Annotated in this window: 52 protein-coding genes and 1 tRNA gene (1 of these 53 running past the window's edge); 28 read left to right on the top strand and 25 right to left on the bottom strand. The window is 60.1% G+C overall.

Annotated features, from left to right (window positions below):
- From FD715_RS19650 to FD715_RS19605, 10 genes are all read left to right on the top strand, one after another.
- Nucleotides 1–238: the 3' end of a trypsin-like peptidase domain-containing protein gene (locus FD715_RS19650; RefSeq protein ID WP_147114072.1), read on the top strand. Its footprint begins 1139 nt before the window's first position; 238 of the gene's 1377 nt are visible here — the last part of the coding sequence; its start codon lies beyond the left edge, outside the window; its stop codon occupies nt 236–238.
- 1 nt (nt 239) lies between these two features.
- A complete protein-coding gene (locus FD715_RS19645; protein WP_147114069.1) occupies nt 240–1547 on the top strand; it encodes a replication-associated recombination protein A in 1308 nt (435 codons plus the stop codon).
- A 41-nt stretch (nt 1548–1588) separates the two neighbouring features.
- The gene (gene crcB, locus FD715_RS19640) at nt 1589–1969 is read left to right on the top strand and encodes a fluoride efflux transporter CrcB (protein ID WP_147114066.1); all 381 of its coding nucleotides are present in this window, start codon (nt 1589–1591) and stop codon (nt 1967–1969) included.
- The gene (locus FD715_RS19635) at nt 1966–3003 is read left to right on the top strand and encodes an RluA family pseudouridine synthase (RefSeq protein WP_147114063.1); all 1038 of its coding nucleotides are present in this window, start codon (nt 1966–1968) and stop codon (nt 3001–3003) included. The genes crcB and FD715_RS19635 overlap by 4 nt, the downstream gene beginning before the upstream one ends.
- Nucleotides 3004–3657 (top strand): HAD-IA family hydrolase, encoded by a 654-nt coding sequence (locus tag FD715_RS19630; RefSeq protein ID WP_147114060.1) that lies wholly within the window; start codon nt 3004–3006, stop codon nt 3655–3657.
- Nucleotide 3658: 1 nt separating this feature from the next.
- Nucleotides 3659–4372: an ATP12 family chaperone protein gene (locus FD715_RS19625; protein ID WP_147114057.1), complete on the top strand. Its 714-nt coding sequence runs from the start codon at nt 3659–3661 to the stop codon at nt 4370–4372.
- A gap of 206 nt (nt 4373–4578) precedes the next feature.
- A complete protein-coding gene (locus tag FD715_RS19620) occupies nt 4579–5595 on the top strand; it encodes an amino acid ABC transporter substrate-binding protein (protein WP_147114054.1) in 1017 nt (338 codons plus the stop codon).
- A 168-nt stretch (nt 5596–5763) separates the two neighbouring features.
- Nucleotides 5764–6996: an amino acid ABC transporter permease gene (locus FD715_RS19615; protein WP_147114051.1), complete on the top strand. Its 1233-nt coding sequence runs from the start codon at nt 5764–5766 to the stop codon at nt 6994–6996.
- Between the two features lies 1 nt (nt 6997).
- The gene (locus tag FD715_RS19610) at nt 6998–8296 is read left to right on the top strand and encodes an amino acid ABC transporter permease (RefSeq protein WP_147114049.1); all 1299 of its coding nucleotides are present in this window, start codon (nt 6998–7000) and stop codon (nt 8294–8296) included.
- Between the two features lie 13 nt (nt 8297–8309).
- Nucleotides 8310–9110 (top strand): amino acid ABC transporter ATP-binding protein, encoded by an 801-nt coding sequence (locus tag FD715_RS19605; RefSeq protein ID WP_147114046.1) that lies wholly within the window; start codon nt 8310–8312, stop codon nt 9108–9110.
- Nucleotides 9111–9135: 25 nt separating this feature from the next.
- Here the strand turns inward: FD715_RS19605 and FD715_RS19600 are convergent, their stop codons facing one another.
- The 9 genes from FD715_RS19600 to ttcA form a co-directional block, all read right to left on the bottom strand.
- Complete coding sequence (locus tag FD715_RS19600; protein WP_147114043.1) at nt 9136–9630, bottom strand: histidine phosphatase family protein; 495 nt, start codon at nt 9628–9630, stop codon at nt 9136–9138.
- Nucleotides 9627–10241: a ferredoxin gene (locus FD715_RS19595; RefSeq protein ID WP_147114040.1), complete on the bottom strand. Its 615-nt coding sequence runs from the start codon at nt 10239–10241 to the stop codon at nt 9627–9629. The genes FD715_RS19600 and FD715_RS19595 overlap by 4 nt, the downstream gene beginning before the upstream one ends.
- Nucleotides 10238–11032, bottom strand: a complete 795-nt coding sequence (locus tag FD715_RS19590; RefSeq protein WP_147114037.1) for a sterol desaturase family protein — start codon at nt 11030–11032, stop codon at nt 10238–10240. Before FD715_RS19590 ends, FD715_RS19595 begins: the two co-directional genes overlap by 4 nt.
- Nucleotides 11033–11089: 57 nt before the next feature.
- A complete protein-coding gene (gene argB / locus FD715_RS19585) occupies nt 11090–11953 on the bottom strand; it encodes an acetylglutamate kinase (protein ID WP_147114035.1) in 864 nt (287 codons plus the stop codon).
- A 121-nt stretch (nt 11954–12074) separates the two neighbouring features.
- Nucleotides 12075–12725, bottom strand: a complete 651-nt coding sequence (gene yihA / locus FD715_RS19580; protein WP_147114032.1) for a ribosome biogenesis GTP-binding protein YihA/YsxC — start codon at nt 12723–12725, stop codon at nt 12075–12077.
- The gene (locus FD715_RS19575; protein ID WP_189799562.1) at nt 12722–13453 is read right to left on the bottom strand and encodes an MOSC domain-containing protein; all 732 of its coding nucleotides are present in this window, start codon (nt 13451–13453) and stop codon (nt 12722–12724) included. The genes yihA and FD715_RS19575 overlap by 4 nt, the downstream gene beginning before the upstream one ends.
- The gene (yidC, locus tag FD715_RS19570) at nt 13450–15264 is read right to left on the bottom strand and encodes a membrane protein insertase YidC (RefSeq protein WP_147114026.1); all 1815 of its coding nucleotides are present in this window, start codon (nt 15262–15264) and stop codon (nt 13450–13452) included. Before yidC ends, FD715_RS19575 begins: the two co-directional genes overlap by 4 nt.
- A gap of 172 nt (nt 15265–15436) precedes the next feature.
- Nucleotides 15437–16984 (bottom strand): bifunctional diguanylate cyclase/phosphodiesterase, encoded by a 1548-nt coding sequence (locus FD715_RS19565; RefSeq protein WP_223274989.1) that lies wholly within the window; start codon nt 16982–16984, stop codon nt 15437–15439.
- 76 nt (nt 16985–17060) lie between these two features.
- The gene (gene ttcA, locus FD715_RS19560; protein ID WP_147114023.1) at nt 17061–17930 is read right to left on the bottom strand and encodes a tRNA 2-thiocytidine(32) synthetase TtcA; all 870 of its coding nucleotides are present in this window, start codon (nt 17928–17930) and stop codon (nt 17061–17063) included.
- Between the two features lie 102 nt (nt 17931–18032).
- Between ttcA and FD715_RS19555 the strand changes: the two genes are divergently transcribed.
- Entirely contained in the window at nt 18033–18560 is a 528-nt protein-coding gene (locus tag FD715_RS19555; RefSeq protein ID WP_147114020.1) for a DUF3833 domain-containing protein, read from the top strand.
- A 24-nt stretch (nt 18561–18584) separates the two neighbouring features.
- Here FD715_RS19555 and yidD read toward each other — a convergent pair whose 3' ends face one another.
- Genes yidD through rpmH form a run of 3 tightly spaced genes read right to left on the bottom strand, consistent with a single transcriptional unit; the run spans nt 18585 to nt 19379 of the window.
- Nucleotides 18585–18830, bottom strand: coding sequence for a membrane protein insertion efficiency factor YidD (gene yidD, locus FD715_RS19550; RefSeq protein ID WP_147114016.1), 246 nt, complete (start codon nt 18828–18830; stop codon nt 18585–18587).
- On the bottom strand, nt 18827–19222 hold the full coding sequence (gene rnpA / locus FD715_RS19545) for a ribonuclease P protein component (protein ID WP_147114014.1): 396 nt from the start codon (nt 19220–19222) through the stop codon (nt 18827–18829). Before rnpA ends, yidD begins: the two co-directional genes overlap by 4 nt.
- A gap of 22 nt (nt 19223–19244) precedes the next feature.
- Nucleotides 19245–19379: a 50S ribosomal protein L34 gene (gene rpmH, locus FD715_RS19540; RefSeq protein WP_005980833.1), complete on the bottom strand. Its 135-nt coding sequence runs from the start codon at nt 19377–19379 to the stop codon at nt 19245–19247.
- 318 nt (nt 19380–19697) lie between these two features.
- Here rpmH and FD715_RS19535 point away from each other — a divergent pair, with 318 nt between their 5' ends.
- The 4 genes from FD715_RS19535 to FD715_RS19520 all read left to right on the top strand — a co-directional run bounded on the left by FD715_RS19535 (nt 19698) and on the right by FD715_RS19520 (nt 23394).
- Complete coding sequence (locus FD715_RS19535; protein WP_147114011.1) at nt 19698–20429, top strand: TVP38/TMEM64 family protein; 732 nt, start codon at nt 19698–19700, stop codon at nt 20427–20429.
- Nucleotides 20430–20434: 5 nt separating this feature from the next.
- Nucleotides 20435–21853: an NAD(P)/FAD-dependent oxidoreductase gene (locus FD715_RS19530; RefSeq protein ID WP_147114008.1), complete on the top strand. Its 1419-nt coding sequence runs from the start codon at nt 20435–20437 to the stop codon at nt 21851–21853.
- Between the two features lie 12 nt (nt 21854–21865).
- Nucleotides 21866–23248, top strand: a complete 1383-nt coding sequence (locus FD715_RS19525) for a HAMP domain-containing sensor histidine kinase (RefSeq protein WP_147114005.1) — start codon at nt 21866–21868, stop codon at nt 23246–23248.
- A 69-nt stretch (nt 23249–23317) separates the two neighbouring features.
- Nucleotides 23318–23394: transfer RNA gene (locus tag FD715_RS19520), tRNA-Arg, on the top strand.
- A gap of 188 nt (nt 23395–23582) precedes the next feature.
- Here the strand turns inward: FD715_RS19520 and FD715_RS19515 are convergent.
- Nucleotides 23583–24962: a phosphomannomutase gene (locus FD715_RS19515; protein WP_147114128.1), complete on the bottom strand. Its 1380-nt coding sequence runs from the start codon at nt 24960–24962 to the stop codon at nt 23583–23585.
- A gap of 239 nt (nt 24963–25201) precedes the next feature.
- Between FD715_RS19515 and FD715_RS19510 the strand changes: the two genes are divergently transcribed.
- The 5 genes from FD715_RS19510 (at nt 25202) to FD715_RS23005 (ending at nt 34053) form a co-directional block, all read left to right on the top strand.
- Nucleotides 25202–26587, top strand: coding sequence for an HlyD family secretion protein (locus FD715_RS19510; RefSeq protein WP_189799561.1), 1386 nt, complete (start codon nt 25202–25204; stop codon nt 26585–26587).
- A gap of 15 nt (nt 26588–26602) precedes the next feature.
- The gene (locus FD715_RS19505) at nt 26603–28177 is read left to right on the top strand and encodes a glycosyltransferase (protein ID WP_147113998.1); all 1575 of its coding nucleotides are present in this window, start codon (nt 26603–26605) and stop codon (nt 28175–28177) included.
- 291 nt (nt 28178–28468) lie between these two features.
- Complete coding sequence (locus FD715_RS19500) at nt 28469–29884, top strand: mannose-1-phosphate guanylyltransferase/mannose-6-phosphate isomerase (RefSeq protein WP_147113995.1); 1416 nt, start codon at nt 28469–28471, stop codon at nt 29882–29884.
- Between the two features lie 264 nt (nt 29885–30148).
- Complete coding sequence (locus FD715_RS19495) at nt 30149–31543, top strand: nucleotide sugar dehydrogenase (RefSeq protein ID WP_147113993.1); 1395 nt, start codon at nt 30149–30151, stop codon at nt 31541–31543.
- 53 nt (nt 31544–31596) lie between these two features.
- Nucleotides 31597–34053, top strand: a complete 2457-nt coding sequence (locus FD715_RS23005; RefSeq protein ID WP_147113989.1) for a calcium-binding protein — start codon at nt 31597–31599, stop codon at nt 34051–34053.
- Nucleotides 34054–34071: 18 nt separating this feature from the next.
- Here the strand turns inward: FD715_RS23005 and FD715_RS19485 are convergent, their stop codons facing one another.
- The 4 genes from FD715_RS19485 to FD715_RS19470 form a co-directional block, all read right to left on the bottom strand.
- A complete protein-coding gene (locus FD715_RS19485) occupies nt 34072–34686 on the bottom strand; it encodes a response regulator transcription factor (RefSeq protein WP_147113986.1) in 615 nt (204 codons plus the stop codon).
- A gap of 7 nt (nt 34687–34693) precedes the next feature.
- A complete protein-coding gene (locus tag FD715_RS19480; RefSeq protein WP_147113983.1) occupies nt 34694–37474 on the bottom strand; it encodes a PAS domain-containing protein in 2781 nt (926 codons plus the stop codon).
- Between the two features lie 19 nt (nt 37475–37493).
- Nucleotides 37494–38675 carry an FIST signal transduction protein gene (locus FD715_RS19475; protein ID WP_147113981.1) on the bottom strand — a complete coding sequence of 394 codons (1182 nt, stop codon included), beginning with the start codon at nt 38673–38675 and terminating at the stop codon, nt 37494–37496.
- Between the two features lie 97 nt (nt 38676–38772).
- Entirely contained in the window at nt 38773–39177 is a 405-nt protein-coding gene (locus FD715_RS19470) for a globin domain-containing protein (protein ID WP_189799560.1), read from the bottom strand.
- 192 nt (nt 39178–39369) lie between these two features.
- On the opposite strand from FD715_RS19470, the gene FD715_RS19465 reads away from it, so the two are divergent.
- A complete protein-coding gene (locus tag FD715_RS19465; RefSeq protein WP_147113975.1) occupies nt 39370–40428 on the top strand; it encodes a tetratricopeptide repeat protein in 1059 nt (352 codons plus the stop codon).
- Between the two features lie 532 nt (nt 40429–40960).
- Here the strand turns inward: FD715_RS19465 and FD715_RS19460 are convergent.
- On the bottom strand, nt 40961–41326 hold the full coding sequence (locus tag FD715_RS19460; protein WP_147113972.1) for a hypothetical protein: 366 nt from the start codon (nt 41324–41326) through the stop codon (nt 40961–40963).
- A 4-nt stretch (nt 41327–41330) separates the two neighbouring features.
- Between FD715_RS19460 and FD715_RS19455 the strand changes: the two genes are divergently transcribed.
- Complete coding sequence (locus FD715_RS19455) at nt 41331–41768, top strand: putative quinol monooxygenase (protein ID WP_223274988.1); 438 nt, start codon at nt 41331–41333, stop codon at nt 41766–41768.
- Nucleotides 41769–42026: 258 nt separating this feature from the next.
- Here the strand turns inward: FD715_RS19455 and FD715_RS19450 are convergent, their stop codons facing one another.
- A complete protein-coding gene (locus FD715_RS19450; protein WP_147113969.1) occupies nt 42027–42422 on the bottom strand; it encodes a nuclear transport factor 2 family protein in 396 nt (131 codons plus the stop codon).
- Nucleotides 42423–42469: 47 nt separating this feature from the next.
- A complete protein-coding gene (locus FD715_RS19445; RefSeq protein ID WP_189799559.1) occupies nt 42470–43045 on the bottom strand; it encodes a redoxin domain-containing protein in 576 nt (191 codons plus the stop codon).
- 103 nt (nt 43046–43148) lie between these two features.
- On the opposite strand from FD715_RS19445, the gene FD715_RS19440 reads away from it, so the two are divergent.
- From FD715_RS19440 to FD715_RS19425, 4 genes are all read left to right on the top strand, one after another.
- Nucleotides 43149–44012, top strand: coding sequence for a LysR family transcriptional regulator (locus FD715_RS19440; RefSeq protein ID WP_147113963.1), 864 nt, complete (start codon nt 43149–43151; stop codon nt 44010–44012).
- Nucleotides 44013–44757: 745 nt separating this feature from the next.
- Nucleotides 44758–47940: a CHRD domain-containing protein gene (locus FD715_RS19435; protein ID WP_147113960.1), complete on the top strand. Its 3183-nt coding sequence runs from the start codon at nt 44758–44760 to the stop codon at nt 47938–47940.
- Nucleotides 47941–48003: 63 nt separating this feature from the next.
- Nucleotides 48004–49752, top strand: a complete 1749-nt coding sequence (locus tag FD715_RS19430) for a type I secretion system permease/ATPase (RefSeq protein ID WP_147113957.1) — start codon at nt 48004–48006, stop codon at nt 49750–49752.
- On the top strand, nt 49749–51119 hold the full coding sequence (locus tag FD715_RS19425) for an HlyD family type I secretion periplasmic adaptor subunit (RefSeq protein WP_147113954.1): 1371 nt from the start codon (nt 49749–49751) through the stop codon (nt 51117–51119). The genes FD715_RS19430 and FD715_RS19425 overlap by 4 nt, the downstream gene beginning before the upstream one ends.
- A gap of 12 nt (nt 51120–51131) precedes the next feature.
- On the opposite strand, the gene FD715_RS19420 is transcribed toward FD715_RS19425, so the two are convergent.
- Nucleotides 51132–52052 (bottom strand): LysR family transcriptional regulator, encoded by a 921-nt coding sequence (locus FD715_RS19420; RefSeq protein ID WP_147113951.1) that lies wholly within the window; start codon nt 52050–52052, stop codon nt 51132–51134.
- A 376-nt stretch (nt 52053–52428) separates the two neighbouring features.
- A complete protein-coding gene (locus FD715_RS19415; RefSeq protein ID WP_147113948.1) occupies nt 52429–53325 on the bottom strand; it encodes a LysR family transcriptional regulator in 897 nt (298 codons plus the stop codon).
- Between the two features lie 92 nt (nt 53326–53417).
- Between FD715_RS19415 and FD715_RS19410 the strand changes: the two genes are divergently transcribed.
- Complete coding sequence (locus tag FD715_RS19410) at nt 53418–54497, top strand: L-dopachrome tautomerase-related protein (RefSeq protein WP_147113946.1); 1080 nt, start codon at nt 53418–53420, stop codon at nt 54495–54497.
- Between the two features lie 85 nt (nt 54498–54582).
- Nucleotides 54583–55119: a peroxiredoxin-like family protein gene (locus tag FD715_RS19405; RefSeq protein WP_147113944.1), complete on the top strand. Its 537-nt coding sequence runs from the start codon at nt 54583–54585 to the stop codon at nt 55117–55119.
- 236 nt (nt 55120–55355) lie between these two features.
- Here FD715_RS19405 and FD715_RS19400 read toward each other — a convergent pair whose 3' ends face one another.
- From FD715_RS19400 to FD715_RS19390, 3 genes are all read right to left on the bottom strand, one after another.
- A complete protein-coding gene (locus FD715_RS19400) occupies nt 55356–55742 on the bottom strand; it encodes a hypothetical protein (protein ID WP_147113942.1) in 387 nt (128 codons plus the stop codon).
- 67 nt (nt 55743–55809) lie between these two features.
- Nucleotides 55810–56889 carry a calcium-binding protein gene (locus tag FD715_RS19395; protein ID WP_147113939.1) on the bottom strand — a complete coding sequence of 360 codons (1080 nt, stop codon included), beginning with the start codon at nt 56887–56889 and terminating at the stop codon, nt 55810–55812.
- Nucleotides 56890–56953: 64 nt separating this feature from the next.
- On the bottom strand, nt 56954–57451 hold the full coding sequence (locus FD715_RS19390) for a hypothetical protein (protein ID WP_147113936.1): 498 nt from the start codon (nt 57449–57451) through the stop codon (nt 56954–56956).
- Between the last annotated feature and the right edge of the window lie 220 nt (nt 57452–57671).

Here is a 57671-nt window from a genome sequence, read left to right as displayed (position 1 = left end):
CATCAACCCCGCGTTGCTCGCGGAGTTGAACCTGCCTATTGCCGCCGAAGGGGTCGTCGTTTTGGACGAAGGGCCAATTGGCCGCCGCGTGGGCCTGCGGCGCGGCGATGTCTTGCAGCGCATCGACCGACAGGATGTGGATACGCCCGCGCAGGCGGCGGCGATCCTTTCCGAGGCCCGGCGCGGTACAACCGTGCGCGCCATCCGCGGCAACAGCCGTATCGTGTTGCGGTTCTGACGTGACCGACCTTTTCGGATCAGCGCCGCCCGCGCCCGATACCGGGCCGCGCCCCCTTGCAGACCGGTTGCGCCCGAAAAAGCTGTCGGAGGTCATTGGGCAGGCGCAGGTGCTGGGCCCGGAGGCACCGCTGACCGTCATGCTGTCCTCCGGCGCGTTGTCCTCGCTGATCTTCTGGGGCCCGCCCGGCGTGGGCAAAACGACCATCGCCCGGCTGCTTGCGCATGAGACAGACCTGCATTTCGTCCAGATCTCGGCGATATTCACAGGTGTCCCGGACCTCAAGAAAGTGTTCGAGGCGGCTAAGATCCGGCGGCAGAACGGGCAGGGCACGCTCCTGTTCGTTGACGAGATCCACCGCTTCAACAAGGCGCAGCAGGACGGGTTCCTACCGCATATGGAGGACGGGACGATCCTGCTGGTGGGGGCCACGACCGAGAACCCGAGCTTCGAGTTGAACGCCGCTGTGCTCAGCCGCGCGCAAGTGCTGGTGCTGGAACGGCTTGACCTAAAGGACCTCGAATTGCTGGCCCAACGGGCCGAACAGGAGTTGGACAAGGCCCTGCCGCTGGATGGCCCCGCCCGCGAGGCACTGCTGGAAATGGCGGACGGCGACGGGCGTGCGCTGCTGAACCTGATCGAACAGGTCACCGCCTGGACGGTTGAGGGCAAGCTGGACAAGGATGCGCTGGCCACCCGCCTGATGCGCCGGGCCGCACAATACGACAAATCAGGCGATGCGCATTACAACCTGATCTCGGCTCTGCACAAATCGGTGCGGGGGTCTGATCCCGATGCGTCGCTCTACTGGTTTGCGCGGATGCTGGAGGGCGGAGAAGACCCTCGCTTTCTTGCCCGCCGCATCACGCGCATGTCGGTTGAGGACATCGGCCTCGCCGACCCGCAGGCGCAGGCGGTGTGCTTGCAGGCGTGGGAAACATATGAACGGCTGGGCTCGCCCGAGGGCGAACTCGCTCTGGCGCAGGCGCTTGTCTACCTTGCCCTCGCGCCGAAATCGAACGCGACTTATGTGGCTTACAAGGGCGCGCGCAGGGCCGCCAAACAGACCGGATCGCACCTGCCGCCCAAGCACATCCTGAACGCGCCCACATCGCTGATGAAGGATCAGGGATATGGCAAGGACTATGCCTATGACCACGATGCCGAGGATGGGTTTTCAGGGGCCAACTACTTTCCCGACGGGATGGAGCGGCCCGACCTCTACCAACCGGTCGAGCGCGGTTTCGAGCGCGAGCTGCGCAAGCGGGTCGACTATTTTGCCAAGCTGCGGGCCAAGCGGAACAGCTAGCGCGGCTTGACTCTTTGCGGCTGAGCGACGACAGACCGGCCATGTTTTCAACCCTCTCTCTCGTGGCCCTTGGCGGGGCGATCGGCGCGTCGCTGCGCTGGCTGACGGGCGTGGCGATGCTGCGCGCGTTGGGGCCGTCCGACTTTCCGCTGGCGGTCATCACGGTCAATGTCGTGGGCTCGTTCCTGATGGGCGTCTTTGTTGTGGCCGCAGCGCAGAAGGGGCTGACGTATCTGTCGCCTTTCGTGATGACCGGTGTGTTGGGCGGGTTCACCACGTTCAGCGCTTTTAGCCTTGAGACCATGACGCTGATCGAGCGAGGGGAAACGGCCTCTGCCGCGCTCTACATTGCGCTCTCCGTCGGCCTGTCTGTCGGCGCTCTCGCGGTGGGGCTGCTCATCGCACGTGGGCTCCTCGCATGAGTGGTGTTCAGACCGTGACCGTCGAACCAGGCGAAGGCGATCAGCGCCTCGACCGCTGGATGAAGCGCCGCTTTCCGCAGGTCAGCCAGGGCATGATCGAAAAGATGTGCCGCAAGGGTGAATGCCGGGTCGATGGGGGCCGCGTCAAATCCTCGACTCGTGTCGAGGAAGGCCAGCAGGTGCGTATCCCGCCGCTGCCTGACCGACCCGCGCCCATGATCCAGAAAGCCCGCATTTCCGACAAAGACGCCAAGATGATCCGCGACTGCGTGATCTACAAGGACGATCAGGTCATCGCGATCAACAAGCCGTCGGGCCTGCCTACCCAAGGCGGCTCCGGCCAAACCAAGCATGTCGACGGGCTGGCCGAGGCGCTGACCTTTGAGGCCGACGAAAAGCCGCGCCTGGTGCATCGGCTGGACAAGGACACCTCGGGCGTCCTGCTGCTGGCACGCACGCGCCTCGCGGCCAAGTCGCTGACAGCCGCCATGCGCCACCACGACACGCGCAAGATCTACTGGGCGCTCGTCGCGGGTGTGCCGACGCCGTATCTGGGCGAGATCAAATACGGTCTGGTCAAGGCCCCCGGACGGGGCCGTGGGGGCGAGGGCGAAAAGATGATCGCCTTACATCCGCGCGATATTGATGGAACACCGGGCGCAAAACGGGCGCATACGATGTATGCAACGCTCTACCGTGTCGCCTCGCGCGCCGCATGGGTCGCGATGGAGCCGATCACGGGCCGCACCCACCAGCTGCGCGCCCACATGGCCGAGATCGGGCACCCAATCGTGGGCGATGGCAAATATGGCGGATCGAGCCAGGAAAATCTCGGCGACGGCTGGGGCGCTAAGGTCGGTGGCATCATCTCGCAAAAGCTGCACCTGCACGCGCGCATGATGCGGTTCGAACAGCCAGAGACGCGCAAGGTCATCACCGTGACAGCAGAACTGCCCGACCATATGAAGCAAAGCTGGGACACGTTCGGCTGGACCGAAGACCTCGCCGCGGACGACCCGTTTGAGGCGCTTTGAATGAGGCTGGTCGTTTTCGACGTGGATGGCACGCTGGTCGACAGTCAGGCTGACATTGTCGCCAGCATGGCAGCGGCCTTTGGCGCGGTGGAGATGCCCGCACCGACGCGGCAGGATATTCTGAGCATTGTTGGCCTGTCTTTGCCTGTGGCCATGCGGACCCTTGCGCCGGAGGCCGATCACGACAGGATGGTTGCGGTCTACAAGGACAGCTATGCCGATCTGCGCATGACCAAGGGGGCGGCGTCCTCGCCTCTCTATCCCGGTGCGCGTGCGGCGCTGGACCGGTTGAACGGGCGCGACGACATCCTCTTGGGCATCGCGACGGGCAAGTCTAAGCGCGGGCTCGATGGTCTGATCGACGCGCATGGGCTGGGCGGTGCCTTTGTCACCCGGCAGGTGGCTGACTTCCATCCGTCAAAGCCGCACCCGTCCATGTTGCACGCCGCTATGGACGAGGCTGGGGTGTACGCCGCGGATGCCGTGATGATCGGCGACACCAGCTTTGATGCCGACATGGCAGAGGCGGCGCGCATGCCATTTATCGGCGTAAGCTGGGGCTATCACCCGCCGTCGCGACTGAACGGTGCGCGGACGGTCTTGAATAGTTTTGATGACCTTGATGACGCTCTGGGCGCACTATGGGTGGAATGACATGAGTGAGTGGAAGCAGAAACGGTTCTGGAAAGCAGCCGCGCCCGAGCAGGTCCAGGGTGGTTGGACTGTCGAGCTGGATGGCCGTGCGGTCAAGACACCGGCCAAGGCGGCGCTGACCCTTCCGACGGTACGCATGGCCGAAGCGATTGCGGCCGAATGGGACGCCCAGGACGAGGTGGTCAACCCACTGTCGATGCCCTTCACCCGCAGTGCAAACGCAGCCATCGACAAGGTCGCGGTGCAGCACGCCGAAGTAGCGGACATGCTGGCCGCCTATGGCGATGCGGATCTGCTGTGCTACCGGGCGGACGCCCCGCAGGCGCTTGTGGATCGTCAGGCAGCGCAATGGAATCCGTACCTTGATTGGGCCGACGCGACGTTTGGCGCACGCCTGATGCCGCGCACGGGTCTGATGCACGAATCACAGGACGCGGACGCGCTTGCAGCCCTCGCGGCACCGGTCCATGCGATGTCGCATTTCGAACTGGCCGCCTTCCACGACCTTGTCAGCCTGTCTGGATCGCTGATCCTCGGTTTCGCCGCCGCCCAAGACCTGCACCCGCCGCTCACAATTTGGGCAGTGTCTCGGCTGGATGAAACCTGGCAGGAAGAGCAATGGGGCGAGGACGAGGAGGCTCAGGAGGTCGCCAAGATCAAAGAAGGGTCATTTTTGCACGCAAAAGCCTTTTTTGATGCGTCGAAATTGACCTGACCCAACGTCAAGTCTGTACCGCGAAAAGCGCACAAATATGCATCGTTTTTGATGATGCCGCCCTTGACGTTTCGCGATGAATCCCCGCACACTATGGGCCATCGGCTGGGGATAACCCCTACCGGATCGTCTTCGGCGAGGTGTGAATGCTCAGGCCATGCCGATCGAACCGTCCAAACGCGACGGAAAATCAGGAAGAGGTAAAAATGAAAAAAACCGTAATCTTTGGCGCGCTGACCGCCGCTGGCCTTGCCGCCGGCGCTGCGGCCGCTGGCACGCTCGATGACGTGAAAGCACGCGGCACGCTGAACTGCGGCGTTGCTACCGGGCTCGTGGGCTTTGCGACACCTGACGCCAACGGCGAATGGCAGGGCTTTGACGTGGCTGTCTGCCGCGCTGTCGCTGCTGCCGTTCTGGGCGACGCAACAGCGGTCGAGTTCGTCCCCACAACAGGCAAAACGCGCTTTACCGCGCTGGCCTCGGGTGAGATCGACATGCTGGCCCGTAACACCACATGGACCTTCTCGCGCGACGTGGACCTGAAGTTCACCTTCGTCGGCGTGAACTACTATGACGGCCAAGGCTTCATGGTGCCCAAGGATCTGGGCGTCTCGTCGGCCAAGGAACTGGACGGCGCAACCGTCTGCATCCAGACCGGCACCACGACCGAGCTGAACCTTGCGGACTTCTTCCGCGTCAACGGCATCAGCTACGAGCCCGTTCCGATCGAAACCAACGCCGAAGCGCAGCAGCAGTACCTTGCCGGTGCCTGCGACGTCTACACCACGGACGCCTCCGGTCTGGCCGCCACACGTGCCGCATTCGAGGCACCGAACGATCACGTCCTGCTGCCCGAAATCATCTCGAAAGAGCCGCTGGGCCCGCTGGTCCGTCACGGCGACAACGAGTGGGGCGATGTGGTTCGCTGGACCCTCAACGCGCTGATCTCGGCAGAAGAGCTGGGCATCACCTCGGCAAACATCTCCGAGATGTCGGCTGGCACCAACAACCCGGAGATTAACCGTATCCTCGGCACCGAGGGCACGCTGGGTGAGATGCTGGGCCTCGACGCTGACTGGGCTGCCAAAGCGATCACCGCTGGCGGCAACTACGGCGAGATCTTCGAGAAGAACATCGGCGAATCCACTCCGATCGGTCTGGCCCGTGGCCTGAACGCTCAGTGGACCGAAGGCGGCCTGCTCTACAGCCCGCCCTTCCGCTAAGATACCAAGCCGAGGGGCGCAGGATCATCCTGCGCCCCTCATGCTTCTGGGGCACAAGATCGCTGAAAACAGCGGCAGGACTGCCTTCAGAACAGCCAACTTCTGAAAACCCGGCCCGGCGCCACGGCGCGACAAAAACCAAGGGTCGGAACCACGGGGACCCTCTCCATGACCACGATGACCGACCCTCCTCAGGAGTCGTTCCGCCTGTCGATGCTTTTGAACGACACGCGTTACAGATCTTATACATTCCAATTCATTGCGCTTTTGGCACTTGTGATGGCCATCGCGTACCTGATGAGCAACATGTTCGCGAACCTGCGCGACCAGGGCCTGTTCCTAAGCTGGGCATTCCTGGGTGAGCCTGCGGGCTACGACATCAACCAGCGCCTGATCGAATACGACAGCCAGATGACCCATTGGCGGGCTACGGTTGTCGGCGTGCTGAACACGCTGCTTGTGGCCTTTCTGGCCTGTGTGACGGCAACGGTGCTGGGCGTGATCGCCGGGGTGCTGCGCCTGTCCAACAACTGGCTCGTCTCCAAGCTGATGTCGGCCTATGTCGAGGCGTTCCGCAACGTGCCGGTCCTGATCTGGATCATCATCATCTTCACCATCATGACGGCCGTCATGCCCGCACCCCGCGCCTTCCGCGGGGATGAGCCTGACGCCACCATGTTACTGGGTCTTTTCGCCTTCACCAATCGCGGCGTCTATGTACCTGCGCCCATCCTCGGCAATCCGCTCTTCGGCTCTGCAGCCATGGGGTGGCTGCTGATCGTCCTGGGGCTGGTCGGCTCCTTCTTCGGGGCCAAGGCACTGGGCGCATGGGCCAATGCCAAACAGGAACTGACGGGTGAGCGCCCGACAACCTGGTATATCACGCTGGCCATCTGGTTCGTGCCGCTGATCGTCTTGCTGACGATCATGGGCCTCAGCTGGGACATTCCCGCACTGCGTGGGTTCAACTTCGGCGGTGGCCTGACCATTCGCGGATCGCTGATTGCCCTCTGGTTCGCGCTCGCGATCTACACCGGCGCTTTCATCGCCGAAAACGTGCGTGCAGGTATTCAGGCGATCAACAAGGGGCAGAGCGAGGCCGCAGCCTCGCTTGGACTGCGGCCTGGTCGGATCATGAACCTTGTGATCTTGCCGCAAGCCTTGCGGGTCATCATCCCGCCGCTGATTTCGCAATATCTGAACATCACCAAGAACTCGTCGCTCGCGATCGCCGTGGGCTACATGGACATCACCGGCACGCTGGGGGGCATCACGCTGAACCAGACGGGGCGCGCCATCGAATGCGTCCTCTTGTTGATGCTGTTCTACCTCACGATCTCGCTCGCGATTTCGGCGGTGATGAACGTGTACAACAACTCCGTTAAGCTGAAGGAGCGGTGAGATGAGCGACACACACGCACAAACCGTCGCCTTCGTGCGCGACACGCAATTGCCTCCATCGCCACCACCTGCATCCGAGGTCGGACTGGTCGGCTGGCTGCGCAGCAACCTCTTTAACGGCGTCTGGGGCACGGTGCTGACACTTCTGTCGCTCTATGCGATCTACGCCATTCTGGCCGCGTCCCTGCCGTGGATATTCAACGGTGTCTGGACGACAAGCAGCCTCGCAGAGTGCCGAGAAGTCCTCGACGGCGTGCGCGGCGGCTGTTTCTCGGTTCTGACCGAGCGGGTCAACCAGCTGCTTTATGGCTTCAAGTACCCGGCGGCAGAATACTGGCGCCCGAACCTTGCCCTCGTCTTGCTGCTGGTGGCGGCCCTGCCGGTGCTGATCTACACGCTGCCCCGCAAGCTGCTGATCATCACGGCGCTCTATCCCTTCGTGGCCTTTTGGCTGATCTGGGGCGGCACGATTTTGACACCGATCCTGGGGCTTGCCGGTTTCGTGGCGGGCTACTTCGTGTTCCAAAAGCTCAGCACCTCCAGCTTTGGTGCGGGTTTCTTTGGCGCCGTGATCTCCGCGATCCTCGTCTGGACGATTGGGGGCTGGCTCATTCCGGATAACGCGAATGCGAACGCGCTGCTGCCTTACGTGCCCAGCCGTGACCTTGGTGGCTTTATGCTGAACATGATGCTGGGGGTGACCTGCGTTTCGCTGTCCATCCCCTTGGGCATCGTGCTGGCGCTGGGCCGTCAGTCGGACATGCCGATCATCAAGTGGATCTGCGTGGTCTTCATCGAGTTCGTGCGGGGCGTGCCCCTCATCACTTTGCTCTTCGTGGCGTCGGTGATGCTGGCCTATTTCTTCCCGCCGGACAGCAATGTGGACCTGTTCCTGCGCGTGGTGATCATGATCACCATGTTCTCGGCCGCCTATATCGCCGAGGTGATCCGGGGTGGCCTCGCTGCCCTGCCGCGCGGGCAGTATGAGGCGGCGGACAGCCTGGGCCTCGACTATCCGCAGGCCATGCGTCTGATCATCCTGCCGCAAGCGCTCAAGATCTCGATTCCCGGGATCGTGAACGTGGCCGTGGGCCTGTTCAAGGACACGACGCTGGTGTCGGTCATCTCGATGTTCGACCTCGTCGGCATGATCCGCGGACCGATCCTGTCCGCGCAGGAGTGGAACGGCGTCTACTGGGAGCTGCTGGGCTTTGCCTCGCTCCTGTTCTTCGTCGTCTGCTACGGCATCTCGCAATACTCGCAATGGCTGGAACGCCAGCTTGCGACTGACCACCGTTAAGGAGTGGGTAAAAATGACTGATACAACAACAACCCTGCCCGAAAGCGACCTGCCGCATGTTGCGGCCAAAGTGTCGGACGAAGTCGCCGTCTCCATTGACAAGATGAACAAGTGGTACGGCACCTTCCACGTGCTGCGCGACATCGACCTGACCGTCTATCGCGGCGAGCGTATCGTGATTGCGGGGCCTTCCGGCTCAGGCAAGTCCACGTTGATCCGCTGCATCAACGCGCTGGAAGAGCACCAGCAGGGCACGATCACTGTGGATGGTACGGTGCTGTCGTCGGACCTCAAGAACATCGACAAGATCCGGTCCGAGGTTGGCATGTGCTTCCAGCACTTTAACCTGTTCCCGCACCTGTCGATCCTCGAGAACTGCACGCTGGCCCCAATCTGGGTGCGTAAGACGCCCAAGAAAGAAGCTGAAGAGATCGCGATGCACTTCCTGGAAAAGGTGAAGATCCCCGATCAGGCCGATAAGTATCCCGGCCAGCTCTCGGGCGGTCAGCAGCAGCGTGTGGCCATTGCCCGGTCGCTTTGTATGCGTCCGCGGATCATGCTGTTTGACGAACCGACCTCCGCGCTTGACCCCGAGATGATCAAGGAGGTGCTCGACACCATGGTTGAGCTCGCCGAGGAAGGCATGACCATGCTTTGCGTGACGCACGAGATGGGCTTTGCCCGTCAGGTGGCGAACCGCGTGATCTTTATGGATGAGGGCCAGATCGTGGAACAGAATGAGCCCGAAGAGTTCTTCAACAATCCGAAAAGCCCCCGTACGCAGCTGTTCCTCAGCCAGATCCTGGGGCACTGACTCGTAAGGCGGATCAGGATCCGCCTTACCCCATCACCTCTCGCGGTATCGCGAAATCAATCGGCTGGCCCTCGCGCCAGCCGATGTCGTACCAGGCGCCTGCATCAAAGCGGATCACCGTCGTCGCGCAGGTCGGGTAGTCCGCAAATCGGGGATGCGTTGGCGGTTGGGCGACAAGGCGGTCGGCAAAGTCTGCAATCCCCGGATTGTGCCCGAGCATCAGAACCGTTTCCGCGCTTTGCCCTTGCAGGACCTCCATCATCACCTCCGGTCCGGCGTGGTAGAGCGCGCGCGTGAAGGTGATGGGGATGTTTAGGCCAAGACCCAGAAAGGTCTGCCCTGTTCGCTCGCTGCTGGAACTGATGGCAGCGTCCGGCAGGTGTCCGTTGTCCCGCAGCCATTGTCCCATGGCCTTGGCCGATGCGGTGCCCCTGTCATTGAGGGGCCGGTCGTGGTCAGTGAGGTCGGGATGGTCCCAACTGGACTTCGCGTGGCGCATCAGGATGAGTGTGCGGGTCATCCGACGAAGGCCCGCATGTGGAATGCCGATTGCGCCTCGGGTCGGGCGAAAGACTGGCTGACCGGGCAGGCGCGGCGGGCGAGGCAGCCGCTTGTCATGCAGTTCGTGCCGGATGGCGTATCGAGATACGCCTTACAGGCTGGGACGTCGTAGAAGTGGGCGTCTGACAGGGCGTCTACGGGACAGGCGGAGATGCAGGGTTTGGTGTTGCAAGTGTCGCATGGATTTGTCCCCGCGGGGACAGATTGAAATTCCTCAATGAATTCAAGCGCACAACGTAAAGAAATCATTAAACCGGCTTTTTCGTGGATCATCATGCCGGTCGGGCTTTGCCAGAAACGGCCGGTTTCCAGCGCCCATGCGATGAAGGGGGCGTAGGGTGGGCCATCGGAGGGGTAGTGGGCTTTGGCGCCCAACTCTGTAGCGATGCCACCCATGATGCGTTTGGACCATGTGTCGACGGGGTCCTGTACCTTGTTCAGGTATTCGGGGCTTTGCTTGAAGACGTGCCACCAGCCCGCGTCGGTGCCGATGAGGATGCGATGGCCGCTGTGGCCCATAACCATGAGGCCATGGGGCTTCACCGCGGCTGCCACAGCCTGAAGTGTCATTTCCGGGCGAAGGGGAGGGCGAGGGACCAGCCGAGTTTGGCCGGGCGGTCGTCTTGCCATTCGAGACCCACCTGCATGTCGTCATGCCCGGCCTCGGGCTGCGCGATATAGGTGCCGAACATGCGGTCCCAGATCGACAGGGAAAAGCCGTAGTTGCTGTCATGCTCGTGCCGGTGGACCGAGTGGTGCACGCGGTGCATGTCGGGTGTGACCATCACGCGCCGCACGATGGCGTCGAGCCAGAGGGGCAGGCGGATGTTGGCGTGGTTGAACATGGCGGTGCCGTTCAGAATGATCTCGAACAGGATCACGGCGAGGGCGGCGGGGCCCAGCAGGTAGACGGCGCCGATCTTGATCAGCATCGACAGGCCAATCTCAATCGGGTGAAAGCGGATGGCGGTGGTCACGTCCATGTCCACGTCGGCATGATGAACGCGGTGCAGGCGCCAGAGCAGCGGGACCTTGTGCGTGATCAGGTGCTGCGCCCAGATGATGAAATCCAGGATCAGGATCGCGGCGATGATCTCGATCCAGACGGGCAGGGTGAGCGCGTTGAAAAGGCCCCAGCCCTGATTGCTGGCATCAATTGCCGCACCCACGGCGAGGACCGGGAGCAGGAAGGCCATGGCCCGGACCGTCAATGTGTTGGCGATGGTGATGCCCCAATTCGTCACCCAGCGCTGTTTGCGCGTCTGGGTCCGTTGGCGGCGCGGCAGAAGCGTTTCGACCAACGCAAAGAGCGCGAAAAGGCCGAGAAAGACGCCAAAACGGATCAGGGTTTCGTTTTCCATGCCCCATATCTACCGCGTCGCACCTGTCACGCAATGCGGCGCGCGGACACGTTTGTGTCAGCGGGGCCGGATGATGGAACCTGCGCCGTGGTCGGTGAAAAGTTCGAGAAGACAGGCATTTGGCGCCCGTCCGTCGAGGATGACAACCGCACGCACGCCGCTCGCGATGGCGTCTAGGGCCGTTTCTGTCTTGGGGATCATGCCGCCTGCGATGGTGCCGTTGGCGGTCAGGTCGCGGATCTGGTCGGCGGTGAGTTCTGTGACGACTTCACCTTCGGCGTTTTTGACGCCGGAGACATCGGTGAGCAGGAGGAGGCGGTCGGCCTTGAGCGCGCCCGCTATCGCACCGGCGGCGGTGTCGCCGTTGATGTTGAAGGTTTCGCCGTTCTTGCCTGCGCCCAAGGGGGCGATGACCGGGATCATGGCGCGTTCGAAGAGCGTCGACAGGATCGTTGGGTCCATCTGCGCCGGTGTGCCGACGAGGCCGAGGGCGGCGTCCGTCTGGTCGCAGGTGATCAGATTGGCGTCCTTGCCCGAGAGGCCCACCGCCTTGCCCCCGGCGCGGTTGATGGCTTGAACGATCCGTTTGTTGACGACGCCGGACAGCACCATTTCGACGACTTCCATGGTGGCGGCGTCGGTGACCCGCTTGCCGTTCACGAAGTCTGATTGGATGTCGAGCCGTTTGAGCATGTCGTTGATCATCGGGCCGCCGCCGTGGACGATGACCGGGTTCACACCCACCTGCCGCATCAGGACGACGTCACTCGCAAAGCTCTCCATCGCCTCATCCGAGCCCATGGCGTGGCCGCCCAGTTTTATGACGACGGTCGCGCCGGTGTAGCGCTGCATGTAGGGCAGGGCCTGGCTGAGCGTGCGGGCAGTGCCGATCCAATCGCGGTTCATGTTTTGGGTCTTCATCTTGTTGCGGCCTTGGCGGTTTCGCCGCTTATCCGGAATTGCGCGCTGGCGCGCAAGACATGTCCTGCCCCCTCCCTGACCCTCCCCCATGGGGAGGGGACCGCGTGGCGCGGTAGGTCCGCTATTCGAGCGTGGCGATGATGGCGCGGAGGGTTTCGATGCCGTCGCCCTTTTCACTGCTGGTCAGCACAATTTCGGGAAAGGCGGCGGGGTGTTTGGAGAGCGCTTGTCGGACCTGTGTTAGTATCGCTTCGCGGTCCTTGGCCTTGACCTTGTCCGCCTTGGTCAGCACGCATTGGAAGGTGACGGCGGAGGTGTCGAGGAGCTTGAGGATATCCTCATCCACCTTTTTGATCCCGTGGCGGGCGTCGATCAGGACAAAGGCGCGGCGCAGGGTTTGGCGGCCGGACAAGTACTGTTTCAGCAGGCGCTGCCATTTTTCGACTACTGGCAGGGGGGCATTTGCGTAGCCGTAGCCGGGAAGGTCGACGAGGTAGTGATCGTCGCCTGCGGTGAAGTAGTTAATCTCCTGCGTGCGGCCTGGGGTGTTGGAGGCGCGGGCGAGCCCTTTGCGCCCGGTGAGCGCGTTGATAAGGGAGGATTTGCCGACGTTGGAGCGCCCGGCAAAGCAGACCTCCATCCGGTCGGCGGGGGGCAGGCCAGACATGGCAACGACCCCTTTGACGAACTCGGTCTCGCCCGCGAAGAGGAGACGGCCCTGTTCGGCGGTTTGCGGATCAGGCGCTTCGGCAATAGGGAAGGGCAGCATCATTGCACTGTATCGCCGACGGCGACGGTGCCACCCGACTTGACCTTGAAGTAGACGCCGAAATTGCGCGTGTCCCAGCCGTCTTCGAGCGTGCGGAGCATACCGATGTCGCGCTGGCCGTTTTGCGGGTTTGCATCCGGTGCGCGGCAGCGTTCGATGGGTTCGACCGGCGAGAGCGTCGCGCCGCCGAGGGTGATGTCGCGGCTGAGCAGGTCAATCTCTTCCCACGGGGCGAGGCCGTCGAGCCAGAGGTTGATGCGGAAGCGGCGCATGTCGATGTGCATGCCTGCCTTTTGGCTGAGCGCGCGGAGCGACGACAGGTTGCCGATGGAGACGGAGGCAAACTCGACATCCGTCATGCCTTGGGTTGGGGATTTGACCAGTCGGGCGGGGCCGGGGCGGCCCGCGGGCCAGAGGTCGCCGACCCATGTGCCGAGGGCTGTTGGGTCGGTTTCGGGTTTGAAGTCCAGTGCGTCGCGGTCGGGGTGCGTGAGCAGCACGCCGTCCGCCGTGGACACTGCGCCGACAGCCGCGAGGGCCGGACCGGAGGCCACTTGCAGGAAGTTGCGCCGCGGTTGCCAGGCGTCTGTATCTTCGGCCTCCGCGTTGAGGAGCGCCCATGCCCGATCACCCACAACGGCCTGATCCGGGGTCAGGTCAGCGCGCTCACAGGCTTCGGACCCGATCCCCTTGATCGGGTGCCGCCAGATATGGGCGAGGGTGGCCGTCACTTCTTGGCGTCCTCGGCCTGCTTCTTTTTGAAGCCGCTGGTGATGTTGCCCATAAGGTCGGGTTTGTAGCCCTGGCTGCGCATGATCAGGTATTGCTGGGTGAACGTGATCACGTTGTTGGCGATCCAGTAGACGACGAGGCCGCTGGCAAAACCGCCCAGCATGAACATGAAGACCCAGGGCATCCAGGCAAAGATCATCTGTTGCGTGGGGTCGGTGGGCGCCGGGTTCAGCTTTTGTTGCAGCCACATGGAGATGCCCAGGAGGATCGGCAGGATGCCGATGAATATAAGCGCCATGATGCTGGTCGGATCGGGTGCCTCGTTCGGCAGGAGGCCGAAGAGGTTGATGATCGAGGTGGGGTCGGGCGCGCTGAGGTCCTGGAAGGGACCGAAGAAGGGCGCGTGCCGCAGCTCGATCGTGACGAAGATCACCTTGTAGAGCGAGAAGAAGATCGGGATCTGCAGAAGGATGGGCAGGCAGCCCGCCGCGGGGTTCACCTTTTCCTTCTTGTAAAGCTCCATCATGCCTTGCTGGAGCTTCTGCTTGTCGTCGCCTGCGCGCTCTTTCAGCTCCTCCATCTGCGGCTGCAGTTCCTTCATCTTTGCCATGGAGACGTAGGATTTGTAGGCGAGCGGGACGAGCACGGCCTTGATGATGAGCGTGAGGCCGATGATGGCCCAGCCCATGTTGCCGATCAGCAGGTTCAATTCGTGCAGCAGCCAGAAGATCGGTTTGGTCAGAAAGAAGAACCAGCCCCAGTCGATGCTGTCGATGAAGCCTTCAACCCCGGCGGCCTGGTATTCTCGGATGGCTTCCCATTCCTTTGCGCCCGCAAAGAGCTGCGTCTGGATCGCGACGGTCGCGCCGACGGCCACGTCCTGTGCGGGCAGACGGGTGATGGCGCGATAGACGTCGCTGCGCGGTGCGTAGGTCAGCGCCTGGTCAAAGCTTTGCACGCCTGTGGGAATCAGGATCGACTGCCAATAGTGGTCGGTGAAACCAACCCATCCCTCGGTCACGCCTTCGGTGACGATGGCGGGGCGGCCCCAGGCGGGGTCAACGGACGCTTCGGGAATTTCGTCCCAGTTTGTTTCCGCCAACTCGCCATCGGCCATCGCCACAGCGCCTTCATGCAGAATGAAGAAGTTCCTGAGGTCAGACGGCTCGCCGTGACGGGTCAGCATCCCGTAAGGCGCGGCGCGGACGGCAGCGTTGCCGTTGTTGGTCACCGACTGGGTGATGCCGAACATGTAGTTTTCGTCAATGCTGATCTCTCGCTCAAAGAGCAGACCGGCGCCGTTGTCCCACGACAGCGTCACAGGTGAGCCAACGCCGAGCGTGTCGCCAGCGGACAGAGTCCATTCTGTGTTCGGACCGGGTACGGCGTCGGCGTCGAGGCCCCCGCCAGGTGCCCAGCCGTAGACCGCGTAATAGGCATCGGTGGAACCGACGGGCGCCAGCATTGTCACGATGTCGGCGCCGGGCTCCTGGCTGATGCGGTAGTCCTTGAGTTGCAGATCGTCGATGCGACCACCGAGCAGCGAGATGGAGCCCAAAACGCGGTCCGTCTCGATCTGGATGCGCGGGGCGTCCGCGGTTTCGGTTGCTGCGTCCGAGGAGGGTTGCACGGCACCCGGTGCAGGGGGGGCCGCCGGCACGGCTCCGGCGTCTTCGGTTTGCGCTGTTGTGGGCGCTGGCGCGTCGAGCGGTACGTCGGGTTCGGGCGGCGGAAAGACCACGAACCACACCAGAATGACAAGGAAACTGAGCGCCGTTGCAAGAATGAGGTTCTTGTTCTGATCGTCCATCGGGGACTGCCACCTGCTGTCTGAAACGTTGCACGGGTTCAACAGAGTGCAGGGGCAAAGGTCAAGCGGATTCGGGTGTTGCATGGGCCGCTCCGGCCAATGCGGCTTCACGATCAGGACAGAGGTCGCCTGCGCATTTGCGCGGCCATGCACATCGGCAAAGTCAGGCGGGTCAGTTTGTGCGTCGTACCGGAAGCGAGGGCGCGTCCTTGAGCTTTGCTTCGTGCGCGCGCACCCAATCGAGAGTCTTTTCGAACGGCATGGGCCGCGCGATGCCGAAGCCCTGTACGTAGTCACAACCCAGTTGCGCCAGCAGCGCATGTTCGCCCACGGTTTCAACCCCTTCGGCAAGGGTTTCGATATTCATCCGCTCTGCCATGGTGAGCACGGCGCTGATCATTCGCTGTTGTTCCGGGTCGCGGTCCGCCTTCATGACAAAAGAGCGGTCGATCTTGATCCGGCCGACACCGAACCGGCGGATGGACGAGATCGAGGCATGACCCGTCCCGAAGTCATCGAGGTCGATCCGGCAGCCCAGTTTTGTCAGCGCGTTGATGTTGCGTGTGATCGTGTCGTCGGTCGTGTCGGTCACGACCGTTTCCAGGACTTCTACGGCAAGGCGGTCGGGTGTCAGGTCAAAGCGGTCGAGTTCCCAACGCACCTTGTCGACCAGTTTGGGATTGTTAAGCTCCGAGCCGCTGAAGTTTACACCGACATGCGGCACGCGCAGACCAGCGGAATCCCATGCCTTGAGCGCGGTGAAGCTGTGATAGATCATGATTTCGGCCAGCCGTTCAAGGAGGCCCGCATCTTCAATTGCGGGCAGGAATTCGGCTGGAGAGATGGCGCCGCGGTCGGGATGGATCCAGCGGGCCAGCGCCTCAAACCCGGCGACCTTGCCGGTATCGGTCGAAATCTGGGGCTGAAACCACGGTTGAATGTGCCCGCGTTCGAGCGCGGCGGCGACTTCGTCGCGCAAGTGCGCGCGATTTTTGAGCCGTGAGTGCAGTTCGGTGGAATAGGCGCGCACAGAGGATGGACCGCGCCGTTGCGCTTCGGTCAAAGCGGCGAGCGATCCGTTGAGCCAATCGCGCCCCGTATCGCCGGGCGCGCGGTTCAACAGGCAAAACCCGACGCTTACGGACACGTAGATCGTCGTCCCGTCGATGGCGATCGGTTCCTCGATCGCTTGCTGGTAGCGGCCCGACAGCTGGATGCAGCTTTCCAGATCGAGATGTTGCACTTGGCCGAGGCAGAGCGAAAAGCGAAAATCCCCCGTTTGGCATAGAGTATCATTGTCGCGCATGGTTGCGACCAGCCGATCCGCTACCGCCTTGAGAATGCGGTCTATGGCTGCTGGTTCGAACCGGTCAGCGAGTGTGGTATGTTCATCCAGTTCGATTGAAAAGATGGCGCTGTTTCGGTCGGCGGCGGGTGCATCCTGTCTGGTTGTGTCAATCTTGTCCCCGAAAGCATCCTGGGAGACGACCCCGGGCTGCAATTCGCGCGCCATACGTTGCCGTATCAGGTCGTCGATCCCGCCGAAGCCCAGCCAGGCCAGGGGCACGGCAATCGCCACGGCGGTCAGCGCTACCTCTCCGCCCAGCCAATAGGCGGCGAGCATCAGTGCTGGTAAAAAGGCCAGCATTTGTGGGCCTGTCAGCACCGCAACTGCCCCTTGGCGCAGGTTTTTGAGTTTTTCTCGCGCACCGAACTGCATTTTTGACCCCTCTTCCGACGTGCCCTGACGCATCACCGGGCCATGCAAGGGGTAGGGCGTCAAAGTGAGTCAGCGCTTAACGCAAATCGGGAATGTTCTCTTTTTTTACCTCAAATTGTTCAGAACCGCGGACAAGGCCCGCAAAGTCGAACAGTTTGGGGTCGAGAAGGTGCGAGGGCCGCGCATTCATAAGGGCGCGGAACATCACTTGCCGCCGTCCGGGGCTGTTGGCTTCCCATCCGTCGAGGATCTGTTTGACTTGTTGCCGTTGCAGCCCGTCCTGGCTGCCGCAAAGGTCGCAGGGGATGATCGGGTAGTTCATGGACCGGGCGAATTTTTCGCAATCGGCTTCGGCCACATGGGCGAGGGGGCGGTAGACGAACAGGTCTCCTTCCTCGTTCACGAGCTTCGGGGGCATCGTGGCCAGTCTTCCGCCGTGGAAGAGGTTCATGAAGAATGTTTCGAGTATGTCGTCGCGGTGGTGGCCCAGAACGACCGCAGTGCACCCTTCCTCGCGCGCGATGCGGTAGAGGTTGCCGCGTCGAAGCCGCGAGCACAGCGCGCAGTAGGTGCGCCCCTGTGGGACCTTGTCGACGACGATGGAATAGGTGTCCTGGTATTCGATCCGGTGGGGGACCTGCATGCGTTCAAGGAATTCGGGCAGGACTGTCGCGGGAAAGCCGGGTTGGCCCTGGTCGAGGTTGCAGGCCAGGATGTCGACCGGCAGAAGGCCGCGCCATTTCAGTTCGTGGAGCACTGCGAGCAGGGTGTAGCTGTCCTTTCCCCCCGACAGGCAGACGAGCCATTTGCCGCCCGGTTCGATCATGCCGTATTGCTCGACCGCCTCGCGCGTGTAGCGGACGATGCGCTTGCGCAGCTTCTTGAATTCGGTGGTCGTGGGCGCACCGGCAAAGAGCGGGTGGATGTCGTCACTGTCGTCAAGCATGGGCCACCTTGAGGGCTGGGATCGCGCTTTCTTACACCAAGGGCGGCGTGAACCAAAAGAGTGCGTGCGCCGTATCCTATGCAAAGCACGAAAGGGCATACGATGCGGTGGATGATCTTGGTTTTGGGGCTGTTTGTCCTTGGTGCTTGCACCGGCAAGCCGTCGCCGGATGATGAGGTGCTGTCGGATCGTCAGTTGAATCTAGAGGAGTTTTTTGACGGGCGGTTGACGGCCTATGGGCAGTTTCAAGACTTGTTTGGCACGGTGCGCCGTCGCTTTACCGTGGATATTGAGGGTACGTGGGATGGCGAGACGCTGACGCTGGTCGAGGATTTTGTCTACGAGGATCAGAGCACCGAGCGGCGGGTGTGGACCCTCACCAAGACCGGGCCTGACAGTTGGCAGGGGACGGCGCCGGGGGTGATTGGCGTGGCTACGGGGCAGGAGAAGGGCGACACGTTCAACTGGCAATACACCATTGATCTGCCGGTGCCGGATGGGACCCTGCGCGTGACCTTTGACGACTGGATGTGGTTGCTGAGTGACGACCGATTGCTGAACCGCGCTTACATGAAACGCGCAGGTGTGGATATCGGGGACGTGATCATCACATTTGAGAAAGAGCGGTGATCACTTTGTCCACAGAGTGATCCACTAGGGATCGTCCCGTTCGCATTTGCATCCCGGCACCGGGTCATAGCCGCTGCTGCCCCAGGGGTGGCAGCGGGCGATGCGGCGGGCGGCGAGCCATGTGCCTTTGATCGCGCCATGTTTCTCCAGCGCCTCCATTGCATAGGCGCTGCAGGTCGGCTGGTAGCGGCAGTTGAAACCGACCCAAGGGGAAAAGATGAGGCGGTACGCGCGGACGGGCAGGGATACGATGAAGGCGATTGGCGTCATGGGAGACGTGCCAGCGCGGCGGTGCAGTCTGCGATCAGTTCCGCGAAGGAGCGGGTGGCGGTGACCTCGGCGCGGCCCACGAAGACGTAGTCGGTGGCGGGTTTGCCGTGGCGCGTGAGGACGTGACGGGCCACTTCGCGCAGGCGGCGTTTGGCGTGGTTGCGGGCGACGGCGTTGCCGACCTTTTTGGAGCAGGTAAAGCCGACGCGGATGGGACCATCGTCATCGCGGCTGCGTGCCTGAAGGATGAAGCCGGGCATCACCACGCGGCGCCCACGGGACGCGCGCAGGAAATCGGCGCGTTTTTTCAGAACCTCAAAACGCAAAAGCCCCGCCGGCGGCATGTCTTTGCCAGCGTCGAAGCTGGGCAAAGCGGCCTCCGGCGGGGTCATTGTCATCCCTTTCGGGGAAAGCTCACGCGCTCAGCGACTTCCGGCCGCGGGCACGGCGGGCGTTGAGGATCTTGCGGCCAGCCTTGGTTGCCATGCGGGCACGGAAACCGTGACGGCGTTTGCGCACGAGGTTCGAAGGTTGATAGGTGCGTTTCATCGCATTGGCTCCGGATCTGTTGGCCCTTGCACCCGCGGATTCGGGACAGGGCGGTATTCGAAGTCTGTCCTCTAAAGCGGAGAGGTATCCAAGTAAACCCTTTGGACACGGAAATTCGGCATCCTTGCAACAAATCGGCGCCTGGGCCGGTTGGTATGTTTCAATGGGGCGTATTGGATCGAAAAAACCTCACGGAACGGGGGGTAACCGTTCAACGCGCCGTGAACACCCTGTTTTGCGACGTGCGGCAGGCGCATTTTCAGGTCACAACCCGCCCAACATGTGCCGCTGTCATGCGGTGCGATCAAAGGATACGGCATGACTGATACAAGCCAACCCCGGAAATCCGGCCTGATGCGCAACCTGCCGCTGATCGCCATCCTGATCGTGGCCGCCGTAGGCGCCTTTACCCTGCGCGATTATCTGAGCTTTCAGACTTTGGCGGACAATCGCGAGGCTTTGATTGACTTTCGCAACGCGAACTATGTGCTGACGGCGCTGGTCTATGTCGCCGTCTACGTTCTGATCGTTGGTTTTTCCTTGCCGGGCGCCAGTATCGCGACGCTGACCGGAGGCTTCTTGTTCGGCACCGTGTTCGGATCGGTTTTTACCGTCACTGCCGCGACCGTTGGAGCGACTATCATCTTCCTTGCCGCCCGACATGGGTTTGGCGAGACGTTGGGCCAGCGCATGGAAGCGTCCAAGGGCACGATCAAGAAGATCAAAGACGGCATCGACGAAAACCAGTGGTCCATGCTGTTTGTCATTCGGCTCGTCCCGGTCGTGCCCTTCTTTGTCGCCAACCTTGTGCCCGCTTTCATGCAGGTTCCGTTGCACCGCTACGTCATCTCGACCTTCCTCGGCATCATTCCGGGCTCTGTTGTATATACGTCGGTCGGCGCAGGGCTTGGCGAAGTGTTCGCCCGCGGCGAGACGCCAAATCTCGGCATCATCTTTGAACCGCATGTTCTGCTGCCTATCCTCGGGCTGGCGGCGCTGTCCCTGCTGCCGGTGGTGGTCAAGGCAGTGACAGGCAAGAAAGGTCTGTAATTCCAATGAAACGTATCAAGACCGACATCCTGGTCATCGGTGCCGGGTCAGGTGGCCTGTCCGTTGCAGCCGGTGCCGTGCAGATGGGCGCCAAGGTTGTCCTGCTCGAAGGGCACAAGATGGGCGGCGACTGCCTGAACTATGGGTGCGTGCCTTCGAAAGCGCTGATTGCCAGCGGCAAGGCGGCCTATGGCCAGACGCATAGTGCTGAATACGGCGTGGCCAATGCCGCCCCGCAGGTGGACTACGCGGCGGCTAAGGATCACGTGGCGCAGGTGATTGCGCAAATAGAACCCGTGGACAGCCAGGAGCGGTTCGAGACCTTGGGCGTGCAGGTCATTCGCGAGTTTGGGCATTTCATCTCTGACACCGAGGTGCAGGCGGGAGATACCGTCATCAAGGCCCGGCGCGTGGTGATTGCGACGGGGTCGAGCCCGTTTGTGCCGCCTATCGACGGCATTGATACTGTACCGTACCTGACGAACGAGACGCTGTGGGAGCTACGTGAGCGCCCGGATCACCTGCTCATCATTGGCGGTGGCCCCATCGGCATGGAGATGGCGCAAGCGCATCGGCGGCTTGGCTCAAAGGTGACAGTAATCGAAGGCGACAAGGCGCTGGGCAAGGATGACTCCGAGATGGCCGAGGTGGTGCTGACCAACCTGCGCCGCGAGGGGATCGAGATTGTCGAAGGCGCCTTGGCCGAGAAAATCGAAGGTGCAGATGGTTCGGTCACGGTTCATACAAAAGATGGACGTCGTTTTGACGGCTCGCATCTTTTGGTGGCTGTGGGCCGCAAGTCGAACACCGACAAGCTGAACCTTAGTGCTGCTGGCATCGAGACGACGAAGACGGGCGTCAAGGTCGACGACAGCCTGCGTACGACGAACCGCCGTGTCTATGCCGTGGGTGATGTGGCCGGTGGCCTGCAATTCACCCATGTCGCGGGGTATCATGCTGGGGTTATCATCCGGTCGCTTCTGTTTGCCCTGCCAGCAAAGACGAAGACCGCGCATATCCCGTGGGCGACGTACACTGACCCCGAACTGGCGCAGGTGGGCCTGACCGAAGCGCAAGCCAAAGAGCAGCACGGCGACAAGCTGGAGGTTGTGCGCTTTCACTACAACCACAACGACCGCGCCATCGCAGAGCGCAAGACGGACGGGCTGATCAAGGTGATGGTGGTCAAAGGGCGGCCCGTGGGCGTGTCCATCGCCGGCCATCAGGCGGGCGAGTTGATCAATCTCTGGTCGCTGGTCATCGCCAACAACATGAAGATGAGCCAGGTCGCGGCGATGGTGTCGCCTTACCCAACCATCGGTGAGGTCAACAAGCGGGCTGCGGGCGCCTATTTCAGTCCGCGGCTTTTTGATAACCCGACGGTGAAGCGCGTCGTGGGACTTGTGCAGCGCCTTATTCCCTGACCACATAGCACGATGATGAATTCACTCTCCGGCCGGTTCCTGATCCTAACCACGATCTTCGTGATGTTGGCGGAAGTGTTGATTTTTGTCCCGTCTATCGCGCGGTTTCGGGAGGAGTATCTGCAGAATAGGCTCGAGCGCGCACAGATTGCATCGCTGGCGCTGCTCGCAGACGACATGATCGACAGCGCGCTTGAAGAAGAGCTTCTGGAGAATGCGGGCGTGTTCAATGTCGTGCTGCGCCGGGATGAGGTGCGCCAGCTTATGCTTGCCTCGCCCATGCCGCAGCCCATCGACGCCACCTTTGATCTGCGCGACGGGACGGCGCCGGTCCTGATCCGGGATGCGCTGATGCGGATCGTGGAGCCGGAGAATGAAGTGATCCGCGTGATCGGTGCGCCGACGCGGGAGGCGGGTCTGCTGATCGAGATCACGATGGAGACCGAGCCGCTGCGGGTTGCAATGATCGATTACGGCATTCGTATTCTGGTTCTGTCGGCGGTCATCTCGATTGTCACCGCGGGACTGCTGTTCATCGCTGTGCGCGCCATTCTTGTGAAACCAATTCGCGGCGTGGTCGGCCATATGCAGCGCTATGCCGCAGCCCCTGAGGATGCGCGTCGGATCATCACCCCCAACGCTGGGGTGACCGAATTGCGCGAGGCGGAGGAGGCGTTGCGCAGCCTGCAGACCGAGTTGATTTCAGCGCTGCGCCAGAAGGACCGGCTGGCGCAACTGGGTGGCGCGGTGTCGAAGATCAGTCACGATCTGCGCAACATTCTCACCTCGGCCCAGCTCTTCACGGACCGGATTGAGGCATCGGAGGATCCGCTGGTGCGGCGGATGGCACCAAAGCTGGTCAATTCCATAACCCGCGCGGTCCACCTGTGTGAAAGCACGCTCGCCTTCGGCAAGGCCGAAGAGCCGAGCCCGACGCTGATGATCTTCAACCTTGATGATATCGTGGCCGATGTGCTGGACAGCGAACGGCTGGCAGTGGGCGATCATGATCTTTCGCTGAGCGAGAACATTCCACCGCTGTTTTCCCTGCGCGCGGATCCCGAGCAATTGTTCCGCGTCGTCTCGAACCTTGTGCGCAATGCGCGCCAGGCCATCATTGCGACGGGCAAGTCGGGGGAGATCAACGTATCGGCCTATGAAGATGCTGACAATTGGTGGATCGAGATCGCCGACACGGGACCGGGCCTGCCACCCAAGGCGCAAGAGCACCTGTTTCAGCCGTTTCAGGGTGGTGTGGCCAAGGGCGGTACGGGCCTGGGCCTTGCGATTGCGCAAGAACTTATCCGGGGGCACGGCGGCGCGTTGGAGCTGGACCGGACCGGGCCAAAGGGGACTGTATTTTCCATCCGCTTGCCAAAGGGCGAAGATATCTGAGCCTCTCTGCCCATTTGCTCGGAAATCCCCTTGCAAACCTGTGGCGCGAGGACTAAACCGCCCGCCAGTGGACCGATAGCTCAGCTGGATAGAGTACCTGACTACGAATCAGGGGGTCGGGGGTTCGAATCCTCCTCGGTCCGCCACTTCTCAAATTGTAAGGCGACACATAGTTCTTCCTTTTGCGACAGAACTTTTCCTTTGCCGAAGCACAGCTTTGCTTTTTATGAGTGTGGGTTGGCGGGTCAGACTTTCGTCTCCAAAACGTGCTCCCGGCGAGGGTAACTTGATGAGAAGACCTGTTACAAACGGGTGTCTTTTGTCAGTTGGCACCTTAAGCCGTGTCAGCCAGGAACTGCTCCAAACATTTTGTTACCGCCTTGACCCTGTCTTCCAGCAACGCGCCATCCTGGCGGGTTTCGATGTTCAGTCGCAGCAGGGGTTCGGTGTTGGAGGCGCGGAGGTTGAGGCGCCAGCTGTCATTTGTCAGGCTCAGCCCGTCGAGACGGTCGATCTGCGTTTCTGCGCTCGTGAACAACCGCTCCACCTCCGCCGTGGCGGCTTTGGCGTCTGTGACGCGGAAGTTGATTTCTCCGGACGACGGATGCAGGTCCCGCATGTCGGCCACCAGCGCGCTGAGCGATTGGTCGGTCTGCGCAAGCCGCGCCAGCAGCAGCACCCAGGGGATCATGCCGCTGTCGCAATACATGAAGTCGCGAAAATAGTGGTGCGCGGACATCTCTCCGCCGTAGACCGCACCCGTTTCGCGCATCTTGGCCTTGATCAGCGCGTGCCCGGTTTTTGAGGCGACTGCCGTGCCGCCTGCCTGCGCCACAATACGCTGCGTGTTCCACAACACACGCGGGTCGTGGACGATGCTTTCGAAGGGGCTGCGGGCCAGAACGGCATCCGCCAGCGCGCCGACGATGTATTCGCCGGGGATGAAGGCTCCCTTTTCGTCGAAAAAGAAGCAGCGGTCGAAGTCGCCGTCCCAGGCCAGGCCCGCATCGGCTTTGTTCTGCAGCACGGCATTTGCGGTGACCGGCTGATTTTCGGGCAGCAGGGGGTTGGGGATGCCATTGGGAAAGGTCGCGTTCGGTGTGTGGTGCAGGTGCACGATATCGAGCTTCGCCCCCGCCGCCGAGAGCCCCTCCACGACGGCGTCAAAGGTCGGGCCCGCAGCACCATTGCCTGCGTTGGCCAGCACCCGGAAGCCGTCAAGATCAGACGGGTCCACGAAAGACAGGACCCGTGCGACATATGCCTCGCGGCAATTCGCCTGCTTCAGGCTGCCGGGTCGGGCGGCTTTTTGAAAATCCGCGGTGGCGGTTGCGGCCTCGATCTTGCGGAAGGTCTTATCGGGCAGGGGGGTCGCGCCGCGCCCCACAAGCTTAAACCCGTTGTAATCAATCGGGTTGTGTGAGGCCGTGACCATGATGCCTGCACCGGCGTCATAGTGGTCGGTGCCGAAGTAAACCTCTTCGGTCCCGCAGAGCCCCAGGTCCAGCACGTCCACGCCCGCGCGGTTGAGCCCTTGAGCCAACGCCGCCGCAAAGCGCGGCGAGTCCGCCCGCGCGTCTTGGCCAATGACAACCGTTTTGGCGGCCATCACCTGCGCCACAGCCTCGCCCAAATCGCGAGCCAGCTGTTCGGTTAGGTCTTCGTTCACCCGGCCCCGGATGTCGTAGGATTTGAAACAGGAAAGACGGGTCATCATCGCATACTCCACAAAAGCGCTTGAACCGCTCCTAGAACGCCCAGGCCCGTTTGATAAATGAAATCATTGCGTCTTATGCGAATGAACTCGCAACGGGTGCAGGTGGGATAGGGGGACTCTACCAAAGGATAGGGCGCTGTCCCTTTACGCCTGAACTTACCCTGTTGGGACCTGTCGTGCCGGCACCCGCGCCCTTTATGCAGGGCCTCGAGTTGGAGCCGACAAAGGGCACGAGAATGGAGATCGTACATGAACCACCGCACAAGGAGTTGACCTTCTTTGCGCGGGCCCCGCTGAAACTGCGGGTCGCTGATCAGCCGGATGTGGTGATTGACGCATGGTGCGTGAGCGGCGTTTGCAAGCCAGAGGGTATGGACGTTTTCCCAACGCGCGGAACCCTGAGCATCCCCTTCCAGGGAATTGATCTGGGCTTTCCGGTGAAGCTTTCAGCAGATGCCAGTGGAGACTTCTATGCCTTCGAAGATCTGACCGTTCGGCAGCGTGAGGTGTTGGCGCTGTTTCATTCGAACCTGCTGTCCGGTCGCATGGCCAGCACGCAAGACATGATTACCGCACTTGATACTCCGGTTGATCTGGTGCCGATGGGCGAAACGGAAGAGGAGGAAGCCGCTGCCACCGCACATGTTCCGTCTCGCGCATTCAGGTTGGTCAAGGCGCTTCTGACCTATCTCGCGGCGGCCGTTTTGATCTTTGGCCTGCTGGGTCAAAGCGTGATCTTGCGGGTCATGACCATTCCGACGGTGCAGGCCCGGGTGATTGCCCCCGAAGTCACCCATGTGTCGACGGCACCCGCCTATATCGACAAGATCATGGTGCAAGTGGGTGACAGTGTTGCACGGGGTGACACGCTGATCCGCATGTCCGATCCACGCCGCGAGGGGCGTCTGGATGATGCCCGCCGCGCGCTCAACGATAAGGAACACGCCTTGACAGAGGCCCGCGCCCTGTTGCGCAAGCATGAGGCGACCTATCCGCAGGTTCTGGAGACGCTGGAGGCTCAGCTTGAAGCTGCGCTGGCGCGTCAGGGGGAGCGGCATATACCAGGCCCGCAGGCCGACGTTGACGCAATAAGGGCCGCCGTGCGTGCGCTCGAAGACGGGCGCAGCCTGCGGTCGGGCGACTACCATGACATCCGCGCAGATCTGGTTGCCACGCGCAATGCCCGCAAAGAGGACGTGCGTCGCGCCAAGCGGGCAGTCGGTATCGCCAAGGCTGATGCACGGCTCTTGGACATCAAGGCGCAGGTCGCAGGCACCGTTCGGGATGTGACGGCCTTGCAAGACATGCATGTGGCCCGCGGCACGCCCCTTGCGGTGGTCGAGGAAAATGCGCCCCGCACCATCCGCACCTGGGTGGATGAGGCGCACCTGACCCGCCTGGCCCCCGGCATGACGGCGCAGATGACGGTGCCAACGCCGGAAGGCCCTCAGCAGTTTGAAGGTGAGGTTCTGACCGTTGTGGCGGGGGTCGACGAAAGTGCTGCCAAGCGGGGTTTCGGCCTGATTGTTACCGTTGCCACCCCGCCACAGACCCAGCTGACCCCGCTCAGTCCCGTGGACCTGCGCATCCGGCGCGCCTGGGTCCCGGAGTGGATTCACTAGGGCGGAGGTGAACTGATGTCTGCGCCTGAAAGCGATTATGAGTTCGACAAGGACCTGACGGGTCGCCTGCAAACTCTTGTGGAGCTCAAGGGGCAGGGCCGCGCGCGGTGGTCATGGCGGCAGATCTTTGGCTTTGCGGCACTCTTCACTCTGCTGGTCTGGCTGCTCACACATATGCCGAACCGCTACTTTGTCCCGACAACAATGCACGTGACGCTAATGCTTGGCACGCTGGGCATCTGGCGCTTTGGCTGGTGGTTCACCCATGCGGTGCGCGCCGAAATCTATGCCCGCCGCGTCTGGCCCGGCACTCGCGCCCGGGCCTCTGCGCTTTGGGCCGACGGCTGGCGCCCCCGTCGCCTGCACATCCAGATGACCACCTACTACGAAGAACCGGCGATCACCAAGCGGGTCATCGGCTCCATCCTCGGCCAGATCCGGCGCGAGCGGATCCCGACGACGCTTTATATCGGGACAGGGACGTACTACGACGAACAGATCATCACCGAGTTCGTGCGCACGCACGCCGCCGATATCCCTGATGAGCTCGCGAAACTGGTGTTCCTGCGCCAGAACCAGCCGGGCAAGCGGATGGCCATTGGCATGATCCTGCGCGCGATCAACCGCAATGGCGTGCACCCCGACGATCTGGTGATCTTCATGGACGGGGACGCGCTTTATGGCGAGGACGTGCTGGAAAAGACGCTGAGCATGTTTGGCGCGGACCCTGAGTTGCAGGCGCTAACCACGGATGAAGAGGTGATCTGCTACGGCCCCCAGTGGATCGCGTCCTGGCTCGACATGCGCTTTGCGCAGCGTCGTTTGGCGATGCAAAGCCACGCGCTGGCGGGCAAGGTGCTGACCCTCACAGGCCGCATGTCGGTGTTCCGAGCCGAACACATGTTGTCTGAGAAGTTCATTCGTACGATTGAGGCGGACCATCTGGACCACTGGCTGTGGGGCCGTTTCCGGTTTTTGTCGGGCGATGACAAATCGACCTGGTACCACATGCTGACCCGCGACGCGAAGATGTGCTATGTGCCCGACGCGACCGTCTACACCATCGAGGTGATTAAGGAGAACGGCCTGGGCCGCATGGTCCAGAACTTCCGCCGCTGGTCCGGCAACATGCTGCGCAACGGCCAGCGCGCCATTGCACTAGGACCGCGCAAGGTGAACCCCTTCATATGGTGGTGCCTTGTCGATCAGCGTCTGGCGATGTGGACAATGATGGTCAGTCCGGTGATGGCGGTGTTGGTATCACTGGCCGAGCCCATCTACATCTGGAATTGCCTGGTCTGGGTGCTTTTCAGCCGGGTCCTGCTGTGCCTGTTTCTGTTCCGCTATTCGTTGCGGATCGATTTGAGCTGGCCGGTGATCTTATACCTCAATCAGGTGATCAACGCCTCTGTGAAGATCTTCATGATCTTCCATCTGTCCAAGCAGAAGTGGTCAAACCGGGGCAATCAGTCCGCCGGGGACGGCCAGCGGCTGCAAGGCTGGATGGCCAAATTTCAGCTGGTGACGACGGTGACCGGGTTTGTCTACGGGCTGGCGCTTTACTCCGGGGTGATGGCGCTGCCGTTTTGACAGGCAGAATTTACCACCATCTTCCGGCTATTGTCGTTCGTCAATGAAAACGCATCATGCCCGTGCTGTGCACGGGCAGCGACCGAACCGCCCCCACGGGATTGGCGTTTCTCGCCCACCCTTCGGTTCGAACGCGGCACGCTCATTTGCAAGGTGAATGCCCCCTATACTTTCGAGACCTCCTGCTCACCCAAAGCGCCGGAAACCATCCCTCCGCTCAGAAGATTTCGGTGAATCAGCAGGTTACACCTGCCTCATCGAAAACAATTCTTGCAAAGTGGAGCTTGCACAATGATCACTCCTATCATCCTGGCCGGTGGCACCGGCACCCGTCTTTGGCCTGTCAGCCGCAAGGCATACCCCAAGCAATTTACCGATCTGACCGGTGATCAGAGCCTCTATCAGGCCACGCTGGACCGGCTGTCACACCTTGAGGCCCCTGTGGTCATCACCGGCAATGACTATCGCTTTATCGCCGCCGAGCAGGCAGCAGGTCGCGCGCTGCAACAGATTGTCATCGAACCTCAGGGCCGCAATACGGCCGCACCGATCCTGACGGCTGCGCTGATGCACGCGGACACGCCTGAGCGGGTTCTTCTGATCTGCCCGTCTGACCACACTGTTGCCGATGACGCGGGCTTCAAGGCTGCGTTGGACGCAGGCGAAAAGGCCGCAACCAAGGGCCGCATCGTCACCTTCGGCAGCCGCCCGACACGGCCCGAGACAGGTTTTGGCTACCTTGAACTGGCGCAAGCCATCGACGCCGGTGCTGACGCACAGCCGCTGTTGTCATTCGTCGAAAAGCCCGACGCAGAGCGCGCCGCAGAGATGATCGCAACCGGCAAGTATCTGTGGAACGGCGGCATGTTCATGGCCCGCGTTGACACGCTGATCAACGCCTTTGACCGCTACGCCCCGCAGATGATGCTGCCGTGCCATGGCGCACTCGCCAACGCGGAACGCGACCTCGACTTCATCCGCCTGGCGGAAGAGCCCTGGGGCCGGGTCGAAGATATCTCGGTCGACTATGCGATCATGGAAAAACATCACGATCTGGCGGTGGTGCCCATGGATTGCGGATGGTCCGACATGGGGTCTTGGGATGCGGTCTGGCGTGAAGGCGATCAGGACGCAGGCGGCAATGTCACCCAAGGCAACGCGACCGCCATGGATTGCACCGATACGCTGCTGCGCTCGGATGGGGACACCGCCCTTGTAGGGCTGGGTCTGGACGGGATTACCGCGATTGTCACGGGCGATGCGATCCTCGTGGCCAAAACTGACGACAGCCAGCGCGTGAAGGAAGTCTTGGGCACCCTGAAAGCGCAGGACGCCAAACAGGCGACCGAGTTCTCAAGGTGCCATCGTCCCTGGGGCCACTACGAAACCCTGGCCCTCGGCCCGCGCTTTCAGGTCAAGCGGATCGTGGTCAAGCCTGGTGCACAGCTGAGCCTGCAATCCCACCATCACCGGTCAGAGCATTGGACGGTCGTAGAAGGCTCGGCCATCGTGCATGTGGACGGCGAGGACATGCTGAAGACCGAGAACGAAAGCACCTACATTCCGCTGGGCGCGGTGCACCGACTGTCCAATCCGGGCAAGCTGTCGCTCACGCTGATCGAAGTGCAATCGGGTTGCTACCTCGGCGAAGATGACATCGTGCGCTACGAAGACATCTACGCCCGCGCGGAGGCCTCTGCGGCCTGACGCACACCCCTTCAAGATATCGGCCAGGCGGCTCCACTCAACTCTCTCATCTGGCCGTCAGAGGCCCCCCGGTTCACCACCACCGGGGGGTCTTTTTTGTGCGCCATGCTGCGCGTTCTCGATGGGTGAGCGGGCACCATGCGAAAGGATAGTCCGGCAAGCCCTTTGCCGCCCTTCCTATCCATTCCCCCAAAACATAAAGCAAAAACAATATTTTAGAAGGGGTGCAGAAAGTGAAAAACCCTGGATGGAGCTAGAACTGAGATGGATCTGACACCTTTTGCTACTGCACCCGCAACCCCAGTCGCCCTGCGCGTCATCGAAGAGAAACCGGCTATCAGCATCGTTGGCCTTGGCTACGTCGGCGCTGTGTCGACCGCCTGCCTGTCGAGCCTTGGCCACCGTGTCGTCGGTGTGGACTTAGACCAGACCAAGATCGCAGATGTTGGCGCTGGCCGTTCACCCATCCACGAAGATCGTCTGGGCGAGCTGTTGTCGGAGGGCGTGGAAAACGGCCTGATTACCACAACGGATGATCTGGCCTATGCAGTGCGCGATACTGATGTGACCTTTGTCAGCGTTGGCACGCCCACAGCAGCGGACGGCGGGTGCGACTACCGCTACATCGAATCCGCCGCGCGCTCGATTGGTGTGGGCATCGCGCAGAAAGATGGCTTTCACACGGTGGTCATGCGCTGTTCGATCCCGCCGGGGGCCACGATGAAGGTGATGGCCCCGATCATCGAAAAGATGTCGGGCAAGGTGCTGGGCGATGACTTCGGCATCGCATTCAACCCCGAGTTTCTGCGAGAAGGTGTGGCCGTGGCCGACTTCCACGAGCCGCCTAAAACCGTGATTGGTGCGACCTGTGATCGCTCTGCGAACATACTCGCGCGGATCTACGCACCGGTGGACGCGGCCCCGGTCATCACGTCGATCGAAACTGCCGAGATGGTGAAATACATCGACAACGTCTGGCATGCGACCAAGGTGACCTTTGCCAACGAAGTGGGGCGTCTGTGCAAGCCGCTGGGTGTCGACAGTCACGAGGTCATGGACGTCTTTGTCCAGGACACCAAGCTGAACCTGTCGCCCTATTATCTCAAGCCCGGCTTTGCCTATGGCGGGTCTTGTCTGCCCAAGGAAGTCCGTGCGGTGGCCCATATTGCCGAAAACCTCGGCGTTGATCTGCCGCTCATTCAGCATCTTGGCACGTCAAACGACTGCCACATCGCGGAAGCGACCGAAATGGTGCGCAAGACGGGTGCAAAAAAGGTTGGCGTGCTGGGGCTGGCGTTCAAACCCGGCACCGACGATTTGCGCGAAAGCCCGATACTGGAGGTCATCGCGGATCTGCGCGCCGAAGGTGTCGATGTGGTCATCCATGACCCTGCCATTTCGCCGGAAACACCGTTGGAGGGCCAGTTGGCCTATGTTCAGAACGGCAGCCAGGGGCTGCAGGACATGGCAGAGCACTTGCCTGGCATGTTGCGCGATGACCTCGCGGATGTGACCGGCGCCGTCGACGCCCTGATCGTGACCCAACGCAACGATGACTACGTGGAGGCCGCCCTGAGCGCGGACTGCCCCGTGATCGATCTTGTTCGGCTGACGCCGGAACGCCCTGCCAAGGGCACCTACGACGGGATCGGCTGGTAACAGCAGCCCCGCCTTCCCCTCAAACCCAAACGTTCAAATCAAAGGAACACCCCATGTCACAGACACTTCTGGGCACCGATCAGCATGACAATTTGACTGGATCGAGCCAATCTGACCTCATCACCGGCCTTGCAGGCGACGACACAATTTCCGGCGGCGCTGGCAACGACATCCTTGTCGGAGACACCCCCGGCGAAAACCTGATCACCGACGTCTCGGACGCGCTGACCTTTGCACAATACGGGCAAGATGGTGCCTGGCAGGTGCACCAAAACGGTGCCGCGCAGGAAATGAGCCAATCGGTTCAGACCCTCGAAGGCAGCACGTACACGCTGTCTTTTGACGTTGCATCAAACGTTTCAGGCGGCACACTTTCCGGTCTTGTCGAGGTTCTCTGGAACGGCGAGGTGATCGACAGCTTCGACACCAACTCTGGTGATTTTCAGGCCCATCAAGTCAGCTTCGCAGGGACGGGAGGTGAAGGTGTTTTGACGTTCCGGGCCTCGGAATCCGAAAACGATGCCGGCCCGACTATCCACGACGATGGCCCTATCCTGTCTTACGACCGGGGCGTGACCATCGGCGGGGAAGAGCTGGAGGTGCGCGCGGTTGTTGCAGGCCAGCCTTACATCTACCAGATCATTAACGGCACGATGTTTGCTTTTGATCCGGCCAGCGAAAGCTATTCCCAGCTTGGGGCGGATGCGAGCGTGGTTGTGAACAGCCTTGGATTCAATCAGGAAGACGACCTGTTTTATGGCGTGGCAGTGCGCAATGGCGTCGACAGCCTTGGCAACGCGGTGGCGCAGACCGACATCGTGATGCTGGACGCTGAAGGCAATTCTTACCGTCTCGGCGAAAGCCCCTATCGTGCCTGGACCGGGGATTTTGACGATCAGGGCAACCTGTGGTCGTTCCATTCGTCGATGGACCGAGTGTCCGTGATCGACGTGGACCAGTTTGATGCAGACGGCAACCCGGTGACAACTGTCTACCGTTTCGAGCATGATCTGGTGACAGACCGGGTCTGGGATCTGGCGTTTGACGCAGAGGCGCAGGTCTTTCGCGGTGTTGTCAGCCCGGCGCAGGAAGGCGGCATAGCGCAGCTCTTCACCGTGGACGTCTCTGGCGTTTCCGAAGGAGGGGAGCCTCAATTCTCGACCATGGATATCTCCGGCACCATCATTGATGGCGAATTCCACGAAGGCGCGCCGCGTGTGACCTTTGGGGCCGCCGTGGTGGACCGGGATGGCACGCTTTATGTGGGCGGCAACAGTGGTGATCATGATATGGATGACAGCACGCCGTCGTCTGGCGGCATCTATCGCGTCGATATCAACGCCGACACGGGCGAGATCGTTTTGGTGCTGGTTGCAGATGCGCCTCGGTCCTATTCGAACGACGGTGCCTTTGACCCGCGCGCGATTGATCCGTTTACTTCCGTTGATGCGGGTGCCGTTGTGCTGATCGACTCGCCTGATCTGGTGCTGACCGAGGACGCGGCAAATTCCTATGACGACGTGATCGACGGGAACGCGGGCCAGGACACCATTCAGGGCGGTATTGGCGAGGACCTGTTGATCGGCAGCTCGCGCGGAGATAATTTGGATGGCGGTGCGCAGGATGACACGCTCTATGGCGGTGCCGGGCCTGATCAAGGCGGTGGGGTAATATCCACCTATGACGAAAACGGCCTGCGCTATGATCAATTCGGCAACCTGCTGCCAGAGGATGACGACATTCTGTCTGGTGGTGAAGGCAACGACCTGTTGGACGGCTCTGCCGGGCACGACACGCTTAGCGGCGGCATCGGGGATGATACGCTTTCGGGTGGATCTGGTGACGATGTTCTGGCCGCTGGGGAAGGTGACGATGCACTGTCTGGCGGTGCGCAATCTGACCATCTCATGGGCGGCGCGGGCGATGACCTGCTAAACGGCGGATCAGGTGATGACACGCTTGATGGCGGCACAGGCACCGATACGCTTGAAGGTGGATCGGGGGACGATCAGATCAGAGGTGGCACCGGCAACGACGATATCAATGCTGGCACCGGCAACGACGTGGTGTCCGGTGATGCGGGGGATGACCGCATCCGGTCCGGGTCTGGCGATGATGTTGTGAACGGCGGCGACGGGCGCGACTACATCAACGCGCACCGGGGCGATGACCTGATCGACGGCGGGGCCGGCCGGGATCGCATCTATGGCGGTGAAGGCAACGACACGATGGCAGGCGGCGAAGGCGCGGATGTCTTCATCTTCCGCGCGGGCGATCTGGACAACAGCACCGACCGGATCACCGACTTTGACGGGGACTGGCTCGATTTTCGAGCGCTGGACCTGCTGTCAGGGGGGCAAAGCGAAGAGGACTGGGTCACACAGCATCTGATCTGGAGCGACGCAAACACCCTTCAGGTCACGCTTGAGGGTCTGACGCTGGAACTCGACGATCACCAGAACCTTGGCAACGCCTTCCTGCAGGATGTGAGCGACGCGATCCTGTTCTGAAACAAGCAGGGAGGCCGGTCAGAACAGACCGGCCTCTTTTGCAATCATGGCCGCGTGCGTGCGGTTCTTGGCCTCAAGCTTGCGGCACAGCGTTTTGACATGCAGCTTGATCGTGACCTCCTGTAACTCCAGCTCGCGTGCGATTTCCTTGTTGGCAAGGCCGCGGCACAGGCCCCCCAACACTTCCAATTCTCGTGGGTTCAGACCCTTTGCCAGCGGATTGGTTTCTTCTGGATCCTCGGCAGTCATGAACTTCACGGGAACGAAGGTTTCCCCCGCTGCCATGAAGCGGATCGCATTGACCATGGAGGCTGCCGCCATGGTCTTGGGCAAAAAGCCGACGGCTCCAGCATCCAGCGCTTCTTGGGCCACGGCTTTGGGGGCGGTGCCCGACATGATTGCAACGGGTCGCGTGGCCCCGGTATTTATCACGGTTTCCAACCCTTTCAGGCCGTCCATGCCGGGCATGGAGTAATCCAGCAACACCAGATCAAAAGGGCGATCCTTGTCGATGATGGCGACCGCGTCATGCAGGTCCGCAGCGGTCACCACTTCGATGTCATCCTCGCGGGACAAAAAGGCTGCTAGTGTGTCCCGGACCATATCGTGGTCGTCGGCCAGAAGTATGCGCATGAGGCGTTCAATCTTTTTGCGGCAGATCCTCTGCCAGTCGTTGCACAAGTTCTCTCAAATTCAGAGGTTTTGCAAATATCTCTGACACGGTCTGGCCGTTGATGCGGGGGTCCTTCAAGCGCCGGGCCAATGCGGTGGCAACATAGATCGGCACGGTGCAGCCTGCATTGCGCAACTGGTGGACAACATCACCCCCGGTGAGTTCCGGCATGTCGTAATCGGTGATCAGGGCCGACCAGGCCCCTCCGTCTTCGAGCAGCGTCTCAATCGCGAGTTCCGGGTGTGAAATGGCAACGGCCTCGGCCCCGTGTTCTTCGAGGTAGGCCCCAAGAACCTCCATCACCTGCGGCTCATCATCTAGCAGCAGGATCGTATGACCAGAAAGGTCGCTGTTGGCCTCGGGCGAGAGCGCACAGGTTTCCTCGCGCTCATCCAGCGGCCAGTAGATTGTGAATGTGGTGCCTTCCGCGACGGTGGAACTGAGATCAATGGCCCCGCCTGCGCGTTCCACGATGGTTGCGACCATGGGCAGGCCGACCCCTGTGCCTGCGCTGCCTTTGGTGGAAAAGTAAGGCTCGAACACGCGCTCTTGCGTCTCCGCCATCATGCCGCATCCTTGGTCCCGCACGCTCAGGCGGGCATAGGCGCGTCCGGCACGCAAGTCCCCGACACGCATGTCGGTGTCATGGCCCATCGTGGGTTTAAGCAAGACCTCAACTGTGCCCTCAGCCCCCTCGTAGGCATCGTTTGCATTCAGGAAGAGGTTGACAAGCACCTGGCTCAGGTCCCCCGTTTGGCCACGGATCAGTAGGGCCTCGGGCGGCGCTTCTACACGAAGGGTCACACCGGTGTCGAGGCTTGCGCGGATCAGCTCCTCAGCCTCAGCAACAACGGCGCGCAGATCAAACACACTGTCGTTTTCACCAGCAGCCCCAAGATCGAGCAGCGTATTCACCAGACGCGCAGCCTGATTGCCCGCCCGGCCAATCCGGCTCGCGTGATCGCGGATTGCGGGGGTCGCGGTACCCTCCATCCCGATCAGCGTCGCAGAGCCGTTGATGGCAGACAGCAGGTTGTTGAAATCATGCGCCAATCCGGCAGCGAGTTGAGAGATCGCCTCGCGCCGCCGTGAGCGTTCCAGCTGCTTGTTGAGTTCCTGCTGCCGCTCCAGCATTAGAACACGGGCCGTGGCGTTGCGAATGACCACGACCTCGCCCACCTTGTCCGCAAGGGTGGAGGAAATTTCATGGTAAAGGTTTGATTCAGAGGTGGTCTTCAGGGCCATCAAGGTGCCGCCGCCGTCGCTGACACGGGCGCTGTCCGGCACGTCTGTCGGAACGTCAGTGTAGAAACTACGCCATTTCCGCCCGACAAGATGCCCTTCGTCTTTCGCGCCAAGAAGCCGCGCAAGGCTGGGGTTTGCATAGATCACGCGCCCTCTCGCATCGGCAATCGCTATCCCGTCTGAGGCGTTTTCAACTGCCACCGCGCGCTGGCGCAACAGCCGTTCTGTATTGCGCAGCGAGGTGATATCGGTGGCGGACAGCACCAGATTGCCGTCTTCCGCCTGATCGGCGCGCACAAGCACCTGCTTGCCGTCTGGCAGTTGAAGGCGCTGGCCGGATTCGTTCCGGGTCAGCTGCATTAGATCGGGCTTGAGGAAGGCCTCGCCGTTGGGCCGCTGCGCTGCAGGGATAGCATCAAGATAGGCGGCCCAATTTTCCGCAAATAGCGATCCTTCCGCCCAATCACGCCCCGGGGCGGGAAACAGGCGGCGCAGGGCCGGGTTGCTGAAGCCAACCCTGTCGCCGTCGAGGATCAGCAGAAAGGCATCGTTGGTATGTGCAAGCGTTGCAGACAGCCGCGCTTGTGCTGCGCGCTGGGCGTCCTCCAGCGTGACGCGATCTGTGGCGTCGGTCTGGGTCGCGACCAGATGGGTGGCCTGCGCGGTGTCATCGCGGACCGGGAACAGCGTCAGGTCATTCCAGAAAAGCTCGCCCGACTTTTTTCGGTTGCGCAATTGGAAATGGCCTGCGCCCCGGTCCTTCACCGTTTGGCGCAACCGCTTGCGTTCAGGGCTGTCGGAGGGATCCTGAGCCAGGAAGCGACAGTTCTTGCCCAGCACTTCTGCCGCAGAGTAACCGGTCATGTCTTCAAAGGCCTTGTTGACAAAAACCAGCGGCATTTCGTCATCGGTGGCATCCGCAATGGCAAAGCCCGAGGATGATCCGTCAATAACCGCTGCCAGAAGGGCGTTCTGCGCGCTCAGATGCAGCGCGTTGAGGATTTGCGAGGCAAAGCGGCTGAGCCGCCGTAGAAGCTGAGCGTCTTCTTTGGAAAAGTGTTTGGCTTCGGTGTGAAAACAGGCAACAGCGCCTGGCCTGCCATCGGGGTGGCTGACCGGGACGGAAAGCAGGCTTCGTGTGGCGGTAAAGCCGCCGCCAAGCACGTCAGACCATGCCGGCACAGCATCAAGATCAACGAACGTCCTGAACTTGACCCCCAGGTTAGCAGGCGGTGTGAAGGGCTCCAGCTTTGCTGTTTCTGGCCAGCTTGCCACGAGGGTGTGGCGGCCTTCCTCGATGCGGAGGATCGCGACCACTTCTGCATCCAGACTGTTGGCGATCTCCCCTAGAAAAGCGCGCATGGCGTCTTGCGGCTCGGCAGCGGTTGCCACGGCCTCCAGCATGTCAAGCAGGGAGGTTGTTTCCTTCAGAGCCTGCGCTTCGCGCTCGCGCAGTGTCTGCACTTCAATCAGTATCTCGCGAAGGCGCTCACTGGCTGGCATATGTCGGGTGTTTGGTGTGTCAGTTGGGCAGTTTCGTGAACACTACGCATGATATCATCAGATTGCCATGCTTGTTGCCTACGCCGCGTACCTGACCTTGTTCGCCAAAGGTAAACGCCGACTGAAACGGAACGCCGGGCAGGGCCGCTCGCACCCCATCCAGGATGGTTGACACCCGGTCTTCGACGGCCATCAGACAGCCACCACAGTAGATCATATAGGCCCCAGCGACGTCCTGTGGAGCCACTGATCCGACGTTTACCGCTTGTGCTGCAACGCGACCTGCGCGTTCCGCCAACGCCTGTTCGTCACCGGTCATCTGGGTGAGGATCGTCCCATCGGGGATTTCGGCAAAAAGACCCAAAGACCCATCTGCGTGCAATTGGGCAGGGTGCAAGAGCAGGTAATTCCCAACACCGTCCTGCACGCCTAGCTCGACACCCAGCGGTGTCATTGTCGCCTCGGCCAGAATGTTGTGCTCTGATCCCAGCGCGTTGGGCAGCACGCTCTTGCCTGTCCAGGTGTGATAGACCTCTGCTGCGGGTTTGCCGTCAATCTCGATCAGCTTGCGCCCTTCGGACCGGGTGACCTGCCCCTGATTGGCGCTGGGCTCATAGCCGTTGTGATAGGCAAAATGCAGCTTGGTTGAGGGGAACAACACGCTGACCACAACGCCTTGCGCGTGGAAGGCAGCCCCATCTGAAACACGCCACTCGCCCGAAACAGTGTTGTCGGCCGCTGTGCCACCAAAAATCGGCACGTCCTGGCCAACGATGGACATGATCCCTTGCAGCACGGTCTCCTCGTAGCCTGGTGTTGCCGACACAAGAACCAGATCCGGCATCTCGCCGACCCTGTCTGCTGCCTCAAGGGCAGCGCTGGCCGCCTGCGCGCCTGCGTCAAAAGGGGATTGGCTGTCAAAGGAGGCAAGGGCTGTGCCGTAGTCACCCATCGCATCCCAGATGCAAAAGGCAGTCGCGGGGGCAGGGGCGTGGGAACCTTCTGTGACGCTGCCTTTGCAGGAGGTCGCTGCGTGCAAGCCCGTTGCCATTTCGGACGCCAGCGCCGAGATGTCAGCGGGGTTGATGTCACAAGCATAGTGCAGCGCCACCAGATCGGGCTTTGACCCATGTTCCGCATTTCGTTCCTTCAATCGCGCTGCCGCGCTGCCGTCTGACCACTCGATTGTCTCGATGTGCACGCTCTCTTCCTCAAATAGGCTCACTCCCGCGCGTCATACCACGGCAGGTGCACAAAGAGGGGTAGCATCGGCATAAGGAGGCTATACCGAAGTATAGTCAGTGCGGATAAGCCGCCTCGATCATTTGCTTAGAGAGTTCCGAATAGACCTCAATCCACGTGGCCTTGGCCTGTGTGGAAAACGTATCGCCCATCAACGTCTCGAAGGTCTGGATCAACGCTGAGCCGACGCTGTCATAGTCTTCGGCCTTAACACCATAGGCGACATGGCGGATCGCCAGATCCTTGGCCGCCGGTATCCAGGTGTCTTCGTCATCAAGGTGGTCTACGACAAAGCCCAATGTCTCCATCAGTTTTTCGCCCTGTGCAGCCAGATCATTGCGGAACAGGGGTTCGTTTTGCGGCGCAATCTGGAAAAGCGTGGAATAGAAAACGCGCGCGGTTTCTTCTGGCGAGGCGGCTGCCTGAGCCCAGGTGCTGCGAATGATGTCCACTTTGTCCACTTGAAGACCCTTGTTGCCGAGCCTGGTTGGTGTTGGCCTATTCTGCCTGCATGTCAACGCCGGATCGTACTGCCGCTCACCTTCTGAGGTGGGGTGACACATCTTTTTCGCGGGCAACTATACCGAAGAGCGCGCCCCTAAACCTCCGTTTTGCGCGAAGGTCGTAGGGACAGATTTGTTAGGGAGTTGACCATGCGAAAAACACTTGGACTTCTGCTCGTTTGCGCGCAGATCGGATCGGCAGCCTTGGCCGGCACAGGCGCGGAGCCGTCCCACAAGGAGCTTTACGCCGCTGTAATGCTGTCCGTTGGTGCTGCCCCAAAGGAGGCTTTTGCGGACCTGCGCGCCTTGTCTGACGCAGGCTATGCGCGTGCAACCGATCGGCTGGCCTACTTCCACTTGAAAGGCATCGGAACAGATGCCGATGCCGAAGCGGCAATAGCGCTCTACCAACAGGCAGTCGAGATGGGGCGCAATAAGTCGTTGGTTTCGCTGGGTAAAGCACATCTGTCGGTCGGCGCTTTTGCTGAGGCGCGCGAAACTTTCGAACGTGCTGCCGCCACAGGGTCAGATCGGGCCACCGCAACGCTTGCCTGGGCACATGCAACCGGGCAACTCGGCGCGCAGTCGCAGCGGCGTGATGGATGGGACACCCTCAACAGCCTTGCCAAGACCGATGCACGCCATGCTCAGCTTTTGCTGCTGGATGCGCTGCGGCGCGAGGTGCGGCAAAGCGGTGACGCGGATTGGCTGATAGAACAGCTGGTTAAACGTGCAGCGAACGATGACCCCAAAGCTGCCGAGGTGCTTTTGCAGTACTTCTGGCGGCATAAAAATCCTTCCGGAACACTTGAACTGCGCCAGCGGCTTTTGTCTGTTCCGGGGATTCGGGCAAAAGTCTTTAACGAAGAACAACTTCGCCTTGCCCACCTCACACAGGCCCCGCGCTTTTGGACTGTTTCTGAAGAGATGGTTGGCGGCTTGCCTTCAGATCAGTTTGCCGGAGCAATGGTCGTCACGTTCAAGCTGAACAAGAACGCATATGTCCGGATACTTCAGAAAGAACTGAGACATTTGGGCTATAGTGTCGGGCGCAAGAGCCCGTATATGAACGGTCCGCTGATCCGTGCAACGCGCGCATTCTGCAAGGATCGACGCATAGGTGGTGAATGCCGCTACGGGCCCTTGAAATCCACCACCGTGAAGGCTGTCAGCAGGGAATTGGCAAGAATTCGAATTCTGGGAGGATGACCTGTTGTTTAGTGAATTTCTTGTTCTTGCATGCCGACTGTTCCAGTCTGTCCTACCTCGAAACAGTTAAGTACCGCTTATCTAAGTTGCCCTTAACGCGTTTTCTCGGATTGTTAAGGGAGTTGATGTCCAATGAGCCTGTCCGTGGGAGGTTAAACAAAATCAACCGTTGCATTGGGGTGAACTAGATCGTTGGTGCCGATCCTAAGCGCAAATCAACCGCAATGCCCGATACATTCTACATGCCGGACAGCGCATTACGCCTTTATGTGCCGGGAGATGGATTTGTTCAGTTTGTGCGGTCTGCCGGAGTATGTCTGATCGGACATCGGCTCAGACTCTATTCTTCCGAAGACATAAGGCCTGATCACTGCAGGCTGTCCGGCGGCGACCTAAGCCAAACTGCAATCGCATCTGGAGAACTGCTTTTGCATATGCTCCAACGCTTGTTTTTCCGGATTCGCGTTAGTCTTTCCCGGAAGCCCAAGACTGCGGCGCAATTTGGATCGTTTTCCGATCAATCAAACAGGCATCAAAGCATATTTCTGCTAAATGAGCAGAAAGTGCAGCAATCTACAAATTGGTAGAGAGGGCGTCGGGCAACCTCTAGGTCGAGAAATCGCAGCAGCGCCCGTGCGGTTTCAAGCCAGTACTGGATGCTGTCGCGCACCGGGCCAGGCGCCAGCATTTCCCGCAACAGGTTCGTGTCTCCCCGTGCCCCTATCAAAGCAAAGAATTTTTTGAACGGTTCATTGGCTTTCAGTAAATTCCAGATTCGGTCGATTGACACGGCAGGATATGGGGCATGCAGCGTCGGTGTTTTGGCCCCAAGGTGGAAAGCTGGCTGGAAACATGCGACCGCTTCGAAAATGGACAGCCTTTTGGTTTTCGTATTCACATAGATGAAGACGATTACCCTTATGCCAGCTGCCAAAGGCCAAACCGAGAGCTTTGTTGAGTTTCTCGCAGGCGCTGCACCCGTCGTGAAAGAAACCGAACCGGGAACAAAGCTTTGGTTCGCGCTGCAAGACGGCGACACACCGGCCATCTTTGACATCTTTGTTGATGACGAGGCACGCAACGCACACTTTTCGGGCGCTGTCGCAGCGGCGCTGAACGAAAACGCTGATGCGCTGGTCGCAGGAGGCTGGGACGGAGGTGTTGTCGCCAACATCAACAACTCTAACGCGCTGTCGGCCAAGGCACCTGTTGATCTCTACACCGCAACAGCCGCCACTTACATCGCGATCGAGGCGAGACCCGGAAAAGCGGACGACTTGGCTGCCTTATTAGCCTCCCGCATGACTTGCTCAACCTGCACATCGCGCAGAAGCCCCTGAACACCTGCAATGGCAAATTGAGAGCTGCATTGGCGGACCTGGTTGTTCCCCGCCGCGTGATCGACGCACTGATCGGCGCAAGACGCTTTTGCAGGTTCAAATCTCTCCGCTACGACGATTCGTTTTCAACAGCTTCGAGCTTGGAGATTTAGTTGTGGCGGTGTCGTGAAGGCTCATATGCCAAGGGACTGCGATCCTTAACGGCAGGTCTGGTCCGGCGGGCATTGGCGACTTCGATCTTAGAGGAGTGTCTTTCAGCTATGACCGCACTGGTCTTGGCACGCGGATCGGGCAATCGATGAAGTACGCCCAGCCCCCATGGTCCATCCGTTTGGTAACCTCGGTGGATACACCACCACCCACGATGTTGCCGTCATGATCCTCAATGGTCCATTCTCCCTGAAGAATAGCTGTATCCCCATTGATCATCTCTCCGGTGACGGAGGGCTTTAGAATAAGCCGGCTTGCCACAAAATCTTGGAAGATCTCGCGCACGCCATCGTGCCCTTCCATTGGTGCGCCGTCAGGGTCCATCGCGACGCGGCAATCCGGGTGAAACATGGAAAGAACACCCTCCATATCTCCGTCTTTCACGAATTCGGCGACGCACGCCGCAATCTGGTGGGGATGCTCAGCTATCTTGCGTTGTGTCATGGTTTTGTCTCAATCAGGAATGCGTTGTTCTACACGGCGTACCAACCTCACGCGTTGGCCTTCATCCAAGCGTCAAACGCTTCATAGGCTGCAGGGTACTTCGCCTGCAGAAATGCGGGATCAACAGTCGGGCCATCAAATGTCACCGCATCGCTGCCATTGCGCGCCGCTGTGAAGGCCGCCCAGATAACCTCGGGTGTCGGACGTCCAAGCGCCCCAAATCCGTTGATCTCTTGCGGATCAATGGCCCACTGCACCAGCACCGCGCCTGTTCGATCCAAGATCACAACGCCGGGTTGGACCATGCCATTTGGGTATTCTCCGGGCATCTCCTTGGGCGAGACGGCGATGTCAAAGCGCTGTGCCAGCGTGTTTTGAACGTCCGACACAATCTTGTAATCCAAAGCCCAATCCTGAGCCGCCTGATCAACACCTTCCTGCGATTGAGAGGTCACGGCATAGAGCTCTCCTCCCAGTGCGCGCAGATCTTTCAGGAAGCGGCCGTTCAGTTCGCGTATCTGACCTTCGCAAAACGGGCACCATTTGCCGCGATAAAAGATCAGGGCCGTGTAAGGGCGCGATGCGATGTCTGCTTCGAACCATTCGCTGATATTCGTGTTCATGTGCCGTACTCCAAAGTGTGACGGCAGCAGTATAGGTCCGAGAATTGATGTACAAAAGAACACGTGGTATTCACTATATGTCGAAATTTTGTACATATGGCACATGCAGAACTGGGCAGAGATACGCACGGCCTTCCAAGTGGCGGAACTCAAAACAATCAGCGCCGCCGCAGAGGTCCTTGGGCTTCATCGTGCGACGGTGGTGCGTCACATTGATGTTTTGGAACAAGAGCTTGGCACCAAAGTGTTCCACCGTCACAGTCGCGGGTATGAGCCAACAGAGGTCGGTCAAGACTTGCTCAACGTCGCGCGCGCAACACAGGATCAATTCAACCAACTGGCCGCCCGAACGCGCAATACGTCTAGCGACCTGTCCGGCGACTTCATCGTGACGTCGCATGAACATGTCGCCGAGCTTCTCATGCCTACGCTGGCGCAATTTGGGTCTGAAAATCCAAACCTGCATGTGCAGTACGTCGCCAGCGCCGAGGTGCTAAAACTCGAGTATGGCGCGGCGCACATGGCTTTGAGAAGCGGGCCCAAACCATCAGAACCGGATAACGTCGTTCTGCCGTTTACAGACCTCAGGTTCGGGCTCTATGCACACCCAGAGTACTTAGAGGTGCACGGCCACCCCAGCCTTCCAGAGGACGTGAGTACGCACAGATTTGTTCGGTGGGACACGCCCAGCAGGACCATGCCATTTTCGGTCTGGTTTGATGAACACATACCTAGGAGCCAAGTTGTTTTGTCTTCGAGAGACCTCAGCGTTGTGGAAAAAGCGGTGTCCAACGCGTTAGGGATTGGCCTCGTGGCCGAATTGCCATCCTCTGCGCGATACGGGCTACAAACCGTGTTTCCAAGCCCTGCAGACTGGCAAATGCCGCTTTGGTTGGTCACGCACGTTGACCTCCATCGCTCCCGTAAAATCCAAGCATTCTTGCACACGCTGAAACAGACGGTCTGAGCGACTAGATGAAAAACGCGAGATCTTTTGATAAAGGTCCCAACCGTGTGTAGTGCACTGATCGTGTGGATTAAAACCTACTGGCGGGACTATATGTGCAGTCTTTCATGAAGGCGACTAGGCCATAGGTGCACGTCGCCAACCATCCGTTTGTCTTCGATCCATTTCTCAACCAAGGAACGTGTCCCTTTCGACGTCTCAGATTTAACAGGTTCATCCATTTTTCTCTGCAGAACGAATGCTTGTTCTTTGATCTGACCTCAAACCATCACATCAACCACCTTCATCTTCATCAGGTCACAGCCGCGGAGCTTGGTGTCGATACATAGCGAATGGTGGCTTCGACGGGCCGCATCAGCGCTTTGCCGGGGGCCAGCAACAGCAGTTGTGGGCAGGCTGGTTTAGCCGTTCCTGCTTTGACGTTTGATACACTGTTGAGGCGGCGGGCTGCCACCACCTGAAATTTGCGCCGACTCTGGCTCTTCCGGTAAACTTCGCGAACAGTTTCGTGAAAAGGCGTCAGAGAATAACTCTGGCATGTACAAAACCCCTTTTACATCCTTGTTATGAAAAGGAAAAGTTTCCGTGTCCCTCACAGGGTTCGTGACTATTTCCCAAGCATATACTGGCTATTCGGACCAAGAATTTCCAATACCTCCCCCGCATCCGCACTTGGTTGCACAGCGGAGAGGCCACAGTCTCGGTCTGATCTCCGCAGTAACCAAATCTCAAGCGGAGATCACCCATGCTTTCCGAACTACTTGCAAGCCTGCGCGCCAGATTGCTGACGACCTCGTCCCTGGCTCAGGAAACTGTCCGCGACGGACAGACACTGACCAACGGCTTTTTCCAAAGCACCATTGTCGATAACACGCCTGCCTTCGTTCTGAACAACGACCTTTCCCGGTTTCTGAACTTTGGCGAGGTCGAAACGAACGGCGCGCCTTCCGCAGTCTCGGTCGAGGCCGAGGACGTGTCGGTCTTTAACTTCCGCACAGGCAGCATTGAGGCCAATGGCGCAGACGCCACGGGCATCGAAGTGACCGACGGCTCCAGCGCCGACATTCGCAACTTTGGCAGCATCGCGGGCGAGCTGAATGGTGTTGAGTTTAGCGGGCCAAACAGCTCGGGCACGCTGGATAACTTCCGTGGCGGTGTGATTTCGTCAGACAGCCGCGCGGTCGAGATCGAAGGCGAAGGCATCAGCGTTCGTAACTTTGGCGACATTGTCGGCACTGACAACCAGCGCAACGGCACCATCTACACCAACGCGACAGCGGAAGATGTCAGCATCTTGAACTTCACAGGCGGGACGATTGACGCAGGCGACGGCAACGACGGCGCAGGCATTTCGTTCCAGGTCGGCGACGAAGCGGGCGACGTGGTGTCGAACACTGTATTCAACGGTTTTGGTGCCACTATTCAAGGGCGCGGCCAAGCTGCTGCAAACACCGGCGGTGCGGGCGACGGCATTCGCATCAACAATGGCGCAGAGGGCACTGTGTCGGACACGGACATTGTGAACTCGGGGCTTATCTCTTCCGAGAGCAATGTTGGGACCGCTGCAGGTATCCGTATCGCTGATGGTGCCGCTGCCGAAGGTCGTATTCTCAACACGTCCACCGGTGTGATCGAAGGGGTGCGCAATGGTCTGTATATCGGCGAGGCCGAACATGACCTTGATGTTCTGAACTTCGGGACGATCCAGTCGGACAGCCGTGCCTTTAACATCGATGGCACGGGCGTTAATCTGACCAACGCGGGCGACATCCTCGGCACCGGCGACCAGCGCAACGGCACTGTCTATGCCGATGGCACGGCGGATGATTTCAGCGTGCGCAACCTCGCAAGCGGCACAATCGATGCTGGGGAAGGCAACCAGGGCTCTGGCTTTGGTGCCGAGATTGGCGGTGCCGCCGATGGGGCGAACAGCTTCACCCTCGACAACGCCGGGACGATCCAGGGCCGCGGAAATGCAGCTGCGGGCACACCGCTGGCAGGCGACGGTGTCCGGATCGGCAATGTTGGCAATGTGGGTGTAACCGATGCCATCATCACCAACTCCGGCACCATCACGTCCGAAGGCGCCAACGGCACTGTTGCCGGTGTTCGTGTCGTGAACGGGATCGACTTTAAGGGTGAGTTGACCAACTCCGGAACGATCTCTGGTGTGCAGAACGGTGTCTACTTCGGCACGGGCGATCATACCGGTGGCTCGTTTGTGAACGGAGAAGGCGGCGTGGTCTCTTCCGGAAGCCGCGCGCTGAACATCGACGGCGAAGGACTGGACGTTGTGAACTCCGGCGCGATCCTTGGCACTGGCGATCAGCGGAACGGCACGGTTTATGCCGACGGGACCGCTGACAATTACACCTTTACCAACACGGGCACCGTTGACGCGGGGCTGGGCAACAATGGCTCTGCCGTGTCGCTGCAAACCGGCGACGTGGATGGTGATGTCGTATCGGCTGCCATTTTCAACGACGGTCTGTTCCAAGGCCGCGGGGATGCGGTGGAAGGCAACACTGTCGGCGATGGCCTGCGCCTGTTTAGCAATCAGGAAGACGCGAGTTTTGCCGGTCTGGTGCAGAACGAAGGCGTCATTGCCGGGTCCGAAGACAGCGACGCCGCTGCGGGTATCCGCATCGACGGTGGTCTGAACCTGCTCGGCGCGATCCTGAACGACGGTGAAATCACGGGCACGGTCAACGCCATTGATGCCCGCGATGCAGGCGACGTGACATTCGTCAATGACGATGAAGGTGTGGTAAATGGTAACGTGTTACTTGGTGCTGGAGACGACATCGTTGTGGACCTTGGTCAGATCAACGGTGTCGTCGACGGCGGCGCAGGCGATGACGTTCTGATTGCCGGTCAAGGCGACAACGTGATTGTCGGTGGTCTGGGCAACGACTTCATCGAAGGTGGTGAAGGCATCGACACCGCCGACTTCTCGGACCAGGATGTTGCGGTCACTGTCAACCTGGGCGCCAACGGCAATGGCACGGCGACCCGCGAAACCGGGTTCACGGTGTCCGTCGAGAATGTTGTGGTCGGGGCATCCTTGCAGCCCACCCAGAACATCAACGACGCTGCCGGATTTGTGTCGGAAGCCATTGCCGGGAACCTCTACTACAACATCCACACCTCGGACTTCCCCGGCGGCGAAATCCGCGGCCAGTTCGAAGTTGTCAGCGATGAGGGTGACGGGCACGGGCGTGTCATCGAACTGGTGGCAACACTCGACGCCAGCCAGGAACCTGGCCCGACATCCGACAGCGAGGCGACAGGCACGGCGACACTGACCATCTCGGTCGATGAAGCCACCGGTCAAGTCGTCTACTCCTCGGAGCTGACCGTGACGGGCCTGAACGAAGCGGACTTGCAGACCCCGGTTCCGGGTGTCGTGTCGGCCATCCACCTGCACAACGCACCTGCCGGGATCAACGGCCCCATTGCGCAGGACACGCTGGTGGATGCTGGTGCGACCATTGACGCAGATGCGCCCACGGGTGTGTCCGGTCTGGATGTCATCGACGAAGTGGTCGAGACGGACGTCCTCAGCTCGATCGAGAACGTGATCGGGTCGAACGATGGCGACATCATCATCGGGTCCAATGCTGACAACACCCTGTCGGGTGAAGACGGTGACGACCTGCTGAATGGTGGTCAGGGGGATGACCTCCTCTTCGGTGGCGAAGGCTCTGACACGTTCGCCTTCGAAGGGCTCTTCGGCAATGACACGGTGGGCGACTTTGAAGTGGGTGTGGACCGGTTGGATTTCTCCGACTTCGGCCCGGACTTCGCTGAGAGCCTTGTTGTGTCGCAAGACGGCGACGACGCCCTGCTGACCTTCTCCTCGGACGCTTCCGTGCGCCTCGAAGGGGTCAACAGCCGCGACTTCAGCGACGACGACTTCATCGCCTGATTGAAACAGACCGAGGTGGCGGCACATGTCGCCACCTCTTCACGCTGAAAAGAGATCACCCAAATGTTTCAGAAAAAATCCACCGTCAAATCCGCATGGGGCAAGCTGCGCAGCGGTTTTGTCGCCATCGGCTTCTTCAGCATGATCCTGAACCTGCTGATGTTGGCCGGCCCCCTCTACATGCTGCAAGTCTACGATCGCGTGCTGACCAGCCAGAATATGGACACCCTGATTGCCCTCAGCATCCTGCTGGGTGGCGTTTTCCTGGTTACCGGCCTTCTCGATCTGATCCGCATGCGGATCCTCAGCCGCCTTGGCGCGCGGTTTGAGCTGGAGATTGGCGCGCCGATCCTGCAGGCCTCGATCCGCCGCCGGGTCCAAGGCAAGGCCACCGGCGATACCCCCGCCGCCGATGTGAATGGGATGCGCGATTTCATTTCGGGGCCTACGCTGGTTGCGTTTTTCGATGCGCCGTGGATCCCGCTTTATCTTGGGGTGCTTTATGTCCTGCACCCCTATCTTGGGGCGCTGGGTCTGGCTGGTGCGCTGTTTTTGACCCTTATGGCCCTGATCAACAACGCGCGCTCCGCCGATGTGATGCAAGGCGCGGCCCAAGCGCGCGCCAGGTCCGACAGTTTGTTCACCTCCAGTGAGCAGAACGCAGAGCTTGTCCACGCGATGGGTATGACTGGTGATCTCGCCCGGCGTTGGACAGCTCTGCAACACAATGCGCATCACCTGAAATCGCGCGTGTCTGACAGGTTGGCCAGCTTTTCGGTGATGTCCAAGACGACCCGCATGACGCTGCAATCGGGCATGCTGGGGTTGGGTGCGGCTCTGGCCGTCAGTGGTCAAGCCACCGCCGGTGTGATGATTGCGGCGACCATCGTGCTGGCCCGTGCGCTTGCACCCATCGACCAGCTGATCGGTCAGTGGCGCACCTTCTTGGCCGCCCGTGGGTCGTACAAGACCCTGCGCGCCCTCTCTGAGGCCTACCCCGAACCGCCCAAGCGGTTGGCGCTGCCGCGTCCGCAAATTTCGCTGAACGCGACCATTCAGCAGGCAGGCCCGCCTCTCGCGCAAAACGCCACCATCGGCGGGATTGAGTTTTCCCTGTCTGCTGGCGACGTTTTGGCCGTGATCGGCCACAGTGGGTCCGGCAAGTCGACGCTGGCCAAGATGCTGGCGGGGATCTGGACACCGCAGCGTGGGGCCATTCGCCTAGACGGGACGCCCATGGCCAAATGGGATCCCGAAGAGTTGGGGCAGTTGGTGGGGTATCTGCCCCAAGATGTGCATCTGTTCGATGGGACCATCCGCGAGAACATCGCACGGTTTTCGACGTCGATCGATGACAGCAAGGTGCTCGCCGCTGCCGTCGCTGCCGATGTGCACGGTCTGATCAGCAGCTTGCCCGACGGCTATGCGACCGAGATCGGCAACGGGTTCCATTTGTCCGGCGGTCAACGCCAACGGATCGCACTGGCGCGCGCGCTCTATGATGATCCGTTTATTCTGGTGCTGGATGAGCCGAACTCTGACCTGGACGGGCAGGGCGAAGCGGCGCTGCGCAACGCCATTCGCGGCGCCAGTGCGCGGGGGGCCATCACCTTTGTGATGACGCATCGCCCCAGCACTTTGGAAGCAGTCAACAAGGTTCTGACCCTTAACAAAGGCACGCAAACGGGCTTCGGCGACAAGGAAGACATGCTGCGTCCGCGTCAGCAGGGGACACCCGTGGCCCAGACGGCTGCCGCACAACTTGCCGCCCGTCGCTCACAAGAACCCGCTGTGAAAGGAGCAGCACAATGACAAACGCACTCACCCCCGCTCGCACGACCGGCGTTCTGCGCCTTGAAGACTACAATCGCGTTCAACCCAAAGCCGCAGGCGCAGGTATCACCAGCTTTGTGATCTTTGGGCTTTTGGCCGTCACCGGTTTCCTTGGCGGTGCGGCTTATTGGGCAACCGCGTCGAAACTGGATGGTGCCGTTGTGGCCCAGGCGAGTTTTGTGGTCGAAGGCAACCGCAAGACGGTCGAGCATCTGGATGGCGGCATTGTCAGTAGCATTCTTGTCAGCAACGGCGACCTGGTCGAAGTGGGTCAGACCCTCTTAGAACTGGACAGCACCGATCTTGGCGTCGATCTGGACGTCATTGAAAGCCAGCTCAGCGACCTGTCGCTGCGCCGCGCGCGGCTGATGGCCCAATTGCAGGACGCTGATCGCTTTGATCAGGGGGCTGTTGCGCAGATGATGCGTGTGGAATTGGACCCCGCAACTTGGGCCAACGCGTATGCCACCCAAAAGCTGCTGTTCGATGCGGAACGCCGGTCGCGCGATGCCGAAGATGCACTGACAGCGCAACGCATCGCCAATCTCGAAGACCAAGTAAGCGGCCTGCAATCGCAACGCGCGTCCAACACCCGTCAGTTGGACATCACACGCCAGGAGCTGGGCAACCTGCAAACCCTGCTGGACAAAGGGCTTGTGGCGGCGGCGCGGGTGAATGCGCGCCGGGTCGAAGTCGAGCGCTTGATCGGCGTGGACGCGGCCCTGCTGACGCAGGAGGCTCAGGCTCGTAACCAGATCAGCGAGTTGCATCTGGCCAGCATCGGCGCACGCACCTTGCGGGATGAGGCTGCTTCGACCGAACTGGCGCAGATCGACGCCTCACTTGCCACGCTCGAGCCGCAGTTCATCGGGGCCTCGGAACGGCTAAAGCGGGTGGCGATCACGGCGCCCGTCAGTGGCCGCGTGGTCGAGATGACGGTGTTCACTGCAGGCGGCGTTGTCCGTCCGGGGGCACCCATTCTGGACATCGTGCCGATTGACCAACCGCTGGTGGTCGAGGCCCGAGTGAATACTGCCGACATCGAAAAGCTCTATGTCGGTCAGTCCACCCGCGTGCGTCTGTCTGCTTTTGATCAGGGCGACGTGCCCGAGGCCGAGGGCCGTATCATCGACATCTCTGCCGATAGCCTCGAAGACGAGCGCACCGGAGACTACTACTACACCGCGCGTGTCAAACTGGATGACGTCCAATCCCGAGAGGTGGCTGCACTGGAACTGGTGCCGGGCATGCCCGCTGATCTGTTCGTGAACACCGGCGAACGCACGGCCCTCAGCTACCTGACCCAGCCTCTGAGTGACCGGTTGGCCCGCACATTTATCGAGTAGGAGAACGCAGCGTCACGCCACAAATGTTGGCGTGACGCCTTTGGGTGGATTTTGCTGAATATAGGCCCCGATCTTGGCAAGCAGGGGTTTTCTGGGACAGTTCAATCGGGATGCTGCACCTAGATTGCGAAGGTTGCCGGGGCCTTCGAATGGGATGAAGGACAACGGCCAATTGTCCTGACGGAACTGTTCGGCTGCGAGGGCCGAGACAATAGTACAGTCGTCCGAATGGCAGATGTGCCGACAGATGGTTTCAAAACGCAGCGCAGATAAGTCGAATTTCTTTGCCCCGCGTGATGCCTGGTCAGGTGCTGGTAACCGCTCTTCAAGTTCGTATCCGAACGAATGTGGAAGACGAATGAAGTCATGTTCGGGCACGTCCTCAGGTTTGATGGCTGGCAGGGGCGCAAGCGGGTGGCCCTTGTTCACCGCCAAATACAAAGGTTCTTCCCAGATCGACGTGAATTCGAGCGTTGGATTGTGATTGAGTTTCGCCACCAAAGCCACGTCCAGGCTGTGATCCTCGACCTTCTTCAACATGTTCTGCGGAAGATCTTCGATCATGGTGACCCTCATGCTTGGAAAGAGGACGCCAAAGAGGTTTGAGAAGTAGTCCGTCAGATACGGGGCCAAAGTTGGGGTCAGGCCAATTTTGAATGGCACCGCTTCAGGGTCTCGAAATTCGGTTGCCGTGTCTCTGATCCGTTGAGCGCTGAGAAGCATCTCTTCGGCAATTCTTACAATGCGTTGACCGCCCGCCGTCGGTCTTACCTCGCCGGTCAGACGCAGGAACAGATCGGTGCCCAGCTCGTTTTCAAGTTTTTTGATTTGGTTTGAAAGGGCGGGCTGTGAGACATTGCAGTGTTCCGCTGCGGCGCTGAAGCTTCCACATTTCGCCACTGCGGCGACGTACTCTAAATCTCGTAAATTCATTACTATCCACAATGCCTGTGTGGTTTTTCTTTAAGGGGCCTTTTTTGCAATGAAAAGAACCCTCCACAGGCGCGACTAGAGTAGGCTTCGGTGACAACGTCCGAGCCGAAGTCTTGTTTTACGCCAAGAACGTACAATGCCGTCGGCAGCTCGAAGGTCCAATACACGTTCGCTTGATCTCGTTGTGGACGGCTGTCCATTCTGCAAGTGGCAAAAACAACCTTTGCGAAGCGAAAGCCTGTGACGTCCGCCGCCAAACAGCGATACACTGCTGGGCCAGTAGCAGGTGCATAGATCCGGTTCCTTCCGCATTGTTTGAATTCGAGGAAGCTGGAAGCTCGCGCCCGCACTCAAGTTCGAGGCGGATCTCACTACTTCAGACCGTGACTTCACGCGATCCAAAGCAAGTCGAGATGAACTGGCCAAAGACGTCGGTTTTCGAAGCAGATTTCGCCTCGGGGGGATAGACAAACCAGATGGGTGCGCTCGGCTTCCAAAGGGAGCCGGGCAAGACTTCGACAAGTTCGTGTCGCTCGAGTTCGTCCATCACCGCCAAACGCGACTTGATGGCCATGCCGACGCCCTGGCAGACGGCATCGGTCAACGTATCGGAGTTCGACACGAGCACGTTGGACCGCACAGTTGCGTCCTGACGCTTCCCCTTGGGATCTACGAAGGACATCCTGGTCTGCCAGGGAAGGCAGACCCAAGGAAAATCAAGTGCCTCCTGCCAGGTGTCTGGCGATCCGTGTTGAGACAGAAAACTGGGCGCGGCACAGATGATGCGATCGTTATCTGTCAGCTTACGGGCCAAAAGAGCGCTGTCCGAAAGCTCTCCGACCCGAATGGCGCAGTCTTGCCCTTCTGCGGAAAGTGAAACGAAACGGTCGACGGCCAAAAACTCCATGCGCAGTTCAGGATGCGCGCGCTGAAACGCTGGAAGGCGGGGCAGAATGAACCGGGACAGAATCCACGGTGACATCGTGGAGCGGATCACGCCGCTGAACCTGGCCGTTCCACTGCCGGCGTCGCGTTCGGCCTGGGCCAAATCCGCGAGGATCACTTCTGTCCGTTCGAGGAAAATTTGCCCCTCGTCTGTCAGCATCAACATGCGGCTGTTGCGGTGAAAGAGTGTCAGCTTCAACGCCGCTTCCAACTTGCTCAAACGATGGCTCGCGGTGGCTGGCGAGATGCTCATGCGCCTCGCTCCGGCGGTCACACCTTGAGCCCGGGCTATCGCAACGAAGGTCTTGAGATCGTCAATGGAGTACATTTGATTTTTTCGAATGCTGGTTTCCTATTTTGGCCTATTCATTTCATTTCTTCAATCGGCCTACTAGGCGTCGATAGTTTGGAGGAGATATCATGAAACGCCTGTTTGCCGCCGTCAGCATCATCGCCGTTCTAGCCGGACCAGCCTCAGCCCAAGGTCTGGAGACCTTCCTGGAGTTCCCCAAAGACACCCCGCCTGGAAATCTTGCCATCGGTCCTGACGGTCGCATGTTCATGTCTGTGCACGAGTTTTACGGCCCCGAGTTGCGCGTGGTAGAGGTGATGGCCGATGGCAGCACGAAGCCCTATCCCACGGAAGCCTGGGCCCGCGCGCCGCAAGGCGACGGTGATGGCCTTCGCGGGGTTCTGGGACTACGGGCCGATCGCGAGGGCATTCTCTGGATGCTCGACGGGCAGGGCGAAGGTCAGACCGGGCGCGTGGTCGGCTGGGACACTAAGGCCGAAAAACTTCATGCAATCTATTACATCGGGCAACCTGTCGCCCGCTCGACATCGTTTTTGAACGACCTGGCAATCGACCGCGAACACGGCGCGATCTATATCTCCGACACGGGCGACGGCGCCAACTCGGCCATCATCGTTATCGATATGGATACCGGGCAGGCGCGCCGTCTTCTTGAAGGCAGTGCTTTCACGGTACCGGAAGACACGCCAATGATCATCGACGGACGCGAAATCACGCTGGGTGGCAGCCCCGCAAAGATCGGGATCAACCCGATCACGATCGATCCGACCAATACATGGGTTTACTTTGCGCCAATGACCGCAAGTGCGATGTACCGTGTGCGGACCACCGATCTTCTGGACGCGAGCCTCAGCGACGATGCTCTTGCCGCCAAGGTCGAACGCTACGGCGACAAGGTGATTTCAGATGGATCCACCGTGGATGCAGAGGGCAACGTCTACATCACCGCGATGACCGACAATGCCATCGGGGTGACCAAACCCGATGGCACTTATGAGGTTCTTTTTCAGTCTGACGAAGACCTGCCTTGGCCGGACGGGTTCTCGATGGGCGTTGATGGCTTTGTCTATGCGACGGTCAACGAACTTCACCGTTCTCCGGTTTTGAATGGCGGTGTGGACGCGTCAAAAGGCACCTATCGCATCGTTCGGTTTCCGGCGCTCGGCACAGCCGTTAGCGGACGGTGACGTTGAAAGACTGACGTCTTACCGAGGGCCGGCGTTGTCACGTGCGTCGGCACTCACCGAAATGCTTCAAACATAGGAAAAGCTCATGCTCCTGCCTCGCCAAAAGACCCCAGGTCTCACCTTGCCAACCCTTGATCACGGAACGTTCGACCTTGCCGCCGAAACCGCCGAACGGGGTACTGTCATCTGTTTCTATCGCGGCCTTCATTGCCCGATCTGTGCAACCTACCTCGCGGAGTTCAAAAAGCGGGTCCCCGACTTTGCGGAGCGCGGTGTCAACACAATCGCAGTCAGCAGTGACGGAGAAGAGCGCACCCGTGCGATGTCCGACAAGATCGAAAACGACGGACTGCGCTTTGCCTATAATCTGACGCTCTCCAAAGCGCGCGAATGGGGGCTTTACATCTCGACGTCCCGTGGCAAGACCTCAATCGGGATTGAGGAGCCCGCGCTTTTTTCCGAGCCGGGCCTGTTCATGGTGACACCTGAGCAAACGCTCTATTACGGATCAGTGCAAACGATGCCGTTTGTGCGACCGCATTTTTCGGAACTGGTTAGCGCACTGGATTTTGCGATTGCCAACAACTATCCAGCCCGCGGCGAATATGTCGGCGCCGTTTGACAGTTGGATCGGTACTTCTCGACTTGGGTATGTGTTGCCGTCCTGAACTTTCCCGTTGCGGGTTGCGAGCGCATCCTCGTGGAGCAGTGGCAAACGGCAGGATTGGGCTGCCTTCGAAGGCGTTTGGCACCTGACTAAGGTCGATGCTGCGGATGCCCAAACTGCAGTACGGAGCCCAAAACAATCATTGTGCATCTTTTCTGCACGCGCTCGCAGTGCGAAAAACGCTGCGAGCGCTAGGTGATGGACGCTGTGTTTCGTTTGGAAAGCCAGTCGCTTGTGCTGGGCGCAGTAAACGCTTTGAGACTTAAGATCACGTCGCGAATGAAGGTGGCTTCCCCGGTCAAGGACATGCTGAAGCGGTAAATTCCAGAGGAAAACCGCAGCAAGCTCAACCGATCATCAACAGTCTTGCGAGGCTTTTGGCTTTGTGGGCCATTTAGTTTTTGCCAGTTAACTCCTTGAATCACATAGGCGGGCAGGGAGCCATCCCGCGCAAAAGCAAAGACCTGTTGATCGATTGGCTTCCTGAGCCTTCTTTCTAGGCTATCGATAGCTTTGGCAGGTTCAAAATGATCCAATGTCCGCCAAGCCAACCAATCGACGGGCGAAAGTGCTGCCACGCCTTGGGCGGCCTATATGGAACGGGTGATGCCACCGGAATACATTCAGCAGCATCACCGCACGCGTCTAGAATAGGAAGTCGTCAGATACGAAGCTATCTGCAGACGCGCCGGTGAACAAAACGCTGTCGCCGTTGTCGAGGTCCAGCACTGCGCCAGAACGCGTTTGGGTGAGCGCGTTTTCGACATCCGCAAAGCTGTTCAACGATGCGATGGCGCTCAGGTCGACAACGTCGTCGCTCCCAAATCCGCGGACAACGTCATCGCCATCGCCCGTCTCGAACACAAAAGTATCAGCACCGCGGCCACCGATCAGCAGGTCGTTGCCCCGCCCACCGTCGAGCACATCGTCGCCCGCGCCACCACGCAGTTCGTCGCGACCGCCGCCGCCGTTCAACTCGTCATCACCGCCTCCACCGCGCAACTCGTCGCGACCACCGCCGCCGTTGAGAACATCGTCGCCACCGCGACCAAACAGATCGTCACGGCCGCGACCGCCGTTGATCTCATCCGCACCGCGCGTGCCGGACAGAACATCACTCCCACCTGTGCCGTTGACAGCATTCACCGGTGCAGGGGCAGGATCGACCGGGTTCGGATCCACGGGATCTGGATCGACTGGGTCTGGGTCTACGGGATCGTTACTGATCGTGCCGTCGACGGTGATCACTTCGTTGAAACTTGGGTCAGCAAGTGTGACGGTGGCTGTAATTTCCGTGACGCCGGACACATCAGCTCCAGCATCACCTGGGACAAGGAAAAGCACCCCGTCGATCTCGAAAAACAGCGGTCTCTCCAGCTGGCCTCCGTCTGTTAGAACATCTAGGCTGCTGGGTCCCTGAGGTTCGATCACACTCAGTTCCGGCACCTGCTGGGCAACTTCCACTCCGTCGATGAACAGCGTCGCTTCCTCGGCAGGGCTGGAGGTGCTGGCGAAGCCGCCCAAAAACGTGCGGAGCGTCGCGCCGGCCAAAGCACCTGCGTCAGTTTCCTGGACGGGACCAGTTTGATCTGGGTTGAGCGGATCGATGGCAAGCAGTGTCACAGCGGTCAACTGAGTCCCTGCGGTGATGTTCGTACCGCCGAGGGTTTGAGCAGTTACATCTTCCACGCGGAAGATCGTGCGAGCTGAGGTTGAGGTGGGCATATGCGGCTCCGAGTTGCACAATGGATAGAGGTTCAGCTACCTGCATAGCGCGTGCCATTGGAACTCAACTTGTTTCACGAAAAACCCACGCAACGTGAGATACTTTGATCTCTGAAAGTCCAAACGTGGGATTTTCGTTAACAAATGTCGTCACTCTGATGCAGCGATTGGCCGAGATGTTTCGCGACAGGGGCAGACATAATTCGGTAAAGGCATAGCTGGTCTCCAATTCAAAAGCAGTTCGAACGAGGACTGTTGCCAATCTTTGGCGAGACTTACGCAGCACTACCCAATCTATGAGTGCCGTTTTGATTGAGGCCAAATCCACATTTCCGAACGACCAGTTCGAGAACGTGCGTAGCGTCATGAAAAGTGTCGTCCTGCGATTGCAAATATGCTGCTTCAGGAAACTCAAGAATGGACGCCGGTTGTGTCCGCGATCCATCAGTTCAACTATCCCGACAATTTGCAATCTCGGCGAACGGCGGCTCTGGTGGGCTGCACTGCCGCGTGCTGAAATCTTGGCGAACGGCAGGAGTGGGCCGTGACTGTAGCAGTTCACTCAGCACATCGACCCGTGCAAGCGCTCGCCGAGGGCAGGGGGCTGGTCCGATCCTCATGCCAAGCATAATGCGACTTGAGAGTGCGAGCCGCCACTTGATGGTTGCAGGCCTCGCGCCCAGTTCGTTGCGCAGATGGCGGTGGTGGGCGAGGATATTGTCTTTTGAAAGCGGGTTGGGGGCTCCGTTTTGGTCGGTCGTTATCGGCGAAATCATTTACAG

This window comes from Tateyamaria sp. syn59 (assembly GCF_007995245.1).
Classification (GTDB): domain Bacteria; phylum Pseudomonadota; class Alphaproteobacteria; order Rhodobacterales; family Rhodobacteraceae; genus Tateyamaria.
The sequence above is the reverse complement of the archived record's forward strand: the minus strand, read 5'-3'. Positions and strand labels throughout refer to the sequence as shown.

Coding starts and splice junctions, on each gene's coding strand:
- FD715_RS19535 (WP_147114011.1), top strand. CDS start 19,698: ATGACTGATACAAGCCAACCCCGGAAATCCGGCCTGATGCGCAACCTG.
- FD715_RS19530 (WP_147114008.1), top strand. CDS start 20,435: ATGAAACGTATCAAGACCGACATCCTGGTCATCGGTGCCGGGTCAGGT.
- FD715_RS23005 (WP_147113989.1), top strand. CDS start 31,597: ATGTCACAGACACTTCTGGGCACCGATCAGCATGACAATTTGACTGGA.
- FD715_RS19440 (WP_147113963.1), top strand. CDS start 43,149: ATGCAGAACTGGGCAGAGATACGCACGGCCTTCCAAGTGGCGGAACTC.
- FD715_RS19525 (WP_147114005.1), top strand. CDS start 21,866: ATGATGAATTCACTCTCCGGCCGGTTCCTGATCCTAACCACGATCTTC.
- FD715_RS19410 (WP_147113946.1), top strand. CDS start 53,418: ATGAAACGCCTGTTTGCCGCCGTCAGCATCATCGCCGTTCTAGCCGGA.
- FD715_RS19430 (WP_147113957.1), top strand. CDS start 48,004: ATGTTTCAGAAAAAATCCACCGTCAAATCCGCATGGGGCAAGCTGCGC.
- FD715_RS19405 (WP_147113944.1), top strand. CDS start 54,583: ATGCTCCTGCCTCGCCAAAAGACCCCAGGTCTCACCTTGCCAACCCTT.
- FD715_RS19615 (WP_147114051.1), top strand. CDS start 5,764: ATGACCACGATGACCGACCCTCCTCAGGAGTCGTTCCGCCTGTCGATG.
- crcB (WP_147114066.1), top strand. CDS start 1,589: ATGTTTTCAACCCTCTCTCTCGTGGCCCTTGGCGGGGCGATCGGCGCG.
- FD715_RS19630 (WP_147114060.1), top strand. CDS start 3,004: ATGAGGCTGGTCGTTTTCGACGTGGATGGCACGCTGGTCGACAGTCAG.
- ttcA (WP_147114023.1), bottom strand. CDS start 17,930: ATGCTTGACGACAGTGACGACATCCACCCGCTCTTTGCCGGTGCGCCC.
- FD715_RS19590 (WP_147114037.1), bottom strand. CDS start 11,032: ATGGAAAACGAAACCCTGATCCGTTTTGGCGTCTTTCTCGGCCTTTTC.
- FD715_RS19445 (WP_189799559.1), bottom strand. CDS start 43,045: ATGAACACGAATATCAGCGAATGGTTCGAAGCAGACATCGCATCGCGC.
- yihA (WP_147114032.1), bottom strand. CDS start 12,725: ATGATGCTGCCCTTCCCTATTGCCGAAGCGCCTGATCCGCAAACCGCC.
- FD715_RS19595 (WP_147114040.1), bottom strand. CDS start 10,241: ATGACACTTCAGGCTGTGGCAGCCGCGGTGAAGCCCCATGGCCTCATG.
- FD715_RS19450 (WP_147113969.1), bottom strand. CDS start 42,422: ATGACACAACGCAAGATAGCTGAGCATCCCCACCAGATTGCGGCGTGC.
- FD715_RS19480 (WP_147113983.1), bottom strand. CDS start 37,474: ATGCCAGCCAGTGAGCGCCTTCGCGAGATACTGATTGAAGTGCAGACA.
- FD715_RS19465 (WP_147113975.1), top strand. CDS start 39,370: ATGCGAAAAACACTTGGACTTCTGCTCGTTTGCGCGCAGATCGGATCG.
- FD715_RS19555 (WP_147114020.1), top strand. CDS start 18,033: ATGCGGTGGATGATCTTGGTTTTGGGGCTGTTTGTCCTTGGTGCTTGC.
- yidC (WP_147114026.1), bottom strand. CDS start 15,264: ATGGACGATCAGAACAAGAACCTCATTCTTGCAACGGCGCTCAGTTTC.
- rpmH (WP_005980833.1), bottom strand. CDS start 19,379: ATGAAACGCACCTATCAACCTTCGAACCTCGTGCGCAAACGCCGTCAC.
- FD715_RS19515 (WP_147114128.1), bottom strand. CDS start 24,962: ATGACCCGTCTTTCCTGTTTCAAATCCTACGACATCCGGGGCCGGGTG.
- FD715_RS19420 (WP_147113951.1), bottom strand. CDS start 52,052: ATGAATTTACGAGATTTAGAGTACGTCGCCGCAGTGGCGAAATGTGGA.
- FD715_RS19620 (WP_147114054.1), top strand. CDS start 4,579: ATGAAAAAAACCGTAATCTTTGGCGCGCTGACCGCCGCTGGCCTTGCC.
- FD715_RS19600 (WP_147114043.1), bottom strand. CDS start 9,630: ATGACCCGCACACTCATCCTGATGCGCCACGCGAAGTCCAGTTGGGAC.
- FD715_RS19605 (WP_147114046.1), top strand. CDS start 8,310: ATGACTGATACAACAACAACCCTGCCCGAAAGCGACCTGCCGCATGTT.
- FD715_RS19500 (WP_147113995.1), top strand. CDS start 28,469: ATGATCACTCCTATCATCCTGGCCGGTGGCACCGGCACCCGTCTTTGG.
- FD715_RS19485 (WP_147113986.1), bottom strand. CDS start 34,686: ATGCGCATACTTCTGGCCGACGACCACGATATGGTCCGGGACACACTA.
- rnpA (WP_147114014.1), bottom strand. CDS start 19,222: ATGACCCCGCCGGAGGCCGCTTTGCCCAGCTTCGACGCTGGCAAAGAC.
- FD715_RS19425 (WP_147113954.1), top strand. CDS start 49,749: ATGACAAACGCACTCACCCCCGCTCGCACGACCGGCGTTCTGCGCCTT.
- FD715_RS19415 (WP_147113948.1), bottom strand. CDS start 53,325: ATGTACTCCATTGACGATCTCAAGACCTTCGTTGCGATAGCCCGGGCT.
- FD715_RS19625 (WP_147114057.1), top strand. CDS start 3,659: ATGAGTGAGTGGAAGCAGAAACGGTTCTGGAAAGCAGCCGCGCCCGAG.
- argB (WP_147114035.1), bottom strand. CDS start 11,953: ATGAAGACCCAAAACATGAACCGCGATTGGATCGGCACTGCCCGCACG.
- yidD (WP_147114016.1), bottom strand. CDS start 18,830: ATGACGCCAATCGCCTTCATCGTATCCCTGCCCGTCCGCGCGTACCGC.
- FD715_RS19510 (WP_189799561.1), top strand. CDS start 25,202: ATGGAGATCGTACATGAACCACCGCACAAGGAGTTGACCTTCTTTGCG.
- FD715_RS19565 (WP_223274989.1), bottom strand. CDS start 16,984: ATGCAGTTCGGTGCGCGAGAAAAACTCAAAAACCTGCGCCAAGGGGCA.
- FD715_RS19435 (WP_147113960.1), top strand. CDS start 44,758: ATGCTTTCCGAACTACTTGCAAGCCTGCGCGCCAGATTGCTGACGACC.
- FD715_RS19610 (WP_147114049.1), top strand. CDS start 6,998: ATGAGCGACACACACGCACAAACCGTCGCCTTCGTGCGCGACACGCAA.
- FD715_RS19455 (WP_223274988.1), top strand. CDS start 41,331: ATGAAGACGATTACCCTTATGCCAGCTGCCAAAGGCCAAACCGAGAGC.
- FD715_RS19505 (WP_147113998.1), top strand. CDS start 26,603: ATGTCTGCGCCTGAAAGCGATTATGAGTTCGACAAGGACCTGACGGGT.
- FD715_RS19635 (WP_147114063.1), top strand. CDS start 1,966: ATGAGTGGTGTTCAGACCGTGACCGTCGAACCAGGCGAAGGCGATCAG.
- FD715_RS19395 (WP_147113939.1), bottom strand. CDS start 56,889: ATGCCCACCTCAACCTCAGCTCGCACGATCTTCCGCGTGGAAGATGTA.
- FD715_RS19495 (WP_147113993.1), top strand. CDS start 30,149: ATGGATCTGACACCTTTTGCTACTGCACCCGCAACCCCAGTCGCCCTG.